This is a genomic window from Bartonella mastomydis (assembly GCF_900185775.1).
Taxonomy (GTDB): Bacteria; Pseudomonadota; Alphaproteobacteria; order Rhizobiales; family Rhizobiaceae; genus Bartonella; species Bartonella elizabethae.
In genome coordinates this window covers 635068-692738 of the sequence record NZ_LT883138.1, presented here as the reverse complement: position 1 = coordinate 692738, position 57671 = coordinate 635068, and the positions used below count along the sequence as shown (strand labels likewise).

At 37.9% G+C, this 57671-nt stretch carries 43 protein-coding genes, 4 tRNA genes and 3 pseudogenes (1 of these 50 running past the window's edge); 8 read left to right on the top strand and 42 right to left on the bottom strand.

The annotated features are described in order from the left end of the window. On the bottom strand, nucleotides 1–860 hold the 5' portion of the coding sequence (locus FJG96_RS06185; protein WP_139413205.1) for a cysteine desulfurase family protein. 298 nt of this gene lie to the left of the window's left edge; the window shows 860 of its 1158 coding nt (coding positions 1–860); its start codon is at nucleotides 858–860; its stop codon lies beyond the left edge, outside the window. A 166-nt stretch (nucleotides 861–1026) separates the two neighbouring features. Here FJG96_RS06185 and FJG96_RS06180 point away from each other — a divergent pair, with 166 nt between their 5' ends. From FJG96_RS06180 to bcp, 3 genes are all read left to right on the top strand, one after another. Next, nucleotides 1027–1707, top strand: coding sequence for an alpha/beta hydrolase (locus FJG96_RS06180; protein ID WP_139413204.1), 681 nt, complete (start codon nucleotides 1027–1029; stop codon nucleotides 1705–1707). Between the two features lie 327 nt (nucleotides 1708–2034). Then, nucleotides 2035–3288: a tyrosine--tRNA ligase gene (gene tyrS, locus FJG96_RS06175; protein WP_139413203.1), complete on the top strand. Its 1254-nt coding sequence runs from the start codon at nucleotides 2035–2037 to the stop codon at nucleotides 3286–3288. Between the two features lie 213 nt (nucleotides 3289–3501). Further along, on the top strand, nucleotides 3502–3987 hold the full coding sequence (bcp, locus tag FJG96_RS06170) for a thioredoxin-dependent thiol peroxidase (RefSeq protein WP_180338248.1): 486 nt from the start codon (nucleotides 3502–3504) through the stop codon (nucleotides 3985–3987). 347 nt (nucleotides 3988–4334) lie between these two features. Here the strand turns inward: bcp and prfB are convergent. From prfB to FJG96_RS06150, 3 genes are all read right to left on the bottom strand, one after another. Then, a protein-coding gene (prfB, locus tag FJG96_RS06160) for a peptide chain release factor 2 (protein ID WP_139413201.1) occupies nucleotides 4335–5463 on the bottom strand; the annotation gives its coding sequence in 2 pieces (ribosomal slippage) (nucleotides 4335–5393 and nucleotides 5395–5463; 1128 coding nt in all). Between the two features lie 169 nt (nucleotides 5464–5632). After that, nucleotides 5633–8101 (bottom strand): penicillin-binding protein 1A, encoded by a 2469-nt coding sequence (locus FJG96_RS06155; protein ID WP_139413200.1) that lies wholly within the window; start codon nucleotides 8099–8101, stop codon nucleotides 5633–5635. A 170-nt stretch (nucleotides 8102–8271) separates the two neighbouring features. Continuing rightward, on the bottom strand, nucleotides 8272–9501 hold the full coding sequence (locus FJG96_RS06150; RefSeq protein WP_139413199.1) for an N-acetylmuramoyl-L-alanine amidase: 1230 nt from the start codon (nucleotides 9499–9501) through the stop codon (nucleotides 8272–8274). 613 nt (nucleotides 9502–10114) lie between these two features. On the opposite strand from FJG96_RS06150, the gene FJG96_RS06140 reads away from it, so the two are divergent. Beyond that, nucleotides 10115–12748 (top strand): Rne/Rng family ribonuclease, encoded by a 2634-nt coding sequence (locus FJG96_RS06140; protein WP_139413198.1) that lies wholly within the window; start codon nucleotides 10115–10117, stop codon nucleotides 12746–12748. A 249-nt stretch (nucleotides 12749–12997) separates the two neighbouring features. Here the strand turns inward: FJG96_RS06140 and FJG96_RS06135 are convergent, their stop codons facing one another. From FJG96_RS06135 to FJG96_RS06025, 23 genes are all read right to left on the bottom strand, one after another. Next, on the bottom strand, nucleotides 12998–13609 hold the full coding sequence (locus FJG96_RS06135) for an invasion associated locus B family protein (RefSeq protein ID WP_139413197.1): 612 nt from the start codon (nucleotides 13607–13609) through the stop codon (nucleotides 12998–13000). An 897-nt stretch (nucleotides 13610–14506) separates the two neighbouring features. Further along, nucleotides 14507–18007 (bottom strand): transcription-repair coupling factor, encoded by a 3501-nt coding sequence (gene mfd, locus FJG96_RS06130; RefSeq protein WP_139413196.1) that lies wholly within the window; start codon nucleotides 18005–18007, stop codon nucleotides 14507–14509. A 5-nt stretch (nucleotides 18008–18012) separates the two neighbouring features. After that, entirely contained in the window at nucleotides 18013–18300 is a 288-nt protein-coding gene (locus FJG96_RS06125; protein ID WP_005773579.1) for an FAD assembly factor SdhE, read from the bottom strand. A 66-nt stretch (nucleotides 18301–18366) separates the two neighbouring features. Further along, on the bottom strand, nucleotides 18367–19047 hold the full coding sequence (locus FJG96_RS06120) for an ABC transporter ATP-binding protein (RefSeq protein WP_005773580.1): 681 nt from the start codon (nucleotides 19045–19047) through the stop codon (nucleotides 18367–18369). Next, nucleotides 19047–20315 carry a lipoprotein-releasing ABC transporter permease subunit gene (locus FJG96_RS06115; protein ID WP_139413195.1) on the bottom strand — a complete coding sequence of 423 codons (1269 nt, stop codon included), beginning with the start codon at nucleotides 20313–20315 and terminating at the stop codon, nucleotides 19047–19049. The genes FJG96_RS06120 and FJG96_RS06115 overlap by 1 nt, the downstream gene beginning before the upstream one ends. An 11-nt stretch (nucleotides 20316–20326) precedes the next feature. Next, nucleotides 20327–21652 (bottom strand): proline--tRNA ligase, encoded by a 1326-nt coding sequence (gene proS / locus FJG96_RS06110; protein ID WP_139413194.1) that lies wholly within the window; start codon nucleotides 21650–21652, stop codon nucleotides 20327–20329. Nucleotides 21653–21852: 200 nt separating this feature from the next. Beyond that, nucleotides 21853–23529, bottom strand: coding sequence for a ribonuclease J (locus tag FJG96_RS06105; protein ID WP_139413193.1), 1677 nt, complete (start codon nucleotides 23527–23529; stop codon nucleotides 21853–21855). 47 nt (nucleotides 23530–23576) lie between these two features. Beyond that, on the bottom strand, nucleotides 23577–24392 hold the full coding sequence (locus tag FJG96_RS06100) for a biotin--[acetyl-CoA-carboxylase] ligase (RefSeq protein ID WP_180338247.1): 816 nt from the start codon (nucleotides 24390–24392) through the stop codon (nucleotides 23577–23579). Then, nucleotides 24392–25846 (bottom strand): NADH-quinone oxidoreductase subunit NuoN, encoded by a 1455-nt coding sequence (gene nuoN / locus FJG96_RS06095; RefSeq protein ID WP_139413192.1) that lies wholly within the window; start codon nucleotides 25844–25846, stop codon nucleotides 24392–24394. The genes FJG96_RS06100 and nuoN overlap by 1 nt, the downstream gene beginning before the upstream one ends. 17 nt (nucleotides 25847–25863) lie before the next feature. Continuing rightward, nucleotides 25864–27333, bottom strand: a complete 1470-nt coding sequence (locus FJG96_RS06090; protein ID WP_139413191.1) for an NADH-quinone oxidoreductase subunit M — start codon at nucleotides 27331–27333, stop codon at nucleotides 25864–25866. After that, nucleotides 27333–29297: an NADH-quinone oxidoreductase subunit L gene (nuoL, locus tag FJG96_RS06085; RefSeq protein WP_139413190.1), complete on the bottom strand. Its 1965-nt coding sequence runs from the start codon at nucleotides 29295–29297 to the stop codon at nucleotides 27333–27335. The genes FJG96_RS06090 and nuoL overlap by 1 nt, the downstream gene beginning before the upstream one ends. Before the next feature lie 6 nt (nucleotides 29298–29303). After that, entirely contained in the window at nucleotides 29304–29612 is a 309-nt protein-coding gene (gene nuoK / locus FJG96_RS06080) for an NADH-quinone oxidoreductase subunit NuoK (protein WP_139413189.1), read from the bottom strand. Between the two features lie 14 nt (nucleotides 29613–29626). Beyond that, nucleotides 29627–30247, bottom strand: a complete 621-nt coding sequence (locus FJG96_RS06075) for an NADH-quinone oxidoreductase subunit J (protein ID WP_139413188.1) — start codon at nucleotides 30245–30247, stop codon at nucleotides 29627–29629. 94 nt (nucleotides 30248–30341) lie between these two features. After that, entirely contained in the window at nucleotides 30342–30833 is a 492-nt protein-coding gene (gene nuoI, locus FJG96_RS06070; protein WP_004860049.1) for an NADH-quinone oxidoreductase subunit NuoI, read from the bottom strand. Nucleotides 30834–30847: 14 nt separating this feature from the next. Next, a complete protein-coding gene (gene nuoH / locus FJG96_RS06065) occupies nucleotides 30848–31894 on the bottom strand; it encodes an NADH-quinone oxidoreductase subunit NuoH (RefSeq protein WP_139413628.1) in 1047 nt (348 codons plus the stop codon). 22 nt (nucleotides 31895–31916) lie between these two features. Then, nucleotides 31917–33986: an NADH-quinone oxidoreductase subunit NuoG gene (gene nuoG / locus FJG96_RS06060; protein ID WP_139413187.1), complete on the bottom strand. Its 2070-nt coding sequence runs from the start codon at nucleotides 33984–33986 to the stop codon at nucleotides 31917–31919. Nucleotides 33987–34048: 62 nt separating this feature from the next. Next, nucleotides 34049–35356 carry an NADH-quinone oxidoreductase subunit NuoF gene (gene nuoF, locus FJG96_RS06055; protein ID WP_139413186.1) on the bottom strand — a complete coding sequence of 436 codons (1308 nt, stop codon included), beginning with the start codon at nucleotides 35354–35356 and terminating at the stop codon, nucleotides 34049–34051. 146 nt (nucleotides 35357–35502) lie between these two features. After that, nucleotides 35503–36177, bottom strand: coding sequence for an NADH-quinone oxidoreductase subunit NuoE (nuoE, locus tag FJG96_RS06050; RefSeq protein ID WP_139413185.1), 675 nt, complete (start codon nucleotides 36175–36177; stop codon nucleotides 35503–35505). Continuing rightward, nucleotides 36177–37367: an NADH-quinone oxidoreductase subunit D gene (locus FJG96_RS06045; protein WP_139413184.1), complete on the bottom strand. Its 1191-nt coding sequence runs from the start codon at nucleotides 37365–37367 to the stop codon at nucleotides 36177–36179. The genes nuoE and FJG96_RS06045 overlap by 1 nt, the downstream gene beginning before the upstream one ends. A 121-nt stretch (nucleotides 37368–37488) precedes the next feature. Then, complete coding sequence (locus tag FJG96_RS06040) at nucleotides 37489–38097, bottom strand: NADH-quinone oxidoreductase subunit C (RefSeq protein WP_180338260.1); 609 nt, start codon at nucleotides 38095–38097, stop codon at nucleotides 37489–37491. A gap of 17 nt (nucleotides 38098–38114) precedes the next feature. After that, a complete protein-coding gene (locus tag FJG96_RS06035) occupies nucleotides 38115–38696 on the bottom strand; it encodes a NuoB/complex I 20 kDa subunit family protein (protein WP_039758600.1) in 582 nt (193 codons plus the stop codon). Further along, the gene (locus tag FJG96_RS06030; protein WP_139413182.1) at nucleotides 38687–39052 is read right to left on the bottom strand and encodes an NADH-quinone oxidoreductase subunit A; all 366 of its coding nucleotides are present in this window, start codon (nucleotides 39050–39052) and stop codon (nucleotides 38687–38689) included. Before FJG96_RS06030 ends, FJG96_RS06035 begins: the two co-directional genes overlap by 10 nt. 295 nt (nucleotides 39053–39347) lie before the next feature. Continuing rightward, nucleotides 39348–39424 (bottom strand) — tRNA-Asp (locus FJG96_RS06025). A 172-nt stretch (nucleotides 39425–39596) separates the two neighbouring features. On the opposite strand from FJG96_RS06025, the gene FJG96_RS06020 reads away from it, so the two are divergent. Then, nucleotides 39597–39672: transfer RNA gene (locus tag FJG96_RS06020), tRNA-Val, on the top strand. Nucleotides 39673–40740: 1068 nt separating this feature from the next. After that, nucleotides 40741–40830: transfer RNA gene (locus FJG96_RS06015), tRNA-Ser, on the top strand. A 227-nt stretch (nucleotides 40831–41057) separates the two neighbouring features. Here the strand turns inward: FJG96_RS06015 and FJG96_RS06010 are convergent. The 10 genes and pseudogenes from FJG96_RS06010 to FJG96_RS05970 form a co-directional block, all read right to left on the bottom strand. Continuing rightward, the gene (locus FJG96_RS06010) at nucleotides 41058–42545 is read right to left on the bottom strand and encodes a replicative DNA helicase (RefSeq protein ID WP_139413181.1); all 1488 of its coding nucleotides are present in this window, start codon (nucleotides 42543–42545) and stop codon (nucleotides 41058–41060) included. Next, a pseudogene (locus FJG96_RS06005) lies at nucleotides 42469–43523 on the bottom strand (phage late control D family protein). The gene FJG96_RS06010 and the pseudogene FJG96_RS06005 overlap by 77 nt, the downstream one beginning before the upstream one ends. Continuing rightward, nucleotides 43523–43777 carry a tail protein X gene (locus tag FJG96_RS06000; protein WP_139413180.1) on the bottom strand — a complete coding sequence of 85 codons (255 nt, stop codon included), beginning with the start codon at nucleotides 43775–43777 and terminating at the stop codon, nucleotides 43523–43525. Before FJG96_RS06000 ends, FJG96_RS06005 begins: the two are co-directional and overlap by 1 nt. A 3-nt stretch (nucleotides 43778–43780) precedes the next feature. Then, nucleotides 43781–43913 (bottom strand): annotated as a pseudogene (locus FJG96_RS09320) (phage tail protein); the annotation flags it as partial. 26 nt (nucleotides 43914–43939) lie between these two features. Next, on the bottom strand, nucleotides 43940–44137 hold the full coding sequence (locus FJG96_RS05990; RefSeq protein ID WP_005773605.1) for a 2-hydroxymuconate tautomerase family protein: 198 nt from the start codon (nucleotides 44135–44137) through the stop codon (nucleotides 43940–43942). Between the two features lie 416 nt (nucleotides 44138–44553). Further along, nucleotides 44554–45057, bottom strand: coding sequence for an FAD/NAD(P)-binding protein (locus FJG96_RS09075; RefSeq protein ID WP_246046907.1), 504 nt, complete (start codon nucleotides 45055–45057; stop codon nucleotides 44554–44556). A 296-nt stretch (nucleotides 45058–45353) separates the two neighbouring features. Then, nucleotides 45354–45680: a hypothetical protein gene (locus FJG96_RS09070; RefSeq protein ID WP_246046906.1), complete on the bottom strand. Its 327-nt coding sequence runs from the start codon at nucleotides 45678–45680 to the stop codon at nucleotides 45354–45356. Next, nucleotides 45681–46421, bottom strand: a complete 741-nt coding sequence (locus tag FJG96_RS09065; RefSeq protein WP_246046905.1) for an FAD/NAD(P)-binding protein — start codon at nucleotides 46419–46421, stop codon at nucleotides 45681–45683. Between the two features lie 93 nt (nucleotides 46422–46514). Then, nucleotides 46515–47569: pseudogene (locus FJG96_RS05975) on the bottom strand (YbfB/YjiJ family MFS transporter). Between the two features lie 523 nt (nucleotides 47570–48092). Continuing rightward, nucleotides 48093–48169 (bottom strand) — tRNA-Arg (locus tag FJG96_RS05970). Nucleotides 48170–48441: 272 nt separating this feature from the next. On the opposite strand from FJG96_RS05970, the gene FJG96_RS05965 reads away from it, so the two are divergent. Continuing rightward, the gene (locus tag FJG96_RS05965) at nucleotides 48442–49215 is read left to right on the top strand and encodes an NAD kinase (protein WP_139413178.1); all 774 of its coding nucleotides are present in this window, start codon (nucleotides 48442–48444) and stop codon (nucleotides 49213–49215) included. Between the two features lie 145 nt (nucleotides 49216–49360). After that, on the top strand, nucleotides 49361–50764 hold the full coding sequence (locus tag FJG96_RS05960) for a DEAD/DEAH box helicase (protein WP_139413177.1): 1404 nt from the start codon (nucleotides 49361–49363) through the stop codon (nucleotides 50762–50764). A gap of 63 nt (nucleotides 50765–50827) precedes the next feature. On the opposite strand, the gene gltX is transcribed toward FJG96_RS05960, so the two are convergent. The 5 genes from gltX to FJG96_RS05935 all read right to left on the bottom strand — a co-directional run bounded on the left by gltX (nucleotide 50828) and on the right by FJG96_RS05935 (nucleotide 57600). Beyond that, the gene (gltX, locus tag FJG96_RS05955; RefSeq protein ID WP_139413176.1) at nucleotides 50828–52198 is read right to left on the bottom strand and encodes a glutamate--tRNA ligase; all 1371 of its coding nucleotides are present in this window, start codon (nucleotides 52196–52198) and stop codon (nucleotides 50828–50830) included. Between the two features lie 10 nt (nucleotides 52199–52208). Next, nucleotides 52209–53870 (bottom strand): NAD+ synthase, encoded by a 1662-nt coding sequence (locus FJG96_RS05950; protein WP_139413175.1) that lies wholly within the window; start codon nucleotides 53868–53870, stop codon nucleotides 52209–52211. A 126-nt stretch (nucleotides 53871–53996) separates the two neighbouring features. Beyond that, nucleotides 53997–55376, bottom strand: coding sequence for a class II 3-deoxy-7-phosphoheptulonate synthase (locus FJG96_RS05945; protein WP_139413174.1), 1380 nt, complete (start codon nucleotides 55374–55376; stop codon nucleotides 53997–53999). Nucleotides 55377–55448: 72 nt separating this feature from the next. Then, nucleotides 55449–56840, bottom strand: a complete 1392-nt coding sequence (gene gor / locus FJG96_RS05940) for a glutathione-disulfide reductase (RefSeq protein ID WP_139413173.1) — start codon at nucleotides 56838–56840, stop codon at nucleotides 55449–55451. A 202-nt stretch (nucleotides 56841–57042) separates the two neighbouring features. After that, entirely contained in the window at nucleotides 57043–57600 is a 558-nt protein-coding gene (locus FJG96_RS05935) for a DUF2059 domain-containing protein (RefSeq protein WP_139413172.1), read from the bottom strand. Nucleotides 57601–57671: the final 71 nt, after the last annotated feature.

The window sequence follows — 57671 nt, the reverse complement described above, 5'->3', positions numbered from 1 at the left end:
TCAATATTTTGGCTTATTTTTTGGAGTCCATCTTCTAATTTATTCCGTAAATATAGTAACTGTTTTATTTCTTCCTGTGTGAGACAATCAGCCATTGCTGCTCCAAAAGCGGCAATAAGGGGCAATGCTTCTGTTCCTCCACGTAAGCCTTTTTCTTGTCCCCCTCCGATAATAAGAGGATGTGGCATAAGGAGATTGCCACATGAAACAAAAGCACCAACTCCTTTAGGACCACCAACTTTATGGGCAGACAGTATAAAAAAGTCTCCTCCTAGCTGATTAATATCAACAAAATTTTTATCGATATATTGTGATAAATCAACAATAAGAGTACCGCCTAAATCGCGAATAATAGCCGCTATTTCTTTTAACGGTTGAATAACGCCCGTTTCACTATTTGCAGCTTGAATAGCAACAAGAGGTAAACCTTTTGTCTTATCGTGAGCCCTTAAGAGTGATGTTAATTTATCTTGTTGAATAAGCCCATCTTGATCAACAGCAATGACACTTATCAATTCTTTAGAGAAACGCCCTCCTTCTGCAACAGAAGGGTGTTCAGTCGCTCCAAGGTAAAGATGGGAAAATTGAACCTTTGCATTCCCCATCGTGTAAAAGGGTGTTAACAAAGTCATTGCTGCTTCACTCGCACCAGAGGTAAAGACAACGTTATCTGGATCTGTCTTAAGATTTTCAGCGATTTGTCGACGCGCCTTTTGCAATAAAGTTTTAGCAGCACGTCCTTCCTTATGAACGGATGATGGATTACCAAATATCTCTAAAGATTCCAGTAATGCCATCCGCGCCATTTTTTTGAGCGGTGTTGTTGCATTATGATCAAAATATCGGCGTCTTATAACCATTGTACATCGCAATCATTAATCTTATGAATTGATTAAAAAAATAGCGCAATTTTCTTGAAAAGTGCACTTAAAAAAGAATATCTAATGATTATTTAAGAGATTCTATGGTAAAAGTCGACCAAGATCAATGAGAGCCTTTTAATAGCATTTAAGGAGCATTTATTTTATGCCAGAAATTATTTTTAACGGTCCCGCGGGTCGGCTCGAAGGGCGTTATCAACCTTCACAACAAAAAAATGCGCCCATTGCGATCATTTTGCATCCTCATCCTCAATTTGGTGGAACGATGAATCATAAAATTGTCTATGATCTCTTTTACATGTTCCAACAACGTGGCTTTACAACTCTCCGTTTTAACTTTCGTGGTATTGGTCGCAGTCAGGGGGAGTTTGATTATGGGATAGGAGAACTTTCGGATGCGGCAGCGGCTCTCGATTGGGTGCAAACACAACATCCGGACTCTAAAAATTGCTGGGTAGCAGGATATTCATTTGGAGCATGGATTGGCATGCAGCTTTTAATGCGCCGACCGGAAATTGAGGGATTTATCTCTGTTGCCCCTCAGCCTAATGTTTATGACTTTTCATTTCTTGCTCCTTGTCCCTCCTCTGGGCTTATCATTCACGGTGGTATCGATAAAGTTGCCCCCCCAAAAGACGTTCAAATGCTTGTCGATAAATTAAAAACACAAAAAGGTATCATCATCACACAAGAAATACTGGAAGGGGCTAATCACTTTTTTAGTGGATGCCATGAAGAACTTATTGAACGATGTGCCCACTATTTGGATAATCATATTACCAATGAATTTCTCGCTCCCCCTCCTGAAATACTTTCACTCACTTAGGAAAACACAAAAGATTTATAAAAAAGTCAGCAAAAACCATCCCTGATCATAACAAAGTGATTTTTTTAGACTGTATTTGCGATTTTTCTAAATTTTATTTCAAGATAGAAATAAGGATAAAAGAGTGTCTTTTTTATTTACTCATTTCCGTTAAATTCCCTTTTTAAGCGTAAAAAGGGAATAATGTCTGTATTATTATCTTCATTACCAATATGTCTGGTTCTCTTGTGATATATGTCATTTATGGTAGATAAAGCATGAATGATCCATTATATAATCATTTATTATATAAAATGATTGCTCTCTTAAAATTAGGAAATTGACTCTGTGTTTGCCTTTAAATCTGATTTTTTACACATTATGAGCGAACGTGGCTTTATCCACCAAATTTCGGATGAAAAAGGCTTAGATGATCTTTTTTCAAAAGAAACTGTCAGTGCTTATACTGGATTTGATCCAACAGCATCAAGCTTACATGCTGGAAGTCTCCTTCAGATCATGATGCTTTATTGGCTACAAAAAACGGGGCATCGCCCCATTGCTTTGATGGGCGGAGGGACAGGATTGATCGGTGATCCTTCCTTTAAAGATGAAGCACGACGACTACTAACACAAGAAGATATTGCAGCCAATATTGATGGTATTAAAAAGGTATTTGCTAACTATTTGACGTTCGGTGATCAAGAAACCGATGCTTGTATTGTGAATAATGCGGAATGGTTGTGCAATTTAAACTACTTAGAATTTTTGCGTGACGTAGGAAAACATTTTTCTGTCAACCGTATGTTGTCATTTGATTCTGTCAGACTCAGACTTGAACGTGAACACTCTTTGTCCTTCTTAGAGTTTAATTATATGATTCTACAAGCTTATGACTTTGTTGAGCTTTATAAACGTTACGGCTTGCGTATGCAAATGGGGGGCTCTGATCAATGGGGCAACATTATTAACGGAATCGAATTGGGACATCGTTTGGGAACACCACAATTATACGCATTAACATCACCATTGCTGACGACCTCTTCCGGTGCTAAAATGGGTAAATCATTGAATGGTGCTGTGTGGCTTAATGCCGATATGCTTTCACCTTATCAATTTTGGCAATATTGGCGCAATACAGAAGACGCTGATGTAACGCGATTTTTAAAGCTCTATACCACATTACCCATGGATGAGATTCTCAAACTTTCTCTCTTACAAGGGACCGAAATTAACGAAGCAAAAAAAATTCTTGCAACAGAAATTACTGCAATGTTGCATGGGCGTGCTCTTGCCAATGCAGCCGCAGAAACTGCCCGCAAAACATTTGAAGAAAAAACACTTGGAGAAAATCTTCCAACGGTTGAAATGAGCGCAACAGAATTAAAAACAGGCACTGGATTGCTCTCTCTTTTAGTCAAAGCAGGACTTGCAAAATCAAACAGTGAAGCGCGCCGTCATATTCAAGGTGGAGGGATACGCGTTAATGATCAAATCATAGAGGATGAAACACACCTTATTATTGAAAAAGATGTCACAGCAGAAGGAATCATTAAACTTTCTTTTGGTAAGAAAAAACATGTATTGATCAAACCTCTTTAATCTATAGATGTCTCATTTGTTCTATAGATTTTATATCCGTGATAGGAGTATTTCTTGCGCTTTATTTGCTTATTTTTTCATTGAGCTTTTATGACAGAATAATTTTTATATGATAGCGAAAAATCTTTGAAAATTTTATTCTAGAGAGTTGAAACTTTATTCCTTCTCTGTATGCTACTCATTGATCTTTTCACTCAAAAAGAAAGATAAAACATGACAAAATCAATGAAAGGTACCCTTGCTCCTGATTTTAACTTGCCACGCGATGGAGGAGAGACTGTCCGTCTTTCTGACTTTAGAGGCAAACCTGTTGTCTTATATTTTTATCCCAAAGATGATACGAGTGGATGCACAAACGAGGCACTTGATTTCACACAATTAAAGACGAAATTTGATGAAATCGGTGTTGCTGTTATTGGAATCTCTCCAGATAATGTAAAAAAACACGATAAATTTAAAGAAAAACATGGACTTGATGTCATTTTGGCTTCCGATGAAGAAAAAACAACCCTCGAAGCTTATGGTGTTTGGGGTGAAAAAAGCATGTACGGACGCAAATATATGGGTGTCGAACGAAGCACTTTTTTAATTGATGCAAATGGAACAATTGCAGAAGAATGGCGCAAAGTGAGCGTATCAGGACATGCTGAAAATGTCTTAGCAGCTGCAACGCTTTTACACCGTCATGATGGTGTATAAAATAGTATATTTTTAGAAGTAACAGAATCCCTCCCCAATAGATTTTATTTTTCCAACGGATTCAGTTTTTACAATATGTTTATTTATAGGAATAACTGATTATTTATTTTTTTAATTAATCCTCCTGATATCGTAAATTTTCTCCTTTCAAATTTTTCTTATCTTAAATGAATCAAAAAAATTCACTTGTTCCTGTCATAAGCAGGGTTGACTTATGAGAAAAGACTTTGAAAAAAGGGCAATAAAATATGAAGCTTTTACGTATCAAGGGCTATTAATATATTACGACATCCATAAAACGAGCAATTTAAGAAATAAATCTGCACAGTTGAAGGTAGAATATATCATTAGCGAATATCCTCAACTTCTTTGTCTTTTCCATAAATACGCTGCGAAAGTGCGGCCTCTATAAATGCATCTAAGCTCCCATTAAGGACGGATTGTGGATCAGTATTTTCAATCCCTGTACGTAAGTCTTTTACAAGTTGATAAGGTTGAAGAACATAAGATCTAATTTGATGTCCCCATCCGATTTCTGTTTTAGAAGATTCAACAGCATTAGTTTCTTCTTCTCTTTTTTTGAGCTCCTCTTCATAAAGGCGGGCTCGGAGCATCGACCAAGCCGTGGCGCGATTTTTATGCTGAGAGCGCTCAGTTTGACATTGAACAACAATACCCGTTTTTATATGTGTGATTCGAACGGCAGAATCTGTCGTATTAACATGCTGTCCTCCTGCCCCCGAAGCACGATAGGTATCAATACGCACATCTGCTTCTGAAACATCAACTTCAATATCATCATCAATAACCGGATAAACCCAAATGCTTGCAAAAGAGGTATGACGCTTTGCATTTGAATCAAATGGAGAAATTCGTACCAAGCGATGAACACCTGATTCTGTTTTTAACAATCCATAAGCATTATGCCCTTTTACAAGAATTGTCGCTGACTTTATTCCTGCTTCTTCTCCATCATGAATTTCTAGAACTTCAACCTTCATTTCATGCTGTTCAGCCCAGCGCATATACATACGCAACAACATAGAAGCCCAATCTTGGCTTTCTGTTCCCCCTGCCCCAGCATGAACTTCTAAATAGGTATCATTAGGATCAGCCTCTCCTGAAAGAAGCACATCAATTTGCCTTTTATCGATCTCACTTTTAAGATTACGTATTGAATTTTCTGCATCAGCGATAACTTCAACATCGCTTTCTTCTTCCCCCATCGCAATGAGTTCAATGCATTCTTCAAGTGTTTTTGTAAATGATAAAAGACCATTGATTGAATCATCAAGACGTTGACGCTCACGCATCATATCTTGTGCTCGTTGTGCATCATCCCAAAGTGTAGGATCTTCTGCTTTTTGATTAAGATATTCGAGACGCTTTAGTGATTGATCCCAGTCAAAGATGCCCCCTTAGCAACTGAATTGCTTTTTGGATTTCATCAACTAATGTCTCTATTTCTGCTCGCATAATTTAACACCGTATCTTTTAACACTCTTTCAGGTTATGTCTCTAGCATTTTATATAAATTTAATAGCCTTTATCAAAGAACGGAATGGATCCATCATTCTATTTACAGGACTAACACCATTAAAAAACAGATAAAAACTAAGACTCATGGCAAAGGAGATTTGGCCGATTAATACAACCCACCAGTCCCACTTTCAAGGGCTTTATTGACTTGTGGAGAAGTCGTTATTGCTGGAACACCTTCTTGAAAAGAATTCGTCCCCCCAATGACTTGATATATATCAGCAGGACCAGTCCCTGGTTTAAATGCTTCTATAATGACATCTTGATCTCCTCTTTCCGCAAGCATTCCTGTTTTCCGATTAATTGGCATTAAAATCATACCCTTCGGCATCTTAAAAGGAACATCCGGCTTTCCTTTGAGAGCATCTTCCATAAATTCACCAAAAATAGGGGCAGCCAATGAACTTCCCGTCCCGTTATATCCCAACGATGCTGGTTGATCATAACCAACAAAAACTCCAACGACGAGGTCAGGGGTAAATCCCATAAACCAGACATCTTTAGAATCATTGGTGGTTCCTGTTTTAGCGGCAATATGTCTATTGAGATAACGTAAACGCGCTGCAGTACCACGCTGAACAACCCCTTCCATCATCGATGTAATCTGATAAGCTGTCATAGGGTCAAGAACTTGATCTCTTTCATCAATTAAAGTCGGTTCCCTTTGATTATTCCATGAATTCGCATTACAATTTTCGCAAATACGATCATCATGACGATAAATTGTCTTCCCATAACGATCTTGAATTCGGTCTATCAGAGAAGGTTTAATAGAGCGTCCCCCATTAGCTATAACAGAATAAGCTGTAACCATTCTTAAAACTGTTGTTTCAGCCGCTCCTAAAGCCATAGGGAGATAAGGTTGCAATTTATCGACCACACCAAAACGCTCTGCATATTCAGCGACAAGAGGCATTCCCATATCATTGGCAAGCCGTACTGTCATAAGATTGCGAGAATGCTCAATACCATAACGCAGTGTTGAAGGACCTGCAAAAGTACCACCATAATTTTTAGGTTGCCAAACCTCACCATTATATTGGCGAACTTCGATGGGACCATCTAAAATAACTGATGCTGGTGTATACCCATTATCAAGTGCCGCTGAGTACACAATGGGCTTAAATGCAGAACCAGCCTGACGATAAGCTTGTGTTGCACGATTAAATTCAGATGCAGCAAAAGAAAAACCTCCCACCATTGCAAGAACACGCCCTGTGTGCGGTTCCATAGCAACAATCGCACCTTCAACCTTAGGGATTTGTTGTAAACGATAAGTGTTGTTTGTATTGGGGAGTTTTTCAACAAAAATGACATCTCCAACTTGCAGAACATGAGACAAGCTCTGAACAGTTCTTCGATAACCATTTTCTTTCACAATATGAAGTGCCCATTTTGAATCAGCTTCAGATAAAACAGCAATTTCGCGTTTTTTTGAGAGCATACCTGAAGCTTCACGCTGCGGTTGTAAACCAATCTCTATTTTATTGGGATTTGCAGAAAGAACAACCGCTAAACGCCATTCAGGAACATCACTTAACCCTGTGATATTTGCAAGCTCAGCCCCCCAATCATCATCTTTTTTATCAATATGCGCATAAGCTCCACGCCATCCGTGTGCATGATCAAATTTAATTAATCCATTTTGCAAAGCCCGCCGAGCAATCATTTGTAAATGCGGATCAAGCGTTGTACGAATAGACAGCCCACCTTCATAAAGTGTTTTAGCCCCATAACGATGCATTAAACGGCGACGCACTTCTTCAGTAAAGTAATCAGCCGCAAAAACATAGCTATCGCTCCCACGTATTGTCGCTCCCAAAGGCTTAGCTTTTGCTTTTTCACCTTGTTCACGGGTTACATACCCATTTGCAACCATCCGGTCTATAACCCAATTGCGCCGATCAATAGCACGCTGTGTATTCTTAAATGGATCATAATTTGCTGGTCCTTTTGGAAGAGCCGCCAAATAAGCACATTGTTCTAACGTCAGATCATTGACGGATTTATTAAAATAAGTCAAAGAGGCAGCAGCTATACCATAAGTACCACGCCCCAAATAAATTTCATTGAGGTAAAGTTCGAGAATATGATCTTTTGAGTAAGTTTTCTCAATACGCATTGCTAAAATAGCTTCCTTAAATTTACGCTCTAATGTTGTTTCTGAACTTAAAAGAAAGTTTTTAGCGACTTGTTGCGTTATGGTTGATGCGCCTTCCGGACGCCTTCCAGAACCGATATTACGAATATTATTGATCAAAGCGCGAGAAAGTCCTTCAGGATCTAAACCAAAATGATGATAAAAGTTTTTGTCTTCAGCCGAAATAAAAGCATCTTTAACAAGCTTTGGGATTGATTGAATCGGTAAATAGAGGCGATGTTTTGTTGCAAACTCTGCCATAAGACGGCCATCAGAAGCATGAACACGGGTCATTACCGGTGGCTCATAAAGTGAAAGAACTTCATAATCAGGAAGTGCATTGGCTTGACCACTGGTCATAGCACCCCATGTTATTGCGCCACAAAGTCCAGTAGCAACAAAAAAACGAAGAAGATATTTAAAAAAAATCATCATAAAAACGGCTATCGCTTTCTTAAGAATTGATCAAAGAAAAAATATGTTATTTCAACCACACCACGTGGATATCACCACAAGATTGAGAAAAAGAAAATTTGTTTTCTATCTTTATATTTATACTAGGGTAAACTAAAATCCCATATTAATTACTCTATTTTCTAACAAATTTAAAGAGGCTGTACCATTTTCTGTCTATATTCAGCGAATTGACGAATAGAATGAGCAATTGAGTGAGCCATTTTTTTTCTCCAATGAGGATCGTTTAATAACTTCTCATCCTCTTTATTGGATAGATACCCGATCTCTATCAAGACAGAGGGTATATCTGAAGCTCTTAAAACTTGAAAATTAGCATAGCGATGAGGATTATTGATCAAGTTAATGTGACTCTTTGATAAACTCGAAATAACACTATTTGCAAAATTAACAGAAAATGTATGTGTTTCACGTCGTGTAAGATCCATCAAGATATCTGTAACTTCAAGCGTTTCATCTGCAGGCAAACCATCAAGCAAATCAACTTTATTTTCACTTTCAGCTAAAGATTTAGCAATAGCATCAGAGGCTTTATCTGATATGGTATACACTGTGGCTCCGCGAAGGGAATGGACATCTATTGTATCTGCGTGAATGGATATAAAAAGATCAGCATCAAATTCTTGCGCTTTTTTAACTCTTTCGCTTAATCTTAAAAAAATATTAGAATCACGCGTTAAAGCAACGTTAATATGAGGGTCTTTTTGTAATTCATCGCGCAATGCACGCGCAAAATCTAAAGTTACATCTTTTTCTAAAATTCCAGTGACCCCTCGTGCACCACCATCAATACCACCATGACCAGGATCAAGAACAACACGAAAATTTTGCGCCGGAATCAACGGTGGTTTTGTATCAAAATTAATCCTTTGCTGGCTCTTCAATATTTTATCAAATTTTTCTTGTGTACTTTTATGCATATCAACCAGCAACTGCCATAACCCATTGTCTAATTTTTTTATGATCGTTTTTTCAACAACAAAAGCTGTTTTGCTTGTCAAAATAATGCGTGAAGTCTGTATGTCAGAGAAAGCATAACGCACATCTAAGAGCATAACGGATAATGCATTCTGTTTCTTTAAAGGCATATTTTGCATTGAAAAATCAATTGTAGGTAAATTGATAACCAAACGTGTAGGCCTATCTAAAATCTGTAAGCGAACATTTGGTTTTGAATTGAAAAGCGCAATTATACGCGTATGAGCACTATCACCAATGGTTCTAAAATTGATAAGTCTTAAAGGATCTGCGGCTTGAACACTGGTTTGACATAGCAAAAAAAACAATAAAAAGCATATGAATTGCGCAATAATATCCCAATAGGCTGTTTTCAGCTTTTGGATAAAAAAAATTCTTATCATAAGCCCTCTTATCATAAGCAAAGTATTCTACAACGATATTTGTAATAATTTATCTTGGTCATATAAAAACAATACACTAAATTTATTGTCTATTTTCCAATAAACGCTAAACTCCTCCATTATAAACACCCAAAAACGAAATTAAGGTCACAAAAATATTATCATGATACATGATTTACATTGTTACTTGCCAAACGTATGATATCAACATAAAAGAATATTGGTGCTTCCTAGCTGATAATCGATCTAATTATCTGTAACTCATAGTAAGTTATCTTTAAAGGGGTTGTTGCATATTATGCGTTGAGACTTTGTTATGGATGAAAAATTTCTATGTTATAAAATTAGGATTGCATTATTTAAGATTCGTTGGTTCGGGTATCCGAACTGTTTTAAAGATTATTTTACCAGAGACTTTTACAAAACATGAGTCATAAAAAACAGATGGAGATAATGATGAGAAATGGTGTAAATGCAGTTATGCATCTACACGTGGTGTTCCGTCCTGTTTTTCTGGTACTTCCCTTTTATGGCAGACAGCCCTTTACGTCTACGAATAATTACACCGTTCGTTTGAATAAAATTGTGCATGTCGCCTTCAGGATATTAACTTATGTCAAACAAAATGCTTATAGATGCCTCTCATCCGGAGGAAACACGTGTTGTTGTGGTTCACGGCAACAAAATTGAAGAACTTGATTTTGAATCAGAACATAAAAAACAGCTCAAGGGGAATATTTATCTTGCACGTATTACGCGTGTAGAACCATCTCTCCAAGCAGCATTTGTTGAATATGGTGGAAACCGACATGGTTTTCTAACATTTTCTGAAATTCATCCTGACTATTATCAAATTCCTATTGCAGATCGCCTTGCTCTTCTTGAAGAAGAGGAAGCAGCAGCTGTAGGGGAAAATCCAGCAGATGTTTTTACTGAGGAAACAACTAAAAATAAAAAACGCTCTAGAAAAACAAAAAAGAATGCAAAAAATAATGTCATAGCAGCCGATGTTGAAAGTGATATTACATCCGAAGCTGTAACAATTAATCATACAGAAGAGATATTAAATGCCGATGTCTCTTACGATGAAATCGAGATGGTCGGTGCTGAAGACATCCGTGAAGAGCTCCCAACATATCAAAGGAAACAAGGGCGCCAGTATAAAATTCAAGAAGTAATTAAACGTCGTCAAATTTTGTTAGTGCAAGTCATCAAGGAAGAACGTGGAAATAAAGGTGCCGCACTTACAACATATCTCTCTCTAGCAGGTCGTTATTCTGTTCTCATGCCCAACACTGCACGCGGTGGTGGTATTTCACGAAAAATTACGAATGTGCAAGACCGTAAGCGTCTTAAAGAAATCGTAAAAGAATTAGCCGTTCCAAAAGGTATGGGCGTTATCTTGCGAACTGCTGGTGCTAATAGAACAAAAGCTGAAATTAAACGCGATTATGAATATCTTATGCGGTTATGGGATACTATTCGCACTTTGACACTCAAATCAACGGCACCATGCCTTGTTCATGAAGAAAGTAATCTCATTAAGCGTTCTATACGAGATCTTTACAATAAGAATATCAGTGAAATTCTTGTTTCTGGAGACCAAGGATATCGTGAAGCAAAAGACTTTATGCGTATGCTTATGCCAAGTCATGCAAAAGTTGTGCAACCTTATCGCGATCCTACACCTATTTTTGCAAGAAATAATATTGAAATTCAGCTTGATAAAATGTTGCAACCACAGGTTTCTTTAAAATCTGGGGGATATCTTGTTATTAATCAAACAGAAGCACTTGTTGCTATTGACGTTAATTCTGGACGCTCTACGAAAGAATTCTCTGTTGAAAAGACAGCTTTACAAACAAACCTTGAAGCTGCAGAAGAAGTAGCACGTCAATTACGTTTACGTGACCTTGCTGGTTTAATCGTGATTGATTTTATTGACATGCTTGAAGAACGTAATGTGCGACTGGTTGAAAAAAAATTAAAAGACTGTTTAAAAAATGATCGTGCTCGTATTCAAGTTGGCCATATCTCACACTTCGGCCTTTTAGAAATGAGCCGTCAACGTATTCGCATATCAGTTTTAGAAAGTACAACACAGCCCTGTCCCCATTGTGCAGGAACAGGAAATATACGTTCTGAATCATCAATTGCTTTACATGTCATGCGCTCCATTGAAGAATATCTTCTTCATAATTCGCAATATAATATTATTGTGCGCACACCCGTAGCAACAGCGCTTTATGTATTAAATCATAAACGTAATATTCTTGTTAATTTAGAAACACGCTTTAAACTTAATATTAGTATTGAAGCAGATGATAGTATTGGAACACAACATCTCGTTATTTCTAAAGGTACAATAGCAGAAAGCATTTCTCAATCTTCATGGGAAGATGACAATAAGCAAGAAATTGAGAATTCTGTTTTCATAAAAAGTGAATCTATTGAAACCCCTCCTCCCATTGAAACAAATCAAAAACGTCGACGCAAAAATCGCCACGATGAAATTGCTGATCATTCTCTCTCTGACGTTCATAAGAAAGAAGAGACATTGAGTGATGATTCTTACCGTCGAGGACGCCGTCGAGGTCGTCGTGGTGGTCGGCGCAATCAAGATAATAATCTTCATCAAATTCGCATTCCTTACGCAGAACCAGTAGGAGATTTTGCTAAGAAGGCTTTAGCAGAAATCAAAGCAGCGCATCGCAAACGTCGTGGTCCATCCGCTAAATCTTCTAAACTTGAAGAAATAAAAAATGATGTACAAGCTCTCGAGGTACAACAGCAAGATGAAGCAACCAAAGTTGATGATACAAGTGTTAAACTAAAAAAACGTAGAACACGTTCTTCAAAGGCGGTAGAAAATAATCTTTCTCTAGAGAATGAACAAAATATAGCAGAACAAAAATCTCTTGAAGAAAAGCCTAAAAGCAGTTCGGTACGTAAAATTAGAGCAAAAAAAGCAGACAAATCTCTTCATGAAGGTGAGGATAAAACTCCTGAAAATACTAAGAAATCAACACGTAGAACACGTAAAAGATCATCCTCTAAAGAGGCAACAGAAATACAAAAAACATTAGAAAAAGAAACTGATATGAAGATGGAGAAAGCTGTCGAACCTTCTCCTTCCAAAATTGAAGAAACAATTAACCAACCTGTTGTTATTTCATCAACGTCTAATGATTCTCCTAAAACTGCGCGTATTGGTTGGTGGAAACGCAGAACTCTTTCAAAAAATTAACTAATAAAAAGAAACCGCCACAAAAAAATTGTGGCGGTCTAAATAAACAATCATAGAAAAAGTTTTAACCAATTTCTATGACGTGTGTATTATTTTTGCTTTGCTTTCTCTTGCTCAGCGCGCATACGCTCTTCAATTTCTTTTTNTATAAAAAAATAAAAAAAAAAAAAAAAACCGCCACAAAAAAATTGTGGCGGTCTAAATAAACAATCATAGAAAAAGTTTTAACCAATTTCTATGACGTGTGTATTATTTTTGCTTTGCTTTCTCTTGCTCAGCGCGCATACGCTCTTCAATTTCTTTTTGATTTGATTGAATAGCTTGCTGCAGCTTTATTTGCTCTTGTTGGAAATCTTTTTCTTCCATACCAGGGCCGGTATACGCCGCTGTAAATCCATTAAGAGAAAATTCAATAGGATTAGCTGAACCACGGAAATTAACAGTGGTTACGACCATTTTTGTACCACTTTTCATCGCTGCAATAAGCTTATCATCTAAGACATCATTGGCAATACAACTTGGTCCATTACAAATGATATAAGGAATTTTTTTAGAGAAACCATCACCTATTTGAATGTGAACACCTTCTGGCAAAAAACGACCTGTAGGCACTTGAATACCTATACGCTTTTCATTTTGCTTCCCTTTTATTTCAACTAGATTAAAAGCCGTTAAAGGTTGTCCCGTATTCGATAATACAGTATTCATTGTATTACAAATATCAACATCATGCTGCTTACTGCAAACTTTGTACCAACCTTGCGATAAAGTCTGCGCATTTGCAGAAATACCAGTTATAAGAAAAAGGGCAGCTGCTCCAACTAATACTGAGACAGCAGAATAAAAATTTTTATGCGACATGATTAAGTTAATCCTTTCAACGCGCTTTTAAGTAATTTAAAAAAATATTAAGTATAGTTTCAATTTATTAGATTATAATGAAATAAAACTTAATTTTATTATTTTTACTTCAATATAAAAAAAAAAGTCAAATTTAGAGAAAAAACTACGACGATCTATATAAACTTTTATACACCCATATAGCTCTCCCCTCTTTATCGCACAGGGAGTTGATGCAATTTATCCATAAAACACCTCTGTGCATTTGCGCTAAGATTACACAAACGAATCAATATTGCAATATCAATTAAAACAAACTCCTATGCACTTCTAAAAATCTTACGAATTCAAATTTTTTACGCTTATTGCTCTTTATGTTAGCTATAGGGCTTTAGCAACAAAATATTGCAATGCATGAGGCTCTAAAATGTCAGATAAATTCATACTTTTATATGTCTCTAGTATAAATGAAAAAGATAAAGTTATAACTTATAAGGACATTTAATGAACTAAATGCATTCCTAATCTGCAGCTTTTAAAAATTATAAGGAGTTTTTTCCTGTATGTAATTTTCTATCCTTGTTTATGAAACAATAGTGGTATGCTTCTATTCATAAAACCGTTTTTGTAGTAAAAGCTGTATAATGAAGAAAGCATGTTATCTTAACCTAAATTTTTCTTTTTAGAGAACTTGTAGAAAATATTTATATGCAAATGCTATTATTGTGGTTACACCGCTTCAGCTATTTTCTTCATTTTATCAATATGTATTATAATAAAGAAGGAAAAACTAATATGTTAAACAGTTCTTTTATTATAAACTTAAATTTTATTCTTATAAAAAATCAATAAGTAGTTATTATTCATAGAATAATTTTATAAAAATAAGGAATAGTTCAGAAAAGTAGAGAAAATGCTTTAAACAGAATGTTGTTCTGCCATTTTCACAAGTTCAGTCATAATCTTTGCTGCTCCAATAAGTCTTTCATCAACGCTAGCCCAATCCCGAATAAGAGCGATACTTTGATCTGGACGAATTTTTGCCATTGAACCTTGTTTTCCCACCCACTGAACAAGAGCAACACTATTGGCGAAATAGTTATTGCGAAACTGTATGACAATCCCTTTTGGTCCAGCATCCAATTTTTCTACATGAGCTTTTCGACACAATGTTTTGATATGAAAGACTTTAAGGATGTGCTGAACTTCAAGGGGTAAAGGACCAAAACGATCGATTAACTCGGCTGCAAACTCATCAATCTGGTCTAAATTCTCAAGTTCTGTCAAGCGTCGGTAAAGCCCCATACGTAATGATAAGTCCGGCACAAAACTTTCTGGTATCATCACAGTTGTACCAAGTGAAATTTGAGGGGACCATTGCTTATCTTCACTTAGCTCTCCATCTTTTAATTCAGCAACAGCTTCTTCAAGCATTTTTTGATAGAGTTCAAATCCAACTTCTTTGATATGTCCTGATTGTTCTTCACCTAAAAAATTGCCTGAACCACGAATATCCATATCGTGACTTGCCAACTGAAATCCAGCCCCTAATGTATCTAGAGATTGTAACACTTTAAGACGACGATCAGCTGCAGATGTTAAAACTTTACCAGATGGAAAGGTAAAAAGTGCATAAGCACGTTGTTTTGAGCGTCCTACCCGTCCTCGTAATTGATAGAGCGCAGAAAGACCAAACATTTCAGCACGATGCACAATTAATGTATTAGCTGTTGGAATATCAAGACCGGATTCAATAATGGTTGTTGATAGCAAAACATCATATTGTCCATCGTAAAATGCATTCATAATATCATCAAGTTGTCCAGCCGGCATTTGTCCATGTGCCACAACGAATTTGAGTTCTGGTACATGGGTTTTGAGATATTCTTCTACAAAGGAAAGATCAGAAATACGAGGACAAACATAGAAACTTTGTCCACCACGGTAGTATTCTCGAAGCAATGTTTCGCGTATAACAAGTGCATCAAATGGTGAAATAAAAGTACGAACCGCCATTCTATCAATGGGTGGAGTGGTGATTAATGAAAGTTCACGGACCCCCGATAATGCCAATCCTAAAGTTCGTGGAATGGGGGTTGCTGAAAGTGTAAGAACATGAATATCACTTTTAAGCTCTTTTAAACGTTCTTTGTGTTTTACTCCAAAATGTTGCTCTTCATCAATGATAAGAAGACCTAACCGTAAAAAGTCGACTGCACCACTTAATAATGCATGGGTTCCAATGGCAATATCAATCGTACCATCTGAAATCCCTTTTTTGACTTGTGTGAGTTCTTTCCCTCTCACAAGCCTTGATACATGACCAATTTTAACCGGTAATCCTTGAAAACGCGAAATAAATGTCTTGTAATGTTGACGTGAAAGCAAAGTTGTCGGTACAACAACAGCCACCTGATATCCATTTAAAGCTGCAATAAAAGCACTTCGAATAGCTACTTCTGTTTTTCCAAAGCCAACATCACCACATATCAAGCGATCCATCGGCTTTCCTGAGGCTAGATCGTCTAAAACGGCATCAATGGCGTTCATTTGATCTTCTGTCTCTTCATAGGGAAAACCAGCAACAAACTCATCAAATGGTCCAACTGGTGGAAGTAAAGCAGGCGCAGCACGTGTCGCACGCTCCGCAGCTATACGAATTAATTGCCCTGCCATTTCCAATAAATGTTTTTTAAGCCGAGCTTTACGTGCTTGCCAAGCAACACCCCCTAATTTATCTAAAGTTACCTCTGTTCCTTCTGAACCATAACGTGAGAGAAGCTCAATATTTTCAACAGGTAAAAAGAGTAAATCACCTCCAGCATATTTAATTTCAAGGCAATCTCGTAAAATTCCAGTCGTGATGATGGTTTTTAAACCAACAAATTGGCCAATACCATGATCAATATGCACAACAAGATCACCAGAATTTAAAGCAGAAATCTCAGAAATAAAATTTGTATTATTCTTACGCCGCTTTGGTGATCTAATAAAGCGATCACCTAAGATATCTTGCTCTGCTATAATAGCTAGATCTTCAGCCTCAAAACCATGTTCTATCATGATAACAGCTGCTAATATACGATCTCGTGGTGTTGCTTTGACTGTTTGCAAGGATTTTACAACGTCTATTTTTTTCAATCCATGCTCATCAAGAACTTGTACCAAACGATTGAGAGACCCTTCACTCCAACACGCTAAAAGTACTTTTTTGCCAGAAGCACGTAAAGATGCGATGTGATCAATAACACTTGAAAAAACATTCTTTTCTTGCGCATTACGCTCTTTTACAAAATCATATCCCTGTTTTACTTGTGTGTGAATAACTGTTTGTTCCAAACTTTGTGGAATATTAAAAGGCGAAAAATCAATACGCTGTGAAGATTGTTGCACACACTCTAAAACACGCTCTGGCGTTAAATAGAGAAGACTAGGATCTATCGGATGATAAGACGTTGTATTTTCTTTATCATTTTCGCGCTCTTTACGCGCGTTATAATAGTCTTCAATAAGGCGATAACGCTCAACGAAAACTTCTTCTATAAGATGTTCAAAAACAAGCGGTAAATTGCCACAATGATCAAAAAAAGTATCAAGGCTTTCATAAAAAAATGGGAGCCAATGTTCCATACCAGCAAAACGCCGACCTTGAGCAATTGCTTCATAAAGCATGTTATTTTTTTGTGATACACCAAATGTACGGGTATAATTGCTTTTAAAACGGCTGATGCATTCATCTGTCAAAACAACTTCGCTCATTGCCTGTAATAAAAGTTCAGTTTTTTGGCGTATTGTTCTTTGACTTTCTGGATCAAATACACGGATGCTTTCTAGGGTATCTCCAAAAAAATCAAGACGTAAAGGCTGGGTATCCATAGGAGAAAAGATATCAAGTATCCCTCCTCTTACAGCAAACTCACCAACATCGCGGACAACCGTAACGCGTTCAAAACCATTAGTTTCTAGGAATTGAATGAAATGCCCCATGTTATGGGACTGGCCAACATGTGCATGAATAAGCTGAGCTTCTATCATTTCACGAGGAGGCAACTTTTGCATAATTGCATTGGCTGTTGTTAGGATAATTGCAGGATGTGGATTTTGACGCAAATTGGCTAGGCGTGCCAATGCTGATAGTCGACGTGCCATAATAGCAATTCCTGGTGACACGCGATCATAAGGCAAACAATCCCATGCAGGAAATTGAAGGACGGGTAAATTGGGCTGAATAAAATTTAAAACTTGTTCTAAGTGCGCAATTTTTGTTCCGTCTCGGACAACATAGATGAGTGGTTTACCCTGTGCAATTTCTGAACTCAATTTAGCAAGGGCAAAGGCTTCAAATCCATCAGTAATGCCATCAAAAATCATATGAGCAGGACTATTGGGGGGGATGATATTTTTTTTAAATATAGGCATTTAAATCAATAAGTTAAATAAGTACGATAATTGGCAATATCACGAAAAAGAGGACTATTAATTTCAGAGGGTGGTGAAATTTCTCCGGTAATCCATGTGAGTAAGTCGCGATCATCAAAAGACATAATATACTCAAGTTCAGAGAGCGTTTTATCATTCATTCCAGTGATATGAGCATTAACATAATGTCCAAAAATGAGATCCATTTCACGAATACCGCGATGCCATGCGCGAAAAATCAATCGGCGACGACGCATATCCAATTGATTTTTGTCGTTGACAAAAGCTGTCATAAAAAGTCTCCTTGAATAAAGTAATATAAACCATTCAATTACTCGTATAAAATTTATACCTTGCCTTTAAGGAAGTTCAATAATCTTCTGATCTTTAAGTGTAATTCGACGATGCATTTGCTTTGCCAAAGCGTAATTATGTGTTGCAATAAGAGCAGAAAGACCAGACTGACGAACAAGGACAGATAAAGCTTGAAAGACATAAGCTGACGTTACAGGATCAAGATTTCCGGTAGGTTCATCTGCTAAAAGAACCGAAGGGCCATTTGCTACGGCACGTGCAATAGCAACACGTTGTTGCTCTCCTCCCGATAACTCTGAGGGACGATGATTCGCCCGATGAGAAATACGCAGATACGTCAATAATTTACGCGCACGATCTTCTGCGATGGATTTGTTTAATCCTGCTATCATTTGCGGTATCATAACATTTTCTAAAGCCGTAAACTCTGGAAGTAAATGATGAAATTGATAGACAAAACCAATATCATTTCGTCTGATAGCTGTTCGCTCACGATCAGAGCGCTTTGCACAAGAAACACCCCGTAACAACACATCACCAGCTGTTGGTTTTTCTAATAACCCCGCAATATGAAGAAGTGTTGATTTTCCTGCACCAGATGGTGCAACAAGTGCAACAAGCTCTCCACGATTAAGAATAAAATTTGCTTTATCTAAAACAATGAGCGGCTTATGACTCTCATAAAAGCGTCTTTCGATCTCTACAAGCTCTAAAATCGCTGTCATTATTCATACCTCAAAGCTTGTACAGGATCTAGCTTAGCAGCACGCCATGCCGGAATGAGAGCAGCAAGAAATGACAAGAATAAAGCCATAAGAGCAACCAAAACAGTTTGTTTCCATTCAATTTGTGCAGGTAGTTTTGTTAAAAAATAAAGTTGAGGATTAAAAACATCGACATTAAATAACCAAGAGATAAAATCTTGAATATGATTAATATTCGCGGTCGCGATAACACCCAAAATTAAGCCTAATATCGTTCCAATAAAACCAATCATCATTCCTGTGATAATAAATATACGCAAAATTGCACTCTGTTGAGTACCCATTGTGCGTAAAATTGCGATATCATGACTTTTATCTTTTACAAGCATAATAAGGCCTGAAATAATATTTAAAGCAGCAACAAGAACAATCAGAGAAAGAATGAAAAACATGACATTCCGTTCAATCTGTAAAGCTGAAAAAAAAGCCTGATTACGTGTACGCCAATCAATTAAATAGACCTGTTGATCAACGGTTTTTTCTACAACAGGTTTTATTTGATCAACAGAATCAGGATCGTTTAGAAATAATTCTAAAGACTGAACCTTATCGCCTAAATTAAAAAACATTTGTGCTTCATGGAGAGGCATAAAAACAAATATTGAATCATATTCAGACATACCAACTTCAAAAATAGCAATGACTTTATAAGCTTTTACACGTGGTGTAACACCAAAAGGAGTTTCATCACCATCAGGGGTAATAATACGAAGATCCCTCCCAACTGTAAGCCCTAATTTTTCTGCTAAACCACTTCCAATTGCAACACCTTCTTCTTGATCAAAGTGAGAAATCGAGCCTAATTTAATGTTTTGAGAAACCGTTTTAAGTTTTTCTAGATCTTGTTTGCGCATACCACGAACTAACGCGCCAGAGCCACCTTGGGCTTCACCTTGAACAAGCGCTTGACCTTCAATAACAGGCAAAGCAAACTTCACACCATTTTTAGATTCTAGAGAAGAAATAAGAGTCTTATAATCAGAAAAACCAGAATCAATTGTTTGAACAATAAGATGCCCATTCATACCAAGAATACGGTTAAGAAGTTCTGTGCGAAAGCCATTCATCACCGCCATAACAACAACCAGAGCAAAGACTCCCAACATAATCCCAATAAGAGAAATAATTGAGATAACAGATGCGACGGCATGCTTTTTATTGGGAATCATATAACGAAAAGCGATCATCCACTCATAAGATGAAAAGCATTTATTTTTCAGCCTCTTCATAACATTTCCTATTAAATTATAGAAAGTTGGCTGAGCGCATCTTCAACCGTTAGAGATTTTTTTACACCCGTTTTTCGATCTTTAATTTCAACTTCATTTTGTGCAATGCTGTTTGGACCAACAATTATTTGCGTTGGCAAACCAATCAAATCCATTGTTGCAAATTTTGATCCAGGACGTTCATTTCTATCATCTAATAATGGATCAAAACCAGCATCCTTTAATCCCTGATAGAGAAATTCACATGCCTTTGTACATTTTTCATCATCGGGTTTCATATTGATAATCCCAAAATCAAACGGTGCCATCGACTTTGGCCAAATAATCCCCTTTTCATCGTGAGAAGCCTCAATAGCAGCCGCAACAAGACGTGAAGGTCCAATCCCATAAGATCCCATCGAGACCACATGCTCTTTTCCATCTTGTCCCATAACTTTTGCTCCCATTGGAGCAGAATATTTCGTCCCAAAGTGGAAAATATGCCCGACTTCAATACCACGCGCTGAAAGACGATTTTCTTTAGAAATTTTAGCCCACTCTTCTTCATTATGCATTTCTTCTGTCGCTGCATAAAAAGATGTCCACTGTCTAACAGTATCATCTAAAACAGCTTTATCACTAAAATCGATTGAACTGTGGGGAACGCTTAGTTCAAGAAATTGTCTATCACAGAAGATAGCACTCTCTCCCGTTTCTGCCAAAATGATAAATTCATGACTGAGTTCCCCCCCTATTGGACCTGTATCTGCACGCATGGGAATTGCTTTTAAGCCAAGGCGAGAAAAAGTGCGTAAATAAGCCACAAACATACGATTATAAGATGTTTTAGAGCCTTCATAATCAAGATCAAAAGAATAAGCATCTTTCATTAAAAATTCTCGTGCCCGCATCACACCAAAACGTGGGCGAATTTCATCACGAAATTTCCATTGAATATGGTACAAATTAAGCGGAAGATCCTTATAAGAACGAACATAGGAGCGAAAAATATCTGTCACCATTTCTTCATTGGTCGGGCCGTAAAGTAAATCACGCTTTTGACGATCTTTAATACGGAGCATTTCCAGACCGTAATCATCATAACGACCACTTTCACGCCAAAGATCAGCAGATTGAATTGTAGGCATCAATATTTCTATTGCACCAGCTCGTTCTTGCTCTTCACGAATAATTTTACAAACTTTATCAAGCACTTTTTTTCCCAAGGGAAGCCAAGAATAAATCCCAGATGTTTGTTGTCGAATCATCCCAGCACGCAACATGAAACGATGAGAAACAATTTCCGCTTCTTTAGGATTCTCTTTTAAAAGTGGAAGGAAATATTGAGAAAGACGCATTGAAATAATTAACTCCTACTCAGGATTTATCATATTGGAACAATTTAATATACCCTCTATTCATCTATAGCCGCATTCTGAATACTTGCAAATATAACGATCTTATTGTTTAAAAATTGGTTGTGCTTTATTCTCTACTTTTTATTGAGCAATAAAATAAGAATGCTCTTCTTTTTTTTATAACGTAACATGGAAATGCTTTATTTTGACTGATGTAAAAAAACTGTACAGAGAGGTTTTTTTTGCCAAATTTCATAAACAGCCGCTCTCACTGCACGTCGTGTTGCCTCTCGAATAACTTCATTATTTTTCCGCTTCATGCGTGGAATGTTATAAACTGTATTTTCCACAACCTCTAAAAGAATATCTTTTAATTTTTCCCCCTCTCCATTACTTTCAGGGAGTCCCAATATGCTTAGACCGATATCATCCAATAACTCATGCTTGCTATTCATATGGAGAGAAACCGCAACATGACCAGCATAACTTAATTTTCTACGCTCACGAATCCCGAGCTCATACTCATCTCCAAGAAGACAGCCATCCTTATAAATACGACCAACAGGCACGTGATCAATAACTTCTACAGGCGTTGGTGCAAGACGTAGCATATTACCATTTCTAATATCCCTAACAATTTTAATCCCTGCTTGACGTGCTAAAGCCGCTTGAGCAGTAAGATGTATTGCCTCACCATGCACAGGCACAAGTATCTGTGGTTTTATCCAATCATACATCTGTAAAAGTTCTGAACGACGGGGATGACCTGAAACATGAACAAGGGCATCTTCATTCGTAATCACTTTAATACCCAAATCGATGAAACGATTTTGTATCTCAAGAATCGCTTTTTCATTTCCTGGAATACTTCGCGATGAATAAATAACAGTATCTCCAGTAGAAAGCGCAATATTCCTCATCCCCTCACGTGAAAGTTTAGCCAAAGCTGCACATGGCTCACCTTGGCTCCCTGTGACAATTAAAACAAGTTCTTTTCGTGGGATGTAGCCATAATCATCTTCCGTTATAAATGGCGCTAATCCATCCATATAACCAAGCTCTTGTGCAACCATAATACTTCGTTTAAGGGAACGCCCAATGACAAGAACCTTACGCCCAACAGCTTCAGCGGCAAGAGCAATAGAACGTATCCGACCAATATTAGAAGCAAAAGTTGCTATTGCAACACGCCCTTCAGCTTTCGAAATAATCTCAGAAAGACTGGTTTGGACCTGCTGCTCTGATGGAGATATACCATCCCGACATGCGTTTGTGGAATCACAAAGCAATGCTAAAACACCTTTATCGCCTAACGCTCGAAATCTTTTTTCATCCGTCACAGCTCCAAGCGAAGGCGTATGATCAATTTTCCAATCACCCGTATGGATTACAGTCCCCAAAGACGTTGTAATGGCTAAAGATACAGATTCTGGTATCGAATGATTAACAGCAATAGCCTCTATGGTAAAGGAACCAACCTGAAAACAATCCCCTGCTTGAAAAATATTGAATGACATTTTTTGAGATTCAAAATCTGATTGCCTTTTACTTTCCAATAACCCTGCTGTGAAATTTGTACAATAAAGTGGAACTTGTAACTTTGGCCATAAATCAAGAACAGCTCCATAATGATCTTCATGTGCATGTGTTAAAACAAGACCACGTATATTATGTTTTTCACTTTCTAGAAAACGAATATCAGGGAGAATAAGATCGACTCCCGGTAATTCAGAGCCAGCAAAACTAACACCCATATCAACAAGTAACCATTCACGAAGATTTTGGGAGCCAAATCCATAAGCAGCTAAATTCATTCCTATTTCACCTACACCACCCAGAGGTAAAAAAACAAATTCACATTTATTGGTTTCAACCATTAACATCTCCCAAATCATTCAGATAATCTGATGGTAAAATAATTTCGTTAATAACCGACTGCATGAACAGAAGCAGCCGAACCAAAATGAACATCTCCCGCTGTTATAATGGCTGTCTGACCATTTTTTTGTTTTATGATACCGTTAAAATCATGATCAAGTCCCTCAAAAATACCCTCAACGATTTTTTCATCATTCATTACTTTGACATATTTTCCGAGGTGAGCAGAATATAAAAGCCATTTATTTCGGATTATTTCACACCCTTTTGGTTGTTTCCAAAGAAGGTAATTTCTAGAAAAAGATTCCGTCAAAACCGTAAATAACTGCTCTGCTTCAATATGCAAACCGATACTCTGTAAACTTGAAGTGGGATAGAGTGCATCTTCATAATTATATTTCACATTTATTCCAATACCAATAACCAATGCATCTTGTTGTGATGGCAATTTTAAAATTTCGAGCAAAATTCCAGAGCTTTTAGCACCTCTAAGCAAAATATCGTTTGGCCATTTTAAGCTTACAATATTGTCATTGTCTGTTTGCTTTTCAGCTTTTATAAATTGTTTTATGGACTCTGCCACACTGACTCCAGCAACAAAACCAAGTTGAGCAGCGGTTTGATGAACAATATCATCCATTAACAATAGACTACAATAAAGGTTCCCTTTTGGACTATTCCATGCCCTCCCTCTTCTAGCCCTTCCTTGTAATTGCTCTTGCGCAACAATCCAAAGATAACCTTGATGACCAGTTTGCGCTTTTCGTTGCGCAATGAGATTGGTTGAATCAACACTTTCGTACGATTCAACAGTGTATCCTTGTTTCTTTGCAAAATCTGATAAAATATAAACCATATTCATTAAAATAATGCAGCGGCCGCTTTTTCTGCCAATTCAGCAAACCAAATTCCAAAAAAGGTATAAAATAAAATAAATAATGCAGAAAGACCAAGACAAAACTGAAGCTCTTTTGATAAAATAACAAAATGCGCTTTTGCATCATCAAACCACATAATTTTAATAACCCGTAAATAGTAAAAAGCGCCAATGACGGAGGCTATCATACCAACAATAGCAAGTGGTGTCAGACCAGCATGAACAGCAGCAGAAAATGTATACCACTTCCCAAAAAAACCAGCCATAGGGGGTATACTGGCTAGTGAGAAAAGCTGTATTGTCATGACAATCGCCATAAACGGATTTGTCTTTGCTAATCCTGAAAGATCATAAATATTTTCAACATTGCCACTCTGGGATCGCATTCCAAGAATAAAAGCAAATGAGCCAAGAGTAACACCAAGATAAATGGTCATATAAAGAATAACGCTTTTTACCCCAAGTATATCTCCAGCCGATAAACCAACAAGTGCATAGCCCATATGGCTGATCGACGAATAAGCCATTAAACGCTTAATATTACTTTGCCCAATTGCAGCAAACGCACCAAGTATCATTGATGCAAGTGCCATGAAGACCAAAATTTGTTGCCATGCAGGCATAGAGCTATCAGCACTACCAAGAGGAATAAAGGTCATCACAATAATACGGATGATTAAAGCCATTGCAGCAACTTTAGGCGCCCCAGCAAAAAATGCAGTAATCGGTGTTGGGGCACCTTCGTAAACATCAGGTGTCCACATATGAAATGGAACAGCAGAAATTTTGAAAGCCAAACCAGCTAAAATAAATACAATTCCAAAAATAACGCCCAATTGTAAATTTTCACCTTTTAAAGCAAGAGCAATTTCGTGAAAACCAATTTGACCGGAAAAACCATAAAGCAAAGAAATGCCATAAAGCAGCATTCCTGAAGATAATGCTCCTAAAACAAAATATTTTATACCAGCTTCAGAAGATTTTACATTATTACGATTAATCGCTGCTAAAACATATAAAGCTAAGGACTGTAGTTCTAATCCCATATAAAGTGACAGCATATTCCCCGCTGAAATCATCAGCATCATGCCAAGGGTTGCTAAAAGAACAAGCACTGGAAATTCAAATATATTGAACTTTTGCGCATTCGCAAAACCAACAGACATAATAAGAGCAAAAAGCGCACCAATAAGCGTTAAAACTTTCATATAACGACCAAAAGAGTCAATAATAAGCGCATTGGTTTGAAATGCACCACTTTTCGGAAAAACGATGAGAATAATAATGGTTGCCACGAGAAGAGCCATGGCTAAACCTGTTACTGTTAAAGAAGCACGTGCATTGGAATAAACACCAACCAAAAGCAACACTATTCCCCCTAATGCAATTAAAATCTCTGGAAGAATTAATACGAGTTGTGTTATCATTTCACTTTGCATGAGAATTCTTCCCTTATCTAGTGTAATTTATTGATGAGGGCTTCTACGGAAAACGCCGTCGCTTTAAGAAGTGGCGTTGGATAGATACCAAAGAATATTGTAAGAATAACCATCGGGTAAAGAATAAATTTTTCCCTTGAGGAGAGATCTATCAGTACTTTCAAATTCTCTTTATCCAAGGAACCAAAAACCACGCGCCGATAAAGATAAAGGGCATAAGCTGCTGATAAGATAACACCTGTTGTCGCTAAAGTAACAACCAATTTATTCACTTGAAAAACACCTATTAAGGTTAAAAACTCACCCAAAAATCCTGAAGTTCCAGGAAGTCCTACATTTGCCATCGTAAAGATTAAGAAAACAACAGCATATTTGGGCATATTATTTACCAAACCACCAAACGCTGAGATTTCACGTGTATGCAGACGATCATAGATTACCCCAACACAAAGAAATAAAGCTGCGGAAACAATTCCGTGTGACAGCATCTGATAAATAGCTCCTTGTATTCCCTGCTCATTCGCAGCAAAAATACCCATCGTTACATATCCCATATGCGCTATTGAGGAATATGCAATAAGTTTTTTGATGTCACTTTGAACAAGTGCAACCAACGAAGTATAAATAATTGCAATAAGCGATAATGTGAAAACAAAAGGTGCAAAATCTGCTGAAGCGATAGGAAACATAGGTAAAGAAAAACGAAGGAAACCATACCCACCTAATTTGAGTAAGACACCGGCTAAAATAACAGAACCTGCTGTCGGTGCTTCCACGTGAGCATCAGGGAGCCAAGTATGAACTGGCCACATCGGCATTTTAACAGCAAAAGAAGCAAAAAATGCGAGCCATAACCACATTTGCATATGGGCAGGAAACTGATAATTGAGTAAAGTTGGTATATCAAGTGTTCCTGCCTGCCAATACATAGCCATAAGAGCAACCAGCATCAGCACTGAACCAAGTAAAGTGTATAAGAAAAACTTGATACTTGCATAAACACGACGCGCACCTCCCCACACCCCTATAATGATAAACATTGGAATGAGGCTACCTTCAAAAAACACATAAAATAATATTGCGTCAAGAGCACAAAAGACCCCAATAATCGCAACTTCAAGAAGAAGAAAAGCAATCATATAAGCTTTTAATCTCTCTTTAACATTCTCCCAGCTTGCTAAAATACAGAAAGGTAAAAGAAAAGCCGAGAGAACAACAAAAAGAATAGAAATACCATCAACCCCCATATGATAGCTAATGCCATTCCCTAGCCAACTGAATTTTTCAACCATTTGAAAATTGGGGTTGCTAGAATCAAATCCTATCCAAATAATTAAAGAAATAACAAAAACAAATATCGTCGTAAAAAATGCGACATTGCGTATATTATGGCGTGCAGCTTCACTATCATCTTTGATAAACAAAATCAGAAGCACACCCACAAGCGGCAAAAATGTAACCGTAGAAAGAATAGGCCAATCGGTCATTAGTTTACGCCCCCGATCATCATCCATGTAATCAGTAATGCAACACCTATAAGCATCGCAAATGCATAGTGGTAAAGATAGCCTGTTTGCATCCGAACAACTCTATTTGTGATATCAACAACACGCGCTGCGATACCATTAGGACCTAGACCATCAATAATTTTACCATCTCCCACTTTCCAAAGAAAAGAACCAATCTTAAAGGTAGGACGAACAAACAAAAAGTTATATAATTGATCAAAATACCATTTTTGGTAAAGAAATTGATATAATCCTGGCATAAGACGAGCCATTTTCTTAGGCAAGAATGGAAAAGAAATATAGAACAAATAGGCAAACATAAACCCAAGAACCATTGCTATAAAGGGTGACCATTTTACCCAATTAAAAACGTGGTGGGCATCATGAAGAATATGATTGTGGCTGCTTGTAAACAATGCTCCCTTCCAAAAAGCATCATAAAAGTCACCAAAAAAGTGAGGTTGAAACACAACACCTGCAAATATTGCCCCAAGAGATAAAATAAACAGTGGCATTAACATAACTGGAGGTGATTCATGAACATGATGCATAACATCAGCCGTTGCCCGTGGCTTCCCATGAAATGTCATAAAGATAAGCCGCCATGAATAAAAGCTTGTTAAAAATGCCGCAAAAACAAGGAGATAAAAAGCATATCCTGAAGCAATATTATGAGATACAAAAGCAGATTCTATAATTGCATCCTTTGAAAAAAAGCCAGCCGTCCCAAAAATTGTTCCTGGGATTCCAACACCGGTTAATGCAATGGTTCCAACCATCATCATCCAATAAGTGATCTTTATATGCTTGCGTAAGCCACCCATTTTTCGCATATCTTGTTCATCAGATACAGCATGAATGACAGAACCTGCACCAAGAAATAATAAGGCTTTAAAAAAAGCATGCGTAAAAAGATGAAAGACAGCAGCACCATAAGCTCCAACACCTAATGCCACAAACATATACCCGAGTTGAGAACATGTAGAATAAGCAATAACACGCTTAATATCATTCTGCACCAATCCCACAGTTGCTGCAAAAAACGCTGTTGTTGCGCCAACAATAATAATCACGGTCAAAGCAATCGAAGAAAGTTCAAAAATTGGCGACATACGCGCAACCATAAAAACACCCGCCGTTACCATTGTGGCAGCATGAATAAGTGCTGATACAGGGGTTGGTCCCTCCATTGCATCAGGAAGCCAAGTATGTAAAAGAAATTGTGCTGATTTTCCCATCGCACCAATAAATAATAAAAGACATGTAATAGTAAGTGCAGCCTGTCCATTAAGCTGCCAACCGAGAAATGTCATATTTTGTACAAAGCTATTGTCTGCAGCTTTTGCAAAAATAGAGGCAAAATCAACCGATTGGAATAAAACGAAAATACTAAATATTCCTAAGAGAAAACCAAAGTCTCCAACACGATTGACTACAAAAGCTTTCATTGCAGCCTTATTAGCAGAATCGCGCTGAAACCAAAAACCAATCAAAAGATAAGAAGCAAGTCCCACACCTTCCCAGCCAAAAAACATCTGAATCAAATTATTGGATGTCACCAACATAAGCATCATAAATGTAAACAAAGAAAGATAAGAAAAAAAACGAGACCTTGAAGGGTCATGGTGCATATAACCAATTGAATAAATATGCACTAATGCTGAAACACTGTTCACCACAACAAGCATAACAGCTGTTAATGTATCAATATGAAGAGCCCAATTAAAGCTTAAATCACCAATGGTGAGCCAATGTAATACTAATATATCAATCGCTGAATTATGACCAAGTGCAAGATTGAAAAATGCTATCCACGACAATATGGCAACAATCACCATAAAGCTACATGTTATCAATTCGCTTGCACGATCTCCTATGGTTTTTCCACCTAATGCAGCAATTAAAAAACCCAAAAGCGGAAGAAAGACAATCGTATAATACATCACGGGTTAGCCTTTCATTACGTTAACATCTTCAACCGCAATGGAACCACGATTACGGAAAAAAACGACAAGAATTGCTAAACCAATGGCAGCTTCAGCAGCTGCGACGGTTAAGACAAATAAAGCAAATATCTGACCAACGAGATCATGAAGAAATGCCGAAAATGCAACAAAATTGATATTAACGGAGAGTAATATAAGCTCAATAGACATCAAAATAATAATCACATTTTTTCTATTGAGAAAAATTCCAGCAATACCAATTGTAAACATCAAAGCAGAAACAGTGAGATAATGCACAATATCGATAGACATATCCATAGCCCCCCTTAAATACCTTTACCTGATTCAACTTGCTTGATTTCAATGGCACTTTCTACCGTTCTAGAAACTTGCCCTGCAATGGATTGTCGTTTGACTCCCGATTTATGACGAAGTGTTAAAACAATAGCACCAATCATTGCAACTAATAAAATTATTCCAGCAATTTGAAAATAGAAAACATAATCCGTATAGAGAATATCTCCTAATGCTTGTGTATTTGTTCGCTGCCCTAAGTCTGGCATTGGTTGCGTAATATGCATTCTCAAGATTGGAGAAAAATGGCTACTCACAAAAACAACAATCAACTCTACAGCGATAATAATGCCTATAAGAGCTCCTATAGGCGCATATCGGAGAGCGCCACTCTTTAACTCAGCAAAATCAACATCCAGCATCATAACGACAAATAAAAATAAAACAGCGACAGCTCCAACATAAACAACAAGCAGAATAAGCCCCAAAAACTCTGCTCCTGCAAGCAAAAATAAAGCCGCTGCATTAAAAAATGCAAGGATCAAAAATAAAACAGAATGCACAGGATTGCGTGCTGTAATAACAATTACTGCACTTGTTAGCATAATAAAAGCAAACAAATAGAAAAATGCCGCCGCTAGATCTGTTAGCACAGGCTTCTCCTTAATTATTCAAACAATTGGTACAAACTTCATACCAGATTACACTTTATCGGAAAATTATCCGACACCTCATTGAGCGATACACTTAACGATAAGGTGCATCCATCAATATATTGCGAGCAATTTCTCGCTCCCAACGATCACCATTCATTAAAAGCTTTTCTTTATCATAATAGAGTTCTTCACGCGTTTCTGTTGCAAATTCAAAATTTGGCCCTTCAACAATAGCCTCTACCGGACAAGCTTCTTGACAAAAACCACAATAAATACACTTAACCATATCAATATCATAACGAACGGTTCTCCGTGTACCATCATTACGTCGCGGACCTGCTTCAATTGTTATCGCTTGCGCAGGGCAAATTGCTTCACATAATTTACAAGCAATACACCGTTCTTCACCATTTGGATAGCGACGCAACGCATGCTCACCACGAAAACGTTGAGAAACAAAACCCTTTTCATAAGGATAATTAATCGTAGGCTTTGGCGAAAAAAATTGACGCATGGCTAAGAAAAAAGCACTCACAAACTCCAATAAAAGGAGTGACTTTGCCGCCTGAATAAAACCTGACATTGTAAAATCTCCTCTTAAACGAAATTCGTAAACTTTAAAAAAGCCGCAGTTATCACAACCATTGCCAGTGAGAGAGGAAGAAAAACCTTCCAACCAAGCCGCATGAGTTGATCATAGCGATAACGTGGAACAAACGCTTTGACCATAGCAAACCAAAAAAATACAAAACAAACTTTTAAAACAAACCAAATAACACCAGGAACCCAATTAAGCCACCAAACATCCAAAGGAGGAAGCCACCCCCCTAAAAATAAAATGGTTGTCAAAGCGCACATTAAAACAATAGCAACATATTCACCAAGAAAGAAGAGCATGTAAGGCGTTGAAGAATATTCTACCATATGACCCGCAACAAGCTCAGACTCCGCTTCCACCAAATCAAATGGAGGACGGTTTGTTTCTGCAAGCGCAGAAATAAAAAATATAATAAACATTGGAAAAAGAATAAGCCAATTCCAATCGAGAAAACTGTTAAAAGGAAGACCTAGAGTTGTACCAAGGCCATTTGTTTGTTTCTGAACAATTGTTGTAAGATCCAAGGAACCACTTACTAAAATAACGGTCACAAGCACAAAACCAATAGAAACCTCATAAGAAACCATTTGTGCTGCTGAACGAAGAGCTCCTAAAAAAGGATATTTTGAATTTGATGCCCATCCCCCCATAATAACACCATAAACTTCAAGAGATGAAATGGCTAAGATATAAAGTAATCCAACATTAATCTTCGCAACTTCCCAGCCCTCACTGACAGGGATAACAGCCCAAGTTGATAAAGCAAGTGTTGCTGAAACAAAAGGAGCTAAAAGAAAAACCCCCTTATTTGCACCTGCTGGAATAATAGGTTCTTTTACAACAAATTTAATTAAATCTGCAAAAGACTGTAGCAATCCCCACGGACCAACAACATTAGGACCACGCCGCAATTGTACTGCGGCCCAAATCTTTCTATCTGCATAGAGAAGATAAGCAACTAAAACCAACAGAACAACCAAAAGAAGAAGTGTTTTTCCAACAATAATAAGTAATGGCAACAGCCAAGTCATAAAGAAATCATACATCATTATTCCTTTTCCTTTGCCCTTACTTTACAGCTTGCATAGCGCGGCTGTTTGCAAGAGATGAACATTCAGCCATAACGGCAGAAGCACGTGCTATCGGATTTGTCAAATAAAAATCCTTAACCATAGAAGTAAATGCTTGACTTTCTAGGGAAACCATTTTTAAACCAAGTGCCTTAAGATCACTTATATCAGAAGGCATGATATCATCAATGGCATTAAGATGTGGGTAATCATTAAACAAGCACTGCCTTAATTGAGAAAGAGAATCAAAGGGGAGCCTTTGTCCTAAAACATCCGATAAGGCACGTAAAATAGCCCAATCTTCTTTTGCTTCACCTGGAGCAAAACCAGCTCGATTTGTCATTTGAACACGCCCTTCTGTATTCACATAAAGTCCTGATTTTTCAGTGTAAGCCGACGCAGGTAAAATAACATCAGCAGCATGTGCACCATTATCACCATGGCTACCAATATAAATTTTAAAAGCTTTTATATTGGACAACTCCACCTCATCAGCACCAAGCAAAAATAAAACTTCACAGGTTTTAAGAATATTTGCAACCCCAAGCTGAGACGTAAAGCCTATGTCCAACCCTCCAACGGTCGACGCTGCATTATGAAGAACCCCAAACCCATTCCATTCTTCACTAAGAGCACCAATATCATCCGCTAATTTAGCAAGGCTTTTTAAAACAGATAACCCTTCATTGCCGCAAATCGCCCCCTCTCCGATAAGAATAAGAGGCTTCTTTGCTTCTTTTAAAACATTTAAAAAAGCATCCTCTCCCCGAATAAGTGTCTTTAATGCGTCACTCCCAGATCCAAGATAAGAATAAGGATACCGTAAATCGACTTCCTCTCCAATGAGCGCGATAGGAAAATTTCCCATCCGTTGGCGCTTTAAAATACGCGCATTTAAAACAGCAGCTTCATGGCGTGGATTAGATCCCACAATAAGTAGGGCATCCGCTTGTTCAATTCCTGCAATTGTAGGATTAAAAATATAACTCGAACGCCCAAACTCAGGCGATAAAGCAACCCCTCGTTGACGACAATCAAAGAACTTTGAACCCAACGAGATCAATAATTCTTTAAGGGCATACATTTCTTCAACAGAAGCAAGATCCCCAGCAATAGCTCCAATTTTTTCTGGCGAGATTTTTGAGAGCATCATTTTAATTTTTGCAAAAGCTTCTGTCCAACTAACAGGTTGAAGCTTTCCGTCTTTACGTACATAGGGTCTATCAAGCCGCTGAGTTCGTAATCCATCCCAAATAAAACGGGTTTTATCAGAAATCCATTCCTCATTTACATCTTCATTCGTACGCGGCATAATTCGCATAACTTCACGGCCACGGCTATCAATACGGATCGCACTGCCAAGCGCATCCATAACGTCAATCGATTCTGTTTTAATCAATTCCCAAGGACGCGCATGAAAGGCATAAGGTTTTGAAGTTAAAGCTCCTACTGGACAAAGATCAATAACATTTCCCTGCAATTCAGATGTCATTGCTTTTTCAAGATATGTCGTAATTTCAGCATCTTCACCACGACCAATCAACCCAAGCTCAGAAATACCTGCTACTTCCGTTGTAAAACGAACACACCGTGTGCAATGAATGCACCGTGTCATAACCGTTTTGACAAGAGGTCCAATATATTTATCTTCTACAGCACGCTTATTTTCTGTATAACGAGAACAATCACGCCCATAAAGCATTGCTTGATCTTGAAGATCACATTCCCCTCCCTGATCACAAACAGGACAATCCAAAGGATGATTGATGAGAAGAAACTCCATTACACCTTCACGCGCTTTTTTTACCATCTCGGTATTGGTAAAAATTTCTGGTGCTTCACCATTAGGACCCAGTCGTAAATCGCGAACCCCCATAGCACAAGAAGCCTGAGGTTTTGGAGGTCCACCCTTGACCTCAACCAAGCACATACGACAATTTCCAGCAATTGATAAAGTTTCATGAAAACAAAAACGCGGGACTTCAGCACCAGCCGCCTCCGCTGCCTGAAGTAACGTGTAGTAATCAGGGACTTCAATCTCTTTACCATCAACTTTGATATTTATCATCACCCATCCAACCTGCGGACAATCCACTTAAAATTTGCATTCGGTTGCTCTTAAAAAATATTCTATCCCACTGCTTTTAAAGCAATATTCTTTCTTTGAACAACATTTCGCGTGTATTCATCAATTCTACGCTCGATTTCCGGGCGAAAATTGCGGATCAACCCTTGCACAGGCCATGCTGCAGCATCGCCAAGTGCGCAAATCGTATGCCCTTCAACCTGTTTAGAAACCTCAAATAACAGATCAATTTCACGCTTTTGCGCTCTTCCCTCAACCATACGTCCTAAAAGGCGCATCATCCATCCCGTCCCTTCACGACATGGTGTACATTGACCACAACTTTCATGCTTAAAAAAAGCCGCTATACGCCAAATTGCCTTGATAATATCGGTCGATTTATCCATAACAATCATCCCCCCTGTACCAAAAGAAGATCCGACATCGCGCATGCCATCAAAATCCATGATCGCATCAACCATATCTTCACCACGAACTACCGGACAAGAAGCGCCTCCTGGAATAACAGCTAAAAGATTATCCCATCCGCCACGAATACCTCCCGTATGTTTTTCAATCAATTCACGGAAAGAAATACCGAGAGCGTCTTCAAAGGTACAAGGAGCATTCACATGTCCAGAAACCATAAACAACTTCGTTCCGACATTATTTGCACGCCCAATTGACGAAAACCACGAAGCCCCACGACGCAAAATCGTTGGAACAACCGCTATAGATTCGACATTGTTGACTGTTGTTGGACAGCCATAAACTCCCATATTTGCAGGAAATGGCGGTTTGAGACGAGGTTGTCCTTTTTTCCCCTCAAGACTTTCAAGAAGCGCTGTCTCTTCACCACAAATATAAGCACCGGCCCCATGATGAATAATAATATCACAAGCATGACCATATTTTGTTTTTTTGCCAAGCAATCCTGCTTCATAACATTCATCCACAGCCGCTTGAAGCGCTTCACGCTCACGAATATATTCACCACGAATATAAATAAAAGCAACATTTGCTCCCATTGCAAAAGTAGCAATTGCACATCCTTCAATCAAAGTATGGGGATCATGGCGTAAAATATCGCGGTCTTTACATGTTCCAGGCTCTGATTCATCAGCATTAACAACCAAATAATGAGGACGACCATCATTCTGCTTTGGCATAAAGGACCATTTCATTCCGGTAGGAAAACCAGCACCACCACGACCGCGTAAACCTGACGCCTTCACCTCATCAATGATCCAATCACGGCCTTTATCAATAATCTCTTTCAGACTACTCCAATGCCCACGCAACATCGCAGCCTTTAACGATTTGTCTTTTAAACCATAAATATTGGTGAAGATACGATCTTTATCAGCGAGCATACCCCACCTTTTTTTCTATTAGCCATAGCATTTTTAGCTTTTCCTCAAATGCAATTTTTAAAAAAAACTTCTTAAAACTTTCTACTTTCAATTAAACGTCGCTATAATATGGATAAAATAATGAAATATCTTTTCAAAAAAATATCTCACTCAGACCCCATTCCCTTATGATCCTTTTTCTTTGACGACTTGAGAGATTTCCTTTTTTCTTCATCCTCAAGAAGAGAGGTTAAACCACTAATCGGTTCTGATGATTTACGACTGTTTTGTGGACCAACCGTTATTTCAGAACCCTTCCCTGCTTCAAATGCATCAATAATCTCTTCAAGACGCTCTGCTGTAAGATCTTCATAAGTATCTTTAAAAATCATGACCATAGGAGCATTCACACAAGCGCCAAGACACTCCACTTCCTCCCATGATAAGGTTCCATCCTGATTGGTCGTAAAAGGTTCATGATGAATTTTTTTCTGACAAACTTTAATTAATTCATCAGAACCACGTAACATACAAGGAGTCGTACCGCACACTTGAATATGCGCTTTTGTCCCTACAGGCTTAAGCTGGAACTGAGTATAAAAAGTAGCAACCTCTAAGACTCGGATATACGCCATAGAAAGAATTTGAGCGATATGCTCAATTGCAGCACGCGTCACCCAACCATCTTGCTCTTGTGCACGCATTAATAATGGAATAACAGCAGACTGTTCACGTCCTACAGGATATTTTTCTATGGTATTTTTCACCCATATCTGATTTTCTTTTGTAAAAGAAAACTCTGCGGGCTGATAGACATCATCTGCAAGACGGCGTACGGACATTAGCGATCAACCTCCCCAAAAACAATATCAATCGAACCCAAAATAGCTGTAGCATCCGCCAACATATGGCCTCGGGTTAAAAAATCCATAGCTTGGAGATGAGCAAACCCAGGAGCACGCAACTTAACACGATAAGGTTTATTGCTTCCATCAGAAACAAGATAAACACCAAACTCACCCTTTGGCGCTTCCACTGCAACATATACTTCTCCAGGAGGCGTATGAAAACCTTCCGTATAGAGTTTAAAATGATGAATCAGTGCTTCCATTGAGCTTTTCATTTCGCTTCGCTTTGGTGGTACAATTTTGCGATCCAAACTCGAAACGGGTTCATTCTTTTCAGTCCCCAATAATCGTTCTACGCATTGACGCATAATTTTTGCTGATTGGCGCATTTCTTCCATACGAATAAGATAGCGATCATAACAATCACTATTTTTACCTATAGGAACATCAAACTCCATTTCATCATAACATTCATAAGGTTGACTTTTACGCAAATCCCATGGCACACCAGCTCCACGGATCATAACCCCAGAAAAACCACGTGCCCAAGCTTCGTCAATACTGACAACACCAATATCCACATTACGCTGCTTAAAAATCCGATTCGGTGTCACAAGCGCATCAAGTTTTCCAAGAGAAACAAGAAAAGGATCAATAAAATTACCAATATCCTCAACTAAAGATTCGGGTAAGTCTTGATGCACACCACCGGGACGAAAATAATTTGCATGAAGACGAGCACCACAAGCACGCTCATAAAAAATCATCAATCTTTCACGTTGCTCAAACCCCCAAAGAGGTGGGGTCAAAGCACCAACATCCATCGCCTGTGTTGTTACGTTAAGCAAATGATTAAGAATACGCCCAATTTCAGAAAACAAAACACGTATTAATTGCCCTCTTTTAGGAACTTTAATATCTAATAACTTTTCAATTGCAAGAACAAAAGCATGTTCCTGATTCATAGGAGCAACGTAATCTAAACGGTCCAGATAAGGCCCTGCTTGAAGATAAGTCTTTGTTTCCATTAACTTTTCGGTACCGCGATGCAATAGTCCAATATGTGGATCTACACGCTCAACAACTTCACCGTCTAACTCCAGAACCATGCGCAAAACGCCATGCGCTGCAGGATGTTGCGGACCAAAATTGATATTAAAGTTTCGAACATTGACCTCAGCCACAACCAACCCCTTGCTTTTTAAAAAACTTCATATCAAATCTTAAAAAAAATCTATCGTATTAAAAACATTTAATTATTTAAGAAACACACTACTCTAGTATAACGCCTTATCAAAACCAATATTATTTTTTTCCATCTGCTTTTCCATCACAGGATAAAATATATTCTGTTCCTTCCCAAGGAGAAAGAAAATCAAAATTACGCATTTCTTGACGCAAAACAACGGGCTCATAAATAACCCTTTTTGCTTCATTATCATAACGACATTCAACAAATCCTGTCACAGGAAAGTCTTTGCGTAAAGGATAACCTTCAAATCCATAATCTGTTAAAATCCGTCTCAAATCTGGATGACCTGAAAATAAAATCCCATACATATCATAGGCTTCTCGTTCATACCACTCTGCACCGGGATAAACCACACAAGCTGAAGCAACAGGCGTATTTTCATCCGTACGAACTTTAACACGCAAGCGTAAATTCTCGCGAGGAGACAATAATTGGTAAGAGACATCAAAGCGCTTATCGCGAGAAGGGTAATCCACACCACTAATGTCTGTAAGATTAATAAATTGGCAACGAGAATCATCACGAACAAACATTAAAACATCGGTAATTGCATCAAGACGTGCCACAATGGTTAATTCACCAAAAGCAAGAACGGTCTCTTCAAGTTTATTGCCTAACTTGTTTTCCAAATAAACCGCAAGTTCAACCAATGCTTCATCCATCATGACACGAAAACTCTCTATCGCTCTATGGATCCGGTACGACGGATTTTTTTCTGTAACAACAATATGCCGTATAATAATGCCTCTGCTGTAGGCGGACACCCTGGAACATATATATCAACAGGCACGATACGATCACATCCACGCACCACCGAATAGGAATAATGATAATAACCTCCACCGTTTGCACATGACCCCATAGAAATCACATAACGCGGCTCCGGCATCTGATCATACACTTTTCTTAAAGCAGGTGCCATCTTATTTGTTAGAGTACCTGCCACCACCATCACATCGGACTGACGGGGTGAAGCTCGTGGTGCATATCCAAAACGCTCATTATCATAATGAGGCATTGAGCATTGCATCATTTCAATAGCACAACAAGCCAAACCAAAACTCATCCACATTAAAGAACCGGTACGTGCCCAAGTAATCAAAGCATCTGCTGAGGTAACTAAGAAACCCTTGTCTGATAATTCCGCGTTAATATCACGAAAAAACTTATCATCTGATCCTATCAGTTCACCGGTATTGGGATCAATGATTCCTTTTGGTTTTGGAGCTGTAATCGTTGAATTATTAGATCTTAATTCCATTCAAGAGCTCCTTTTTTCCATTCATATATAAATCCAATAGTCAAAATCGCTAAAAACACAATCATCGACCAAAAGCCAAACATACCTATCGATTCGAATGAAACAGCCCAAGGGAAAAGAAAAGCAACCTCAAGATCAAAAATAATAAACAAAATTGAAACCAAATAGAAACGAATATCAAACTTCATACGTGCATCACTAAATGAATTAAATCCACACTCATAAGCTGATAACTTTTCAGGATCGGGAGAACGATATGCTACAATGTAAGGTGTAATCAACAAAACCCCAGAAATAATCGCTGAGACAATAATGAAAATCAAGACTGGCAAATAAGAGCTCAATAAATAAGCCATAACCCTCTTCCATCGTAATGAAATGTCTGAAATTTAACACAATGACCGATATTGCGAGATCAAACAGACAAATTTAATAATCGCTCTATTCATTCTACTCATAATGCTTGAGAAGTATACAGAGCGATACTTTTCTTATCGGCATAGGTAACGCAGAGCAACAAAAGACGCAAGCCCTATTCTTATAAACCATGTAAAAAGGAAGAAAAAAACATATCCCCCAAATCAGACACTTCACTACCTAATTCATAGCACATGAATATCTTAAAAAGAAATCCCATAAGGAAACATAAAATGGCGCGAGTGACGGGGCTCGAACCCGCGACCTCCGGCGTGACAGGCCAGCACTCTAACCAACTGAGCTACACCCGCGCATTTTCTGCACCAATTTATTCTTGGCACAAGCGGTCGTGTAAGGGGTTCGTTCGCTTATGTCAAGAAGGATTATGCATTTTTTAAAAAAATTATCAAATAGCATCTTTATTCTTGCGTTTAGAAATTTTTTTCCTTAAAGAGAAGCCATTCAGTTGCTGATCATTGCATTGGGCGATTAGCTCAGCTGGTAGAGCGCCTCGTTTACACCGAGGATGTCGGGAGTTCGAGTCTCTCATCGCCCACCATTTAATTTATATAATAATCTTAATTGGCTTTACATACGTTTTTTTATGTGAGAGTTGCTTGAACAGAAGGTAAGGGCGTAGTTTTTTGAAACCTATCTGTTAAGCTTTATGCTTTGGCCTATGTGCAATTAGCATTTCCAAGGTCACTTTCTATTTCTTCTACCTCTATATCAAAAAAATTAAAAGACGTTATTATGGAATCTTTGATTCTTTCATAAAAGGATTTCTTCCACTTGATCTAAGTGTACCTCTCAATAAGCTTTTTCTTCCATTCAAATTAACTTCTTGCCAATCCTACAGAAAAAAGCGTTATAAATATATCTAATTTTCAGTCATACTGGGAAGAAGTTTTACACTGTCAATGCAAATCTTGCAAAAAATTTTATTCAAATAGTGTAAGAATTTAAAAAAAATCACTGTTAATCAATAAAAATTTTGCTATGATTCTTCGTTATTTTTTTCAGTTTTCTCTCTACTGAGAGTAAATCAGCTATTTTCTTCAAATGAATCTTTAACTATAGGGGACATCTACATATTTTTATTAAAAAATTGAAACATTTTAAAGAGTTTTTTATTAAATAATATTTATTTAAAATCAATATAAACTTCCCTTGATTATATGTCATTCTTGCAAATTTACCTCTCATAAACTGTCAGAACAATGATATTTTCTTTTCGCATAATATAGACGATCTAAATAAAATAAATATCTGAAAAGGTAAAATAATTCAAAAATATACGTCCGAAAAGAATTTAAGGTAATTTATAAAACATCTCCAACTGAACATATCTTATCATTAAGAAAATGATTATCAGAAATTTTGAAAATATTGCTTTATGAAAAACTTTTAGACAGAAAAATGAAATGATAAATGTCATATTTGCCTTTCAATTTTTTTAAAGAATTATTATGTCTAAAAGTAAAACTATTCAGATAACACACTCAAAGAATTGACTTATGAAGAGTTATTTTGCTTGAAACTTAAATAATTTTACAAAAACGCTTTAGAATGCGCATTAAAATGATTGACCTTTTGCAAGAAGTTTGTCAAAAAGCATAACTAATTTGGAGGGGTGGCCGAGCGGTTTAAGGCACCGGTCTTGAAAACCGGCGTGCAGGAGACTGTACCGTGGGTTCGAATCCCACCCCCTCCGCCACAGCACTTTTATCGTTGTTGTAGCTTGCCAGCAGGTTTTGTGTAGCTTGCCAGCAGGTTTTGTATATTTTGACACCAGGTTTTGTACCAATTTATTTTCTTTCACATGATTTTTAAGGGGTTCTCAAAGGGTCTTCAAAGGCCTTTCAAAGGGTGTTTTTAGATTCGTCATTTTTTGTGAGAATCTATCGGTTTTTGCTTCTCAATCATCGGATCATTATTTTGCGCTCAAGCGGATATTTCTAAGTTGTCGTTATCCGTTAGGTCATAGAAGCATGTAAAGTCAGATTGGAAAGCCAGAGGGACGATTCCTGTTGGTCCATGGCGTTGCTTGGCTATGATAACCTCAGCTTTGCCCTTAACTTGCTCCATTGCTTCTTTCCATTTGTGATATTCAGCACTGCCTTCTTTGGGCTCTTCATTTTTGAGATAATATTCTTCACGGTAAACAAACAACACAATATCGGCATCTTGCTCGATTGAACCTGATTCACGTAAATCGGAAAGTTGGGGACGTTTATCTGTTCTATTTTCAACTTGTCGCGATAATTGCGAAAGCGCAATGATGGGAATATTGAGTTCCTTTGCTAAAGCTTTAAGCCCCATAGTAATGGCTGTAATCTCTTGAACGCGGTTTTCAGAAGAACGCTTTGAACCGCTTGTCATCAGTTGAATATAATCAATAATCAAAACATCTAGACCATGTTGTCGTTTAAGACGCCTTGCACGCGCGGCTAGTTGTGCAAGAGATACAGCTCCCGTTTGATCGATATAAAGAGGAATGGTTTGAAGGGAACGCGTCATATGAACAATGTTTATAAACTGATCATCAGAAAGATTACCCCGTCGTATATCAGAAGAAGAAACCTTTGTTTGTTCAGAAATAATACGGGTTGCAAGCTGTTCTGTTGACATTTCAAGGGAGAAGAAACCGACAATCCCCCCTTCACTGGCTTGGCTGGCATCATGATTCTTGCAAGCATTGGCAATATTAAAGGCAATATTGGTTGCAAGGGACGTTTTACCCATCCCAGGGCGCCCTGCTAGGATAATCAAATCAGATGGTTGCAACCCGCCCATTTTTTCATCAAGAGTTTTAATATGGGTTGCCATGCCAGAGAGCTGTGAGGAACGCTTTTTTGCAGCACTTGCCATGTTAATGGCTTTTACAATAGCTCTATCAAAGTTTTCAAAACCCCCTCCATATTTGCCTTTTTCTGCCAATGCAAACAACTGATTTTCAAGCGCTTCAATTTGTTGCGAAGGGGTAAGTTCTAAGGGAGAATCAAAAGAGCTATTTACAATTTGAGTGCCAAGGTTAATTAAAGAACGCCGAATAAACAGATCATAAATAACCTGTCCATAATCTCGAGTATTGATGATTGTGACAGCTTCTTTGGCTAAACGAACAACATAATTAAAGACTGTGATATCTCCAATTTTCTCATCATTTGCAATAAAGGGCTTCATGGTAATCGGGTCTGCAACTTTTCTCTTTTGAACAATTGTTAAGATGATATCAAAAAGCCTTTGATGGAAGGCTTTAAAAAAATGTTCTGGTTTGAGAAAATCAGAAACGCTCTCAAGAGCATCATTATTGATCATAATTGCCCCGAGCAAAGCTTGTTCTGCTTCAATATTATGGGGAAGTTGCCGAAAAGAAGGGGCAAAATTGTCTCTTGGTTTTTCTGTTTCTAACACGTTTAGTTTTCTCATCCCTCTTTCCCCTTATCTGGTGCCTCAAAGGTGATTTCTGTGGTGTATCCGCTTTGCTTTTCATAGCAATGGGTCACGGTTGCAGCATGCCATGTGCCATTGATTTCGCCTCGAAACCCTTGAAGCAAAAGCGGTTGCCCCGCCATGATTTCAGGGCGCCCCTCAAGGCTTAAAGAACCACTACCCATGGCTCGACAAAGCCTATCCGACTCAAAAAGCAGCCGCAGCTTGTGCTTGCTGTTCACAAGGGTAGCACGTCCGCAGACGGCGAATGGGTCCCGTATACCCTGTGCGATGCGTAACAATGTGCTGTTGCCCTTTTGCGCGATCAAAATAGCGTGCTTCTATCATGCCATATTGGGTGCGCGGCTCGAGACTAAATTCCCAATGGGAACACTCCTGTTGATGAATTGTCTGGAGGGGGAGATTGTCCCCGCTTAAAAATAAAAACTTATTGTCTTTGATCAAAAAACGCGCCTGCATCCGATCAGCAAGCCTAGTTAAAAAATCAATCGCCGATTGATCTGTACGCACCACATAAGGCAAGGTTTGTTTGGTAAATTTAGGACTGACCTTTGCTTGATAACCATGACGTTTGGCAAGGCTCTCAACAATCTCAGCAATGGTTTTGTGGTCAAAATGTTCGCTGTCCTGTTCTTTGATCTCCGCACGCATGGAAGCGCTTTTGCCACAAAGGCGCAAAATCTCTCCATCACTGCCCCCACAACTGATCACCGTCTCCACAACAAAACGCCCCATAAAGGCACGAATGCTGTCCTGATAGCCAAAGGTGACATGGAGTGCACTGTTACTGGAAGGAATCTCTAAATCATTGCCGCTATCATCAAATTCCGCCTCGAATGTATCGGCTTCATTACCCGCATTGTCTGTGATGGTTGCCGTTAAAAGACGTTGGTAAAAAACCTCATGAACAAGCTTATCCCCTACCCTTACCTCAATAAAGGGATGTGTGCACATTAATCCCATAGCCGTTTGACCACGCTGTTTTTTTCTTGGGAAATAAATTCAGGCAGAAAGACTTTTAAGCCCCGCGGCAAAAAAGTATCATACCCCGCAATCTCTGGATTAGCCTCCAGCGTGGCTTCTAAATAACCTTCCAGTAAACCCGCTTGCCTCCGGTCTCCTAAAACAGACAAGGCATGATGATAACAAATCAGGTCTAAACTCATATCCTCTAATTCGATCACGAGCTGCTTTGCGGGGATCTTCATGGGCTATCCTCCTCTTGCCCCCCCTTGGTATTGCCCTATTTGATATGGCCCTACTTTGATATTAACCTTGTGGTTTTCCTCCATCAAAAAACGGCAACAGGCTAATGGAATAGCGAATACACCCCGATTGACCAGATTAATTTGTCATAAGTTATTCACTATTTAAAGTTTTCTTAATTCCGTCACTGGAACACCACCAATTCCCCAATTATCCGTGTCCACTTCATCAATTACGACAACAGTCGTTCTCGGATTTTTATTAAGAACATCAACCAATAATTGAGTGGCTCCTTCAATCAGCTGTCGCTTTTGTTCAGAGGTAACATCTTCATTAGTAATTTTAATGTTTACGTAAGGCATAGGATCTCCATAATTTATAAATATTGAATAAAGTAGCTAAGATAAACGAATATGAAAAGATTAACACATAACAGATATGCATCTTAAAATTAGTATTTATCGGCGATAACATGCAGATTGCGAGCAGAAAAATAGTGTTTATTGATACAAGGAAAAGAAATTGAGCAGAGATAAATAAATCAATCCAGACTAAATAGTCTGAGACTTCATAGGCTATCGGCGCCCCTCGTAAAGGAAAGATCAAAGTAAAGGGCATGTATAGCATCATCGAAAGCAAATAACCTATAACCGTATCTTCATCCAACAGAATAAATAGCCAAGTTCTTATTGAAATAGACGTGAGAAAAACGAAGTGCATCAATATTATTGCTATAGTGGATACTGATGACATGCAGACCCAAAAAGCTTTCATATCATTAATGTACATTAACTGTCGAATCTTTGCCTGAGTAGCGATGAAAAAGCTGCTCATACATGTCAATGACACAGCGCCCTGCATCCTGCAGTGCTCGCGAATTAACGAACGGTCTAGGCAAAATATATGTATAAAAGTTTATTCCCTCTACGGGGTTACCCAACACCCATAGTGTGTTTTGTACTTGTCCTTCTGTGTTTATAGGATGCTGATGACAATCAATGTCAATACCACCGGGATGATATCCATGATTGATAAATGGCCTGATAATGCCCTGAGAAACAAGATTGCGAATAAAAGAAGAATTGTCATTAAAAAGAGAAAAACTATCAATCTTAGCTTTTATCAGCACATCTCCCTCAACTAAACTACTCTCATCTTGAAAAATGGAATGTATTTCGAAACGACCAGTATTAGCATTGAGAACCAATGTGGGTGACGGGCCACCAGCCAGAGTTACAATACCAGCTTCCATCAATGCCTTCAGTTCTTTGTTCCGCTGCATCGGGGGCTTACAGAAATACGATTGAAATTCAGATTGAAATGTTCAATAAAGTATTTATGAGATGAATCCGTTAACCCACCAAAATCGATTGCAGCGCGTAAGATATCTCGAATATCTTGCAACACATCCGTAGCAGCCCTTCACTGGGCCATCAACTTTACCTGCAATAGAAGCAAGAAGATCCTCCTCCAAGTACTCAATAAAGAATTGTGTATAGTCATCCAAAGATGTGAATGTTTTATTTTGATGAGGATACAATAACTCTTGAATACACTGCTTATCTTTAGGAGTAACAATTAAGATTCAGGGGAGAGCCAACGCCCCAGTTGCGTACTTCGATAAACGTAGCTCATTTCTTTAAGCAACAATGGTAAAATCTGCGTTTTAAAGTTTATCTGTGGCGAACCGGTAGCAATGCTATTCTGCATACGTAGATGATGTATCGCATCAAGAGTAAGGAATGAAGGTACATATTGTTCACCATCACCTTTCTGATTAACTCCACGGCTACTAAAAGGCAATGTTTGACGAGAAAATAGAGCTATCGTAGGCTTTTTTCCGCTTGGTATGTAGTGCAACTGACCAGAATCTTCAGTAAAATTACCACCGCGACCATAAGTCAATTACGATAAAATATCATAGGCGCTTAATCCAATTCCTTGCATCAAAACATGAGATCGAGGCGCTATAGAATTCAGCTGTTCGATTGGATAAGGAGTTGAATAATGGTCTAAAAGCGTATTTTTTATTTGATGAGCAGCCACAAACTGTTGCAAACTCTCATCATGCTGAGAATATATATTCTTACCATGGTCTGTCGTGATATAAACGAAATCTGCACTGTAATGATGACCGTCTGCCAGAACAATATCCATCTTATTGTTCTCTGGGCAAAGATGGAGATTTTCAGCTCTTTGTCGAATCTCCTTAATACGAATACCGGAAGGTAAATTCTGTGTGAACTCTCTGTAAGCCCAGGATAGATATTCGCCTAACAAGCGACGTGATAAATAATCATTTTCTTTGATCTCTCTCCCATCATATTTTGTACGAGAAAAAACACCGTTAATATTACGATATCCTTGTTGAATAGCCCATTGATAAAAATTGGGACCTTTACGAATAGGACCCACATTCTTAACTGTATCATCACCAAACAAAGTAATTTGACAAGCTACTGTGTTAACCAACAAATGATCTGGCTGGTGTATACTATGCACGCCAGTTCCCATCTCGTTGAGATCAATCAATAAAATATCAATATTCCCAGAAAGTGGATAATGACAATAAAGCGTAAGCAAACGTTCAAGAATACTGATTCCACGAGGGCCAACGCCTAAAATAGCAATTGTAGAGTAAAGCATATTATCATCCCCCTATAATAATTCAACCTTCATAAAATACTTAAAAAATGGCTTGACAAATTTTCTCAGCCTTTAGTGAAGGTTACAAATTTATCAAACACCACCTATCTTTTTACAAAGACAATATTGACAGATTCCGGCAGCGGCAAAAAGTGCTAAGGCACCACAGATAACCGAAAATATAATAGTATATGAACCAAATTGCATAAGACCGGTCAATAAAGGCCCCAGTATTTGGCCGAAACCGTAAGTTAATGTAATAAATCCGAATAAATTTATACCATATGGTGCACGTAAACGCTTGGCTAACAGCATAACCAAACAGGTCGTCCCCATAAAAGTGAATCCAAAACCTAGGCAACTGAAGATGACCAAAATAGGAAACTGGTTGAAGAGTGTCAATAAGACGCATCCTGCTTGGATAAGCAAATTAAACATCAGACAACGTAATATCCCCCACCGATGTGCAGCCCACAACCAGATAAAACAACTAGGAACAATGGTACTTCCAACAAGCGACCATAAGTGACTCGCAAGGAGTTGGAAATGAAATGTTTTAGCCATCAAAGGAAGATATGTTGCGACAATAATGTAACCGAATCCGGCTAACCCATAAAGTAGAGCGAGTTCCCACCAAACAATATTTTCATGCGCTAACGGTACCTTAACAGAAAATTGAGGCACATCAATACGCCGTGGAAACAGAATAAATAATAAAAGCAGCAATACAACAGATATTAAGCCGGCTCCCAACCAAATATTTGTCGCGTCAAGCGCCTTATTCAAACCAATGATAACGTATTCATTACCCAGTAGAATACCAACTCCTACACCTGCATAAAGCGAAGCAACAATCCGCCCGTTATGGCTATGCTGCATAACCATAATAGAACCAAAAACCATCATTGCTGCACTCGCAACACCAGCAATAAAACGGATTAAAAAACTAAGTAAAAGCTTGCCGTTAATGCCATGGAGATAATAAGTGCACTCGTCACTATGGCCGCACCAGATAGCATGCGAGGAGCAAGAGAGATATTCCCAATTCTACCAAACGTAAAGAACATACTCCCAACTAAATAACCACCATAATTAGCACTGGCTATATAAGAAAGTTGATGAAAGGTAAACAACCCCTCATCCAACATAACTGGCAATATCGGTGTATAGATGAATCGCCCAATACCCATCCCCAAAGTCATGACAACCATACCGAATAAAGCGATTTTGAAAGAATTCAAATCTAGATGATTATTTTTTCCCCCCATTCCTTATTATTCCTTTAACTGGTTATATATTCCTCATCCGCGTCTCATCTCATCATAACAGCCTTTAGCTCAAAAAATAAAAGCAGATCTCTTTATTTTAATGACCATTACAATATATTTAACGTTCTAGTGTCAATATCGCTGAATCAATGACATAATAAAAGATTGAATTAAATATGTTTTTATGTTATTCATCGATCTTTATTTTTTATCTCGATATTTTAAATGATTAACTGAAACAATTATAGATGCAGTCATAAATTTTGCTTCTTTCAAAATCATTTTTTCATTTGCGGCAAAATTGAATAAACAACTCAACTGATTTGCCACTCATTTTCATAAAAAAGAATTCTGCTTCTTCTAGGGGAAATTGTTATTGAGGCTGATATGAAATTGAAGAGTTTGGTGCACCCGACAGAATTCGAATCTGTGACCTCTGCCTTCGGAGGGCAGCGCTCTATCCAGCTGAGCTACGGGTGCTTCACACCGATTATCAAAATCAGTTGTGGTCTTTTAACTAATCATACGCTCAGCTTCAATGTTTAAATGATCATTCTCATAAAAAAATTACTTATTTGTAAATTATCTAAAAACGCAACCTTCTTTCTTGTCTACAATGATGCTTTATCTTGAAATAGCTTCTTTTTTTGTCTTCAATACTCTTTTTATTATAAAAAGAGCTTTGATGATAACTTCAAAACTCTCAAAAAATAAGTTACAAGATAAATTATAAGTATCAGGATAATTCTTAAATGACTACATTACCAAGTCGCTTTCATTTTATTTCCGCAGAAACTGAAGAAGCTCTCAAAGCTACCCAGAAATTAATTTCCCTCTACGGTCATTCTTCTCTGGAAGAAACTGATATTGTTGTTGCAATCGGTGGTGATGGAACAATGTTACAAACCGTACGAGATGTTATGAACACTGGAAAACCTATTTACGGTATGAATCAAGGTTCTGTAGGATTTCTTATGAATGAATTTCATGAAAAAAAATTGCCCAATCGTATTGCTGTCGCCCATAAAAAAGAAATTCATCCCTTACGCATGATTGCAAAAGCTGAATATCAAGAATCTATTGAGGCACTTGCAATTAATGAAGTATCCCTCTTTCGGCAATCTTATCAAGCAGCAAAAATTCGCATTACCATTGATAACAACATACGCATGGAACAGTTAAGTTGTGATGGTATCCTCGTCGCGACACCCGCAGGATCAACTGCCTATAATTTATCAGCACAAGGACCTATTCTCCCCCTTATGGCCCCCCTTATGGCTCTCACCCCTGTTAGTCCTTTTCGCCCAAGACGTTGGCATGGCGCATTACTCCCCAATACAGTAACAGTTCGTTTTGATATGCTTGAACCTGACAAACGCCCTGTCAATGCTGCTGCAGATAATGTTGAGGTTAAATCTGTCCATTCGGTGACTATTTCAATGGCAACGGAAGTAACCGCTTCAATCCTTTTTGACTCAAGTCATTCATGGGATGAACGCATTTTATCAGAACAATTTCGCTATTAATGATTGTATTATGCGTTTGATGTGTATATGATTGTTATAGTTGGCTTTTTTTGAAAGCATCTTAATACTCTTTAAGAGTAGAGAGTATTGGTTGTACTTATTATTGAGATAGCGAAGTTAAAAGCACAGAGCAATTGATAAAAAAATGATACCATCTTTGAATAGTTTTGATGATTTAGGTCTTTCCGCAAAGGTTATTAATGCAGTAAAATCAGCTGGATATACAGTTCCAACACCTATTCAAAGTGAAACAATTCCTCATGTCCTTCAAAGAAAAGATGTTCTAGGAATCGCTCAAACAGGAACGGGTAAAACCGCCTCTTTCGTATTGCCTATGCTCACTCTCCTTGAAAAAGGTCGTGCAAGAGCACGAATGCCCCGTACGCTTATCTTAGAGCCAACACGGGAAATCGCAGCTCAAGTTGAAGAAAATTTTGATAAATACGGAATAAATCACCGTTTAAATGTTGCTCTTTTGATTGGTGGTGTTTCTTTTGAACACCAAGATCGTAAACTTGAACGAGGAGCGGATGTTCTTATTGCAACACCAGGGCGTCTTCTTGATCATTTCGAGCGTGGTAAATTACTCCTGATGGGCGTTGAGATCCTTGTTATTGATGAAGCTGATCGCATGTTGGATATGGGCTTTATTCCTGATATTGAACGCATCTGTAAACTAACCCCTTTCACGCGTCAAACTTTGTTCTTTTCCGCTACAATGGCGCCAGAAATTACAAAGTTAACAAAACAATTTTTGCATTCTCCTGTTTCTGTTGAAGTGACAAAAGCATCTTCAACAGCGACCACAATTACACAACGGCTTGTCAAATCTGGAAATAAGTCATGGGATAAAAGAGCGGTTTTACGAGAGCTTATCCAAAATGAAGGTTCTAAGCTTCAAAATGCTATTATTTTCTGTAATCGAAAGAGAGACATCTCTGAACTTTTTAGATCGCTCATCAAACATAACTTTAATGTAGGGGCACTTCATGGAGATATGGACCAATATTCACGCATGAATACCTTAGCCGACTTTAAAAGTAATAAACTTACGCTTCTGGTTGCTTCTGATGTTGCGGCCCGTGGACTTGATATCCCAGCGGTAAGTCATGTGTTTAATTATGATGTTCCTACACATGCTGAAGACTATATTCATCGAATTGGTCGTACAGGGCGTGCAAATCGTCGTGGAAAAGCTTTTACAATCGTAACAAAAGATGACCAAAAATATATCAACGCCATTGAAGAAATAAGCAACGAAAAGATTGAATGGCTCAATGGAGATCTTTCGACTTTAATAACCGATGATCAAACAGAAAATATTGTTATAAAGAAAAAATCTTCACAATCATCAAAGAAAACTGCTGTCAAAGACTCTCTTACCCCTCCTGAAAAAACTGTAAAAGAGAATAAAATAGATTATATCAAAAATGTGAAGCGTAAAGAAAATCCATCCGAGCAACAACACTCACGAAAAAATAAGAATTACGCGCCTCTTGGATTCGGTGATGATATTCCGGCATTCATGCTTATAAAAACGCGTAGGTAGCCCTCTACTTCATTCTCTCTAAGCGTACAATAAATAAAAAATGCTTTTAAAAAGTTTCTCTTATTATTTAGAGAGTCTTTCTATGACCTTTTCGCGCCCTAAAAGCTGTAAAAACTTTCCCATTTCAGGTCCATGATTCATGCCCGTAAGTGCTTGACGTAATGGCATAAATAAAGACTTTCCTTTCCGCCCCGTTTTTTCTTTTAATGCTGTCGTCCAAATTTGCCAACTTTCATCCTTCAATACACCTTCAGGTAAGAAATTGAGTGACTGCTGGACGAATTCACGGTCCTCTCGTGCCACGGTATCAAAACTCTGTTCATCATGAATGATTTTCCACCACAAGACTGCATCATTGACTTTATCAATATTGCTTCTTATCGCATTCCAGAAATATTCCGCCTTTTCTCCTTTAATAGAAAGATTTTGAAGGCGCATTTTAACGTCCTCATAAGTTAATTCATGAACAAGATGACTATTCAAAGTACAAAGATCTGCAATATCAAATTTTGCAACCGACTTTGATGTATCTTGTAAATTGAAATGTTCTAAAAGCGCTGCTTGATGGGGATAGGGATACACATTTTGTGATGTTCCAATTAAAACAGCAAGACACTGAACAGCTATCGATTCAAATCCTTCTTCCCGTAGAGAGCGAATAGAAAGATCATTGTTACGTTTTGAAAGTCCTTTTCCTAAAATTGTCGCCAATAAATTGATATGACCAAAAACTGGTAATTCTGCACCTAGAGCTTTAAAAAGAGCAATCTGAGCACCTGTATTTGTAATATGATCATCGCCACGAATAATATGTGTAATGGCCATATCGACGTCATCCACAACAGACGGTAATGTATAAAGATAGGTTCCATCTTCACGAATAAGAACAGGATCTGAAAGAGAAGCCAAATCAATCGTTTGCTTTCCCTTTACGGCATCATTCCAACAAACCTCTGTTCGCTTTGTTTGCAAAGGATTATTTTCAAAATTAGGGAGAAGAAAACGCCAATGGGGTTTACGACCTTGTGATTCAAAGTTTTTTTTCTCTTCTGCTGTCAGCTTTAATGCTGCACGATCATAAATGGGAGGCAGTTTGCGTGAAAGCTTTATTTTACGACGCCGTTCTAATTCTTCCGCTGTTTCATAACAGGGATAAAGTAAACCACGTTGTTTGAGGATTTCTGCCACTTCATCATATCGATCAAATCGTTTAGATTGGTAATAAATTGCATCTGGTTGAATACCAAGCCATTCAAGATCAACAGCAATAGCATCGATATATTCCTGTTTAGAACGCTCAATATCTGTATCATCATAGCGCAAAATAAATTCTCCCTTATGCGCCCGTGCATAAAGCCAATTAAAAAGCGCAATACGGATATTGCCAATATGAATATAACCTGTTGGAGAGGGAGCAAAACGAACTTTAACCATAAAAGAATACTCAATTTTTATCGCGAAAATGATTGACAATGGGATAACGACGATCGCGTCCGAAATTCTTGTAACTAATTTTTACACCGGGTGCAGATTGTCGCCTTTTATATTCAGCACCATAAAGAAGCTGTTCAATTTTCTCAACAGTTTCCCGCAAATACCCTCGTTGAACAATATCATAAATACTCATGTCATTTTCTACAAGAGATTGCAAGATATCATCTAGAATAGGATAAGGGGGAAGAGAATCTTCATCTTTTTGATTTTCCCGCAGCTCTGCAGAAGGAGCTTTTTCTATAATATTGGGTGGTATGACAATTCCTTCTGGTCCCTTTAAATGATGCAAGTGATTTTTATTGCGCCACTCCGCTAATGCATAAACTTGCATTTTATAAATATCTTTAAGAGGATTAAATCCTCCATTCATATCACCATATAATGTTGCGTATCCTACAGCCATTTCCGACTTATTGCCTGTTGTCACCACCATTGAACCAAATTTATTTGAAAGAGCCATTAAAAGTGTACCGCGTATACGACTTTGAAGATTTTCTTCTGTTACATCAGAGGGTAAACCTAAAAAAAGAGGCGATACTATATTCAAAAAAGCCTCAACAGCTTGCTCAATCGGTATGATTTCATAGTGACATCCCAAAAGATCGACACATTCTTTGGCATCGTTTAATGATTCTTGCGAAGTATAATGATAGGGCATCATAAGGGTACGAACCCTCTCAGCACCAAGAGCATCCACCGCCATTGCCGTACACAGGGCTGAATCAATTCCTCCTGAAAGACCAAGAATAACATCCTTAAAACCGTTTTTATTAACGTAATCTTTCAAACCTAAAACACAAGCTTGATAATCAGCCGCTAATCCATTGAAAAGACTTTCTTTCGGACCTGAAACACAGTGCCACCCTGTCGTTGTTCGTTGCCAATGACTCAAAGCAAGATGGCTGTCAAAGTGTTTCATTTGAAACACCTTTTGACCTTGTCCATTCAAAGCAAAAGATCCTCCATCAAAAACCAGCTCATCTTGACCACCAACTTGGTTAGCATAAATAATCGGCACTCCAGATTGTAGAGCTTGCGTATGAATAATTTCTATACGTTTTAAGGTTTTATTACGATAGTAAGGAGATCCGTTAAGGACCAGAATAATTTCAGCGCCTTTATCTTTAAGCTCTGTACTAAGAGAGAAATCATTCCAAATATCTTCACAAATGACTATTCCCAATTTTATCCCATGATAAATAATAGGCTCAGGTCGTGATCCGGAAGAAAATAGACGCTTTTCATCAAACTCAGCGTAATTAGGTAAATCAAACTTAAAGCTCTCGGCAATGACTCGTCCTTCATCAAGAAGCATGACACCGTTATAAATATTGCCATTACGCCTTAAAGGAAGACCAATGACAATTCCAGGCCCGCCTAGCGTTATTTTTGCTAATTTCTCAACAGCCTCTTCACATGTTTTTGTAAAAGAAGGCTTTAAAACAAGATCTTCCGGCGGATAAGCGCTTATAAAAAGCTCTGTAAATAGAACAAGATCAGCCCCCTCTTCTTTAGCCTTTTGATGTGCCATAACGGCTAGAGAAAAATTTCCCCCAATATCACCGACAATAGGATTTAATTGGGCAACTGCTACCCGAAAGTTATCTTTCATAAGTCTTTGTATCACTTCATCAGTTTGGCAACCACAACTTTATTCTTCACCATCAGAAATATTACTTTTTAAAACTTCTTTTCGTCCATAATAGTCTAAAATAAAAAATGTCAGACAAGTTTTTGTTTACCTTCCAGCAACAAGTGCTAACGGATCAGTCGCACGATTTTTTTTAAGAAGTTCAGCAACAAGAAAAGCTAACTCTAACGCTTGATCTGCATTTAATCGTGGATCACATTGGGTATGATAACGATCAGATAAATCATCTACAGAAATAGCATGCGCCCCGCCCGTACATTCCGTTACATCACGACCTGTCATCTCAATATGAATGCCTCCTGGATAGGTTCCCTCTCCACGATGCACTGCAAAAAAATTCTCTACTTCTTTTAAAACATAATCAAAGGGACGCGTCTTATAACCATTGGCAGTAATTGTATTGCCATGCATTGGATCACATGACCATATAACCTCACGCTTCTCGCGTTCAACAGCACGAATGAGTTTAGGTAGATAACTTTCAACCTTATCATAACCAAAGCGCGTAATAAGAGTAAGCCGCCCCAGTTCGTTTTCAGGATTTAAAATATCAATTAATTTTAAAAGCTCATCAGGCTCCATGGAAGGACCACACTTTAATCCTATAGGATTTTTAATGCCGCGACAATATTCAACGTGAGCATGGTCAATCTGACGTGTGCGGTCACCAATCCATAACATATGGCCAGATGTTGCATACCAATGTCCTGAAGTTGAATCAATCCGAGTCAAAGCTTCTTCATAACCAAGCAAAAGCGCTTCATGACTGGTATAAAAAGATGTCTCTCGCAATGAAGAATGCGTTTTAGATGTAATCCCTATGGAACGCATAAAATCAATTGCTTCAGAAATACGCTCTGCCAATAATTCATAACGCTCCCCCTGTGGACTGTTAGAAACAAAACTCAACATCCATGTGTGAACATTTTCTAAATTAGCATACCCCCCTTGTGAAAAAGCACGCAACAGATTAAGTGTTGCCGCTGATTGGCGATAAGCCATAGACATCCGTTGCGGATCTGGTATACGAGAATCGGCTCCAAATTCAATACCATTAATAATATCCCCCCGATAAACAGGCAATTCAATGTCTTCTCTGCTTTCAATATCAGAAGAGCGGGGCTTTGCAAATTGCCCCGCAATACGACCAATTTTAACAACGGGTTTAGAACTCCCAAAGGTTAAAACAATCGCCATTTGCAAAAATACACGAAAAAAGTCACGAATATTATCAGCTTCATGTTCTGCAAAGCTTTCAGCACAATCACCACCTTGCAATAAAAAAGCTCTGCCTTTTGCAACAGCTGCTAATTCATTTTTTAAATCACGTGCTTCACCGGCAAAAACCAAAGGTGGATAACTTCTCAGCTTTCGTTCGACATCTTCTAACATAGACTTATCCGGATAAGTCGGAACTTGCTTAATTGGCCTTTTTCTCCAAGAGTCAGGCGCCCATTCTTTTATCATTACACTCTCTCTAAAAAATTAAGCTTCCAGCTTAGCATATAAAAAACTTTTTACCATACTATGGGGTGTTGTTTAATTTTCTATTTTCTTCCCATTTTCATATATATAACTTGGTTTATACATCGTTACTAATTCTTCTGCCATCGTTGGATGCACCGCCATCGTTTCATCAAAAATATCTTTCGTTAGCTTACCCTTGAGAGATATTCCAATAAGTTGTGCCATCTCACCAGCGTTTTCTCCTAAAATATGAGCGCCTACAACAATACGGCTTTCACCATCAACAATGAGCTTCATAAACATTTTCTCTAAGCTACCGGAGAGAATATTACGCATAGGACGAAAAACTGTACGATAAATTTCAAGACGCTTATAACGCTGTATAGCCTCTTCTTCTGAAAGACCTACCGTTCCAATCTCAGGCTGTGAAAAAACGGCTGTTGTAATTAAATCATAATTAGGTTTTGTGGGAATATTTTCAAATGCTGTCTTAACGAAACACATTGCATCATGGATCGCAACAGGTGTTAATTGAATATGACCCGTTACATCCCCTACAGCCCAAATATGAGGGATATTTGTGGTCATTGTATCATCAACAATAACACCACCAAACGCATTAACTTCTATACCTGCTCTTTCAAGTCCTAAACCCACTGTATTGGGCATACGCCCTGTGGCTAACATAACTTGATCAGTGTTGATCATTTGCCCATTTGATAAAAGAACATTATAACAATTTTCTGCCGCCTGCACTTTAGAAATTGTTACTCCATAGAGAATAGAAATTCCTTTTTCAATCATTGCATCATTGAGCAATTGTCGCAAATCGTGATCAAAATCACGAAGAATTAAATCACCTCGATGAAGGAGTGTTGTTTTTACACCTAACTCATGAAAAATATTAGCAAATTCAACGCCGATATACCCTCCACCAACAATGACTATTGATTTCGGAAGTTCATCAAGATCAAAAATCTCATTAGAAGTTAAACAAAAGTCAACGCCTTCTATGGTGGTATTTGGTGTAACTTTTGCCCCCGTTGCAATCAAAATTTTTTCCGCAGTTACCCGCTCACCCGTAGCAGAAAGCTCTAATGTGTGATCATCGATGAAAGTAGCACGACTTTCATAAATATGTACATTGTTATTTTCTAACCCCTGACGATACAGCCCCTCTAATCTTGATATTTCTTTATTTTTAGCTTCAACCAACTTTTTCCAGCTAAAAATTGGATCCCTATATTCCCACCCAAAACCCACGCTTTTCTTAAATTCTTTGGCATATTGTGAAGCATAAACATAAAGCTTTTTGGGAACGCAACCACGAATAACACAGGTTCCCCCTATACGATATTCTTCCGCTATAGCGACACGTTTACCAAGACCTCCAGCAAGTCGTGCTGCACGCACCCCACCAGAACCACTTCCAATAACAAATAAATCAAAATCAAAAGAGCCCACAAACTATTCCTTCTCATATATTTGCAACGATAGGCTAAAGTCATTTATTATTAAATGAAAGTCTTTTTTCTTTTAAAAGAATATTTTTCTATAAAGCAATAGTCTAAAAGGGCAGACTCTTAATAAAATATTAAAAACGGCGGAAAAACCGCCGCTTTAAAAAAATCAGAAATTGCTGATTGCTGTCATGATATCAATCAAGTTATTTTTTATTCTCTGGAGCTTCTGATTTTATAGGCATCGTAGAATTATTCAAATTAAGTGTTTCAGACATTTCTTTTTTCACATTTTCTACAAGATCCTGCATAAGAGCAGAACGCCATACATCAAATGCAGAATAGGAATCACGTGCAATATTAGGAACTTCTGTCAAAAACTTTCTACCGGTATCAGAATTATAAAATGCTGTGATTGCATCAAGCTCTTTTTGCGTAAAATATTTTGCATACACATGAGCAATCTCTTTTTCCAGATCAGAGCGCCTTTTAATTAAAGCAAGCGCCTGCTTATCAACGATATCAGAAATAGCTGTTGCCAAATTTGGATCATCACTGATCAGTTCATTTTTGAAATCATGGACTGCATTTGGTAAAAAACTATCAAATTGATCCGTTGCATGAATGGCCCTAATCGCCTTTCGGGCTGAATCTAAATGTTGATCACTCACACCTTGTGCATAAACCATTCCAATATTCACAAAAAAAATGGCAATTGTACCAAAATATACAAAAAAACGCTGAAAAGAAAATATTATCCTCATTTAATGATTACCCCAATCGCTAATTATAATTTAAAATTTGTTATTCTACTCAAAATCTTTTTTTATTGTGC

Bases quoted from the DNA above. Each gene is read 5' to 3' on its own strand.
- FJG96_RS06135 (WP_139413197.1), bottom strand. From the start codon at position 13,609: ATGTCGCATAAAAATTTTTATTCTGCTGTCTCAGTATTAGTTGGAGCA.
- nuoK (WP_139413189.1), bottom strand. From the start codon at position 29,612: ATGTCTATCGATATTGTGCATTATCTCACTGTTTCTGCTTTGATGTTT.
- mfd (WP_139413196.1), bottom strand. From the start codon at position 18,007: ATGCCTATATTTAAAAAAAATATCATCCCCCCCAATAGTCCTGCTCAT.
- FJG96_RS06010 (WP_139413181.1), bottom strand. From the start codon at position 42,545: ATGAGAAAACTAAACGTGTTAGAAACAGAAAAACCAAGAGACAATTTT.
- nuoE (WP_139413185.1), bottom strand. From the start codon at position 36,177: ATGTCCGTACGCCGTCTTGCAGATGATGTCTATCAGCCCGCAGAGTTT.
- FJG96_RS05950 (WP_139413175.1), bottom strand. From the start codon at position 53,870: ATGAAAGATAACTTTCGGGTAGCAGTTGCCCAATTAAATCCTATTGTC.
- FJG96_RS06120 (WP_005773580.1), bottom strand. From the start codon at position 19,047: ATGACAGCGATTTTAGAGCTTGTAGAGATCGAAAGACGCTTTTATGAG.
- nuoF (WP_139413186.1), bottom strand. From the start codon at position 35,356: ATGCTCGCTGATAAAGATCGTATCTTCACCAATATTTATGGTTTAAAA.
- bcp (WP_180338248.1), top strand. From the start codon at position 3,502: ATGACAAAATCAATGAAAGGTACCCTTGCTCCTGATTTTAACTTGCCA.
- FJG96_RS06150 (WP_139413199.1), bottom strand. From the start codon at position 9,501: ATGATAAGAATTTTTTTTATCCAAAAGCTGAAAACAGCCTATTGGGAT.
- FJG96_RS05945 (WP_139413174.1), bottom strand. From the start codon at position 55,376: ATGATAAAAGAATGGGCGCCTGACTCTTGGAGAAAAAGGCCAATTAAG.
- FJG96_RS06000 (WP_139413180.1), bottom strand. From the start codon at position 43,777: ATGAAGATCCCCGCAAAGCAGCTCGTGATCGAATTAGAGGATATGAGT.
- FJG96_RS06030 (WP_139413182.1), bottom strand. From the start codon at position 39,052: ATGGCTTATTTATTGAGCTCTTATTTGCCAGTCTTGATTTTCATTATT.
- FJG96_RS06140 (WP_139413198.1), top strand. From the start codon at position 10,115: ATGTCAAACAAAATGCTTATAGATGCCTCTCATCCGGAGGAAACACGT.
- FJG96_RS09075 (WP_246046907.1), bottom strand. From the start codon at position 45,057: ATGCAGCGGAACAAAGAACTGAAGGCATTGATGGAAGCTGGTATTGTA.
- nuoI (WP_004860049.1), bottom strand. From the start codon at position 30,833: ATGTCAGGTTTTATTCAGGCGGCAAAGTCACTCCTTTTATTGGAGTTT.
- gltX (WP_139413176.1), bottom strand. From the start codon at position 52,198: ATGGTTAAAGTTCGTTTTGCTCCCTCTCCAACAGGTTATATTCATATT.
- nuoG (WP_139413187.1), bottom strand. From the start codon at position 33,986: ATGATAAATATCAAAGTTGATGGTAAAGAGATTGAAGTCCCTGATTAC.
- proS (WP_139413194.1), bottom strand. From the start codon at position 21,652: ATGCGTCTTTCTCAATATTTCCTTCCACTTTTAAAAGAGAATCCTAAA.
- nuoL (WP_139413190.1), bottom strand. From the start codon at position 29,297: ATGTATTATACGATTGTCTTTCTTCCGCTTTTGGGTTTTTTAATTGCT.
- FJG96_RS06125 (WP_005773579.1), bottom strand. From the start codon at position 18,300: ATGACAGCTTTTGTCAACGACAAAAATCAATTGGATATGCGTCGTCGC.
- FJG96_RS05990 (WP_005773605.1), bottom strand. From the start codon at position 44,137: ATGCCTTACGTAAACATTAAAATTACTAATGAAGATGTTACCTCTGAA.
- FJG96_RS06035 (WP_039758600.1), bottom strand. From the start codon at position 38,696: ATGGAATTAAGATCTAATAATTCAACGATTACAGCTCCAAAACCAAAA.
- FJG96_RS06100 (WP_180338247.1), bottom strand. From the start codon at position 24,392: ATGAATATGGTTTATATTTTATCAGATTTTGCAAAGAAACAAGGATAC.
- nuoH (WP_139413628.1), bottom strand. From the start codon at position 31,894: ATGTATGATTTCTTTATGACTTGGCTGTTGCCATTACTTATTATTGTT.
- FJG96_RS06040 (WP_180338260.1), bottom strand. From the start codon at position 38,097: ATGGATGAAGCATTGGTTGAACTTGCGGTTTATTTGGAAAACAAGTTA.
- FJG96_RS06115 (WP_139413195.1), bottom strand. From the start codon at position 20,315: ATGAAGAGGCTGAAAAATAAATGCTTTTCATCTTATGAGTGGATGATC.
- FJG96_RS06090 (WP_139413191.1), bottom strand. From the start codon at position 27,333: ATGACCGATTGGCCTATTCTTTCTACGGTTACATTTTTGCCGCTTGTG.
- nuoN (WP_139413192.1), bottom strand. From the start codon at position 25,846: ATGCAAAGTGAAATGATAACACAACTCGTATTAATTCTTCCAGAGATT.
- FJG96_RS05960 (WP_139413177.1), top strand. From the start codon at position 49,361: ATGATACCATCTTTGAATAGTTTTGATGATTTAGGTCTTTCCGCAAAG.
- FJG96_RS05965 (WP_139413178.1), top strand. From the start codon at position 48,442: ATGACTACATTACCAAGTCGCTTTCATTTTATTTCCGCAGAAACTGAA.
- FJG96_RS06180 (WP_139413204.1), top strand. From the start codon at position 1,027: ATGCCAGAAATTATTTTTAACGGTCCCGCGGGTCGGCTCGAAGGGCGT.
- FJG96_RS05935 (WP_139413172.1), bottom strand. From the start codon at position 57,600: ATGAGGATAATATTTTCTTTTCAGCGTTTTTTTGTATATTTTGGTACA.
- FJG96_RS09065 (WP_246046905.1), bottom strand. From the start codon at position 46,421: ATGCTTTACTCTACAATTGCTATTTTAGGCGTTGGCCCTCGTGGAATC.
- FJG96_RS06155 (WP_139413200.1), bottom strand. From the start codon at position 8,101: ATGATGATTTTTTTTAAATATCTTCTTCGTTTTTTTGTTGCTACTGGA.
- FJG96_RS06105 (WP_139413193.1), bottom strand. From the start codon at position 23,529: ATGGTTGAAACCAATAAATGTGAATTTGTTTTTTTACCTCTGGGTGGT.